General features: G+C 62.7%; 45 protein-coding genes and 2 pseudogenes. 18 read left to right on the top strand and 29 right to left on the bottom strand.

Translation table 11 applies throughout. The annotated features are described in order from the left end of the window. Nucleotides 1-177: 177 nt before the first annotated feature. The 11 genes and pseudogenes from cysG to AC1DLT_RS08840 form a co-directional block, all read right to left on the bottom strand. Nucleotides 178-1659: a siroheme synthase CysG gene (gene cysG / locus AC1DLT_RS08790; protein ID WP_477486499.1), complete on the bottom strand. Its 1482-nt coding sequence runs from the start codon at nucleotides 1657-1659 to the stop codon at nucleotides 178-180. Then, nucleotides 1631-2656 (bottom strand): annotated as a pseudogene (locus AC1DLT_RS08795) (molybdopterin dinucleotide binding domain-containing protein); the annotation flags it as partial. The gene cysG and the pseudogene AC1DLT_RS08795, both read right to left, overlap by 29 nt. 168 nt (nucleotides 2657-2824) lie before the next feature. Then, nucleotides 2825-4462 (bottom strand): annotated as a pseudogene (locus tag AC1DLT_RS08800) (molybdopterin-dependent oxidoreductase); the annotation flags it as partial. A gap of 31 nt (nucleotides 4463-4493) precedes the next feature. Continuing rightward, nucleotides 4494-5345 carry a formate/nitrite transporter family protein gene (locus AC1DLT_RS08805; protein ID WP_038590296.1) on the bottom strand — a complete coding sequence of 284 codons (852 nt, stop codon included), beginning with the start codon at nucleotides 5343-5345 and terminating at the stop codon, nucleotides 4494-4496. Between the two features lie 48 nt (nucleotides 5346-5393). Then, the gene (gene nirD / locus AC1DLT_RS08810) at nucleotides 5394-5729 is read right to left on the bottom strand and encodes a nitrite reductase small subunit NirD (RefSeq protein ID WP_038545923.1); all 336 of its coding nucleotides are present in this window, start codon (nucleotides 5727-5729) and stop codon (nucleotides 5394-5396) included. A 4-nt stretch (nucleotides 5730-5733) separates the two neighbouring features. Next, entirely contained in the window at nucleotides 5734-8184 is a 2451-nt protein-coding gene (gene nirB, locus AC1DLT_RS08815) for a nitrite reductase large subunit NirB (protein ID WP_477486500.1), read from the bottom strand. Nucleotides 8185-8189: 5 nt separating this feature from the next. Further along, on the bottom strand, nucleotides 8190-8987 hold the full coding sequence (locus AC1DLT_RS08820) for an ABC transporter ATP-binding protein (protein ID WP_038545917.1): 798 nt from the start codon (nucleotides 8985-8987) through the stop codon (nucleotides 8190-8192). A gap of 10 nt (nucleotides 8988-8997) precedes the next feature. Next, nucleotides 8998-9891: a nitrate ABC transporter permease gene (gene ntrB / locus AC1DLT_RS08825; RefSeq protein WP_038545914.1), complete on the bottom strand. Its 894-nt coding sequence runs from the start codon at nucleotides 9889-9891 to the stop codon at nucleotides 8998-9000. A gap of 62 nt (nucleotides 9892-9953) precedes the next feature. After that, on the bottom strand, nucleotides 9954-11267 hold the full coding sequence (locus AC1DLT_RS08830) for a CmpA/NrtA family ABC transporter substrate-binding protein (protein ID WP_477486501.1): 1314 nt from the start codon (nucleotides 11265-11267) through the stop codon (nucleotides 9954-9956). 350 nt (nucleotides 11268-11617) lie between these two features. After that, nucleotides 11618-12895, bottom strand: a complete 1278-nt coding sequence (locus AC1DLT_RS08835; RefSeq protein ID WP_477486502.1) for a CmpA/NrtA family ABC transporter substrate-binding protein — start codon at nucleotides 12893-12895, stop codon at nucleotides 11618-11620. A 37-nt stretch (nucleotides 12896-12932) separates the two neighbouring features. Then, nucleotides 12933-13520 (bottom strand): ANTAR domain-containing response regulator, encoded by a 588-nt coding sequence (locus tag AC1DLT_RS08840; protein WP_038545908.1) that lies wholly within the window; start codon nucleotides 13518-13520, stop codon nucleotides 12933-12935. Nucleotides 13521-13671: 151 nt separating this feature from the next. Here AC1DLT_RS08840 and AC1DLT_RS08845 point away from each other — a divergent pair, with 151 nt between their 5' ends. Continuing rightward, nucleotides 13672-16113 carry a DNA translocase FtsK gene (locus AC1DLT_RS08845; protein WP_477486503.1) on the top strand — a complete coding sequence of 814 codons (2442 nt, stop codon included), beginning with the start codon at nucleotides 13672-13674 and terminating at the stop codon, nucleotides 16111-16113. 13 nt (nucleotides 16114-16126) lie between these two features. Here the strand turns inward: AC1DLT_RS08845 and AC1DLT_RS08850 are convergent, their stop codons facing one another. The 5 genes from AC1DLT_RS08850 to AC1DLT_RS08870 form a co-directional block, all read right to left on the bottom strand. Next, on the bottom strand, nucleotides 16127-16456 hold the full coding sequence (locus AC1DLT_RS08850; protein WP_477486504.1) for a hypothetical protein: 330 nt from the start codon (nucleotides 16454-16456) through the stop codon (nucleotides 16127-16129). Between the two features lie 29 nt (nucleotides 16457-16485). Beyond that, entirely contained in the window at nucleotides 16486-17655 is a 1170-nt protein-coding gene (locus tag AC1DLT_RS08855) for a pyridoxal phosphate-dependent aminotransferase (protein WP_477486505.1), read from the bottom strand. Nucleotides 17656-17747: 92 nt separating this feature from the next. Then, nucleotides 17748-18281, bottom strand: a complete 534-nt coding sequence (smoA, locus tag AC1DLT_RS08860) for an NADH-dependent FMN reductase SmoA (protein WP_038549682.1) — start codon at nucleotides 18279-18281, stop codon at nucleotides 17748-17750. Next, nucleotides 18281-19189: an aldo/keto reductase gene (locus tag AC1DLT_RS08865; protein ID WP_477486506.1), complete on the bottom strand. Its 909-nt coding sequence runs from the start codon at nucleotides 19187-19189 to the stop codon at nucleotides 18281-18283. Before AC1DLT_RS08865 ends, smoA begins: the two co-directional genes overlap by 1 nt. Next, entirely contained in the window at nucleotides 19189-20346 is a 1158-nt protein-coding gene (locus AC1DLT_RS08870) for an LLM class flavin-dependent oxidoreductase (protein ID WP_477486507.1), read from the bottom strand. The genes AC1DLT_RS08865 and AC1DLT_RS08870 overlap by 1 nt, the downstream gene beginning before the upstream one ends. Before the next feature lie 103 nt (nucleotides 20347-20449). Here AC1DLT_RS08870 and AC1DLT_RS08875 point away from each other — a divergent pair, with 103 nt between their 5' ends. Next, a complete protein-coding gene (locus AC1DLT_RS08875; protein WP_477486508.1) occupies nucleotides 20450-21154 on the top strand; it encodes a GntR family transcriptional regulator in 705 nt (234 codons plus the stop codon). Beyond that, nucleotides 21120-23168, top strand: coding sequence for an alpha-glucosidase (locus tag AC1DLT_RS08880; protein WP_477486908.1), 2049 nt, complete (start codon nucleotides 21120-21122; stop codon nucleotides 23166-23168). Before AC1DLT_RS08875 ends, AC1DLT_RS08880 begins: the two co-directional genes overlap by 35 nt. 177 nt (nucleotides 23169-23345) lie before the next feature. Here AC1DLT_RS08880 and AC1DLT_RS08885 read toward each other — a convergent pair whose 3' ends face one another. Genes AC1DLT_RS08885 through AC1DLT_RS08895 form a run of 3 tightly spaced genes read right to left on the bottom strand, consistent with a single transcriptional unit; the run spans nucleotide 23346 to nucleotide 26343 of the window. Further along, nucleotides 23346-23987, bottom strand: a complete 642-nt coding sequence (locus AC1DLT_RS08885; RefSeq protein ID WP_038545888.1) for a ThuA domain-containing protein — start codon at nucleotides 23985-23987, stop codon at nucleotides 23346-23348. Nucleotides 23988-24005: 18 nt separating this feature from the next. Then, nucleotides 24006-25109 (bottom strand): Gfo/Idh/MocA family protein, encoded by a 1104-nt coding sequence (locus AC1DLT_RS08890; RefSeq protein WP_477483434.1) that lies wholly within the window; start codon nucleotides 25107-25109, stop codon nucleotides 24006-24008. 34 nt (nucleotides 25110-25143) lie between these two features. After that, the gene (locus AC1DLT_RS08895) at nucleotides 25144-26343 is read right to left on the bottom strand and encodes an ROK family transcriptional regulator (RefSeq protein ID WP_038545882.1); all 1200 of its coding nucleotides are present in this window, start codon (nucleotides 26341-26343) and stop codon (nucleotides 25144-25146) included. Between the two features lie 232 nt (nucleotides 26344-26575). Here AC1DLT_RS08895 and AC1DLT_RS08900 point away from each other — a divergent pair, with 232 nt between their 5' ends. The 4 genes from AC1DLT_RS08900 to AC1DLT_RS08915 all read left to right on the top strand — a co-directional run bounded on the left by AC1DLT_RS08900 (nucleotide 26576) and on the right by AC1DLT_RS08915 (nucleotide 30888). Beyond that, nucleotides 26576-27871, top strand: a complete 1296-nt coding sequence (locus AC1DLT_RS08900) for an ABC transporter substrate-binding protein (protein ID WP_477486509.1) — start codon at nucleotides 26576-26578, stop codon at nucleotides 27869-27871. A 120-nt stretch (nucleotides 27872-27991) separates the two neighbouring features. Beyond that, entirely contained in the window at nucleotides 27992-28918 is a 927-nt protein-coding gene (locus AC1DLT_RS08905) for a carbohydrate ABC transporter permease (RefSeq protein WP_405029287.1), read from the top strand. Nucleotides 28919-28997: 79 nt separating this feature from the next. Then, the gene (locus AC1DLT_RS08910; RefSeq protein WP_155414659.1) at nucleotides 28998-29795 is read left to right on the top strand and encodes a carbohydrate ABC transporter permease; all 798 of its coding nucleotides are present in this window, start codon (nucleotides 28998-29000) and stop codon (nucleotides 29793-29795) included. Nucleotides 29796-29817: 22 nt separating this feature from the next. Continuing rightward, nucleotides 29818-30888, top strand: coding sequence for an ABC transporter ATP-binding protein (locus tag AC1DLT_RS08915; RefSeq protein ID WP_477486510.1), 1071 nt, complete (start codon nucleotides 29818-29820; stop codon nucleotides 30886-30888). A 23-nt stretch (nucleotides 30889-30911) separates the two neighbouring features. Here the strand turns inward: AC1DLT_RS08915 and AC1DLT_RS08920 are convergent, their stop codons facing one another. The 4 genes from AC1DLT_RS08920 to AC1DLT_RS08935 form a co-directional block, all read right to left on the bottom strand. Further along, complete coding sequence (locus AC1DLT_RS08920; RefSeq protein WP_477486511.1) at nucleotides 30912-31532, bottom strand: nucleoside triphosphate hydrolase; 621 nt, start codon at nucleotides 31530-31532, stop codon at nucleotides 30912-30914. Nucleotides 31533-31640: 108 nt separating this feature from the next. Then, nucleotides 31641-33953, bottom strand: a complete 2313-nt coding sequence (locus AC1DLT_RS08925) for a xanthine dehydrogenase family protein molybdopterin-binding subunit (RefSeq protein ID WP_477486512.1) — start codon at nucleotides 33951-33953, stop codon at nucleotides 31641-31643. 91 nt (nucleotides 33954-34044) lie between these two features. Beyond that, nucleotides 34045-35040: an MDR family oxidoreductase gene (locus AC1DLT_RS08930; protein ID WP_477486513.1), complete on the bottom strand. Its 996-nt coding sequence runs from the start codon at nucleotides 35038-35040 to the stop codon at nucleotides 34045-34047. 33 nt (nucleotides 35041-35073) lie between these two features. Then, nucleotides 35074-35832: a FadR/GntR family transcriptional regulator gene (locus AC1DLT_RS08935; RefSeq protein WP_477486514.1), complete on the bottom strand. Its 759-nt coding sequence runs from the start codon at nucleotides 35830-35832 to the stop codon at nucleotides 35074-35076. A 163-nt stretch (nucleotides 35833-35995) separates the two neighbouring features. Between AC1DLT_RS08935 and AC1DLT_RS08940 the strand changes: the two genes are divergently transcribed. Genes AC1DLT_RS08940 through AC1DLT_RS08950 form a run of 3 tightly spaced genes read left to right on the top strand, consistent with a single transcriptional unit; the run spans nucleotide 35996 to nucleotide 41959 of the window. Beyond that, on the top strand, nucleotides 35996-37477 hold the full coding sequence (locus AC1DLT_RS08940; RefSeq protein ID WP_477486515.1) for an FAD-binding oxidoreductase: 1482 nt from the start codon (nucleotides 35996-35998) through the stop codon (nucleotides 37475-37477). Next, entirely contained in the window at nucleotides 37478-40954 is a 3477-nt protein-coding gene (locus AC1DLT_RS08945; RefSeq protein WP_477486516.1) for an indolepyruvate ferredoxin oxidoreductase family protein, read from the top strand. Nucleotides 40955-40981: 27 nt separating this feature from the next. After that, the gene (locus AC1DLT_RS08950) at nucleotides 40982-41959 is read left to right on the top strand and encodes a nucleoside hydrolase (protein ID WP_477486517.1); all 978 of its coding nucleotides are present in this window, start codon (nucleotides 40982-40984) and stop codon (nucleotides 41957-41959) included. Here the strand turns inward: AC1DLT_RS08950 and AC1DLT_RS08955 are convergent, their stop codons facing one another. From AC1DLT_RS08955 to AC1DLT_RS08970, 4 genes are read right to left on the bottom strand one after another with little or no spacing between them, the layout of a single operon-like run. Next, nucleotides 41960-44029, bottom strand: coding sequence for an acetate--CoA ligase family protein (locus AC1DLT_RS08955; protein WP_477486518.1), 2070 nt, complete (start codon nucleotides 44027-44029; stop codon nucleotides 41960-41962). 58 nt (nucleotides 44030-44087) lie between these two features. Further along, nucleotides 44088-44912, bottom strand: a complete 825-nt coding sequence (locus AC1DLT_RS08960) for an enoyl-CoA hydratase/isomerase family protein (protein ID WP_477486519.1) — start codon at nucleotides 44910-44912, stop codon at nucleotides 44088-44090. A gap of 23 nt (nucleotides 44913-44935) precedes the next feature. Beyond that, a complete protein-coding gene (locus tag AC1DLT_RS08965) occupies nucleotides 44936-45865 on the bottom strand; it encodes a pseudouridine-5'-phosphate glycosidase (protein WP_477486520.1) in 930 nt (309 codons plus the stop codon). Between the two features lie 38 nt (nucleotides 45866-45903). Next, entirely contained in the window at nucleotides 45904-47013 is a 1110-nt protein-coding gene (locus AC1DLT_RS08970; RefSeq protein WP_038545844.1) for a carbohydrate kinase, read from the bottom strand. Between the two features lie 115 nt (nucleotides 47014-47128). Here AC1DLT_RS08970 and AC1DLT_RS08975 point away from each other — a divergent pair, with 115 nt between their 5' ends. From AC1DLT_RS08975 to AC1DLT_RS08995, 5 genes are all read left to right on the top strand, one after another. After that, on the top strand, nucleotides 47129-48103 hold the full coding sequence (locus AC1DLT_RS08975) for an isopenicillin N synthase family dioxygenase (RefSeq protein WP_477486521.1): 975 nt from the start codon (nucleotides 47129-47131) through the stop codon (nucleotides 48101-48103). An 81-nt stretch (nucleotides 48104-48184) separates the two neighbouring features. Further along, nucleotides 48185-49222: an ABC transporter substrate-binding protein gene (locus AC1DLT_RS08980; RefSeq protein WP_477486522.1), complete on the top strand. Its 1038-nt coding sequence runs from the start codon at nucleotides 48185-48187 to the stop codon at nucleotides 49220-49222. A gap of 89 nt (nucleotides 49223-49311) precedes the next feature. After that, nucleotides 49312-50355, top strand: a complete 1044-nt coding sequence (locus AC1DLT_RS08985; protein ID WP_477486523.1) for an ABC transporter ATP-binding protein — start codon at nucleotides 49312-49314, stop codon at nucleotides 50353-50355. Beyond that, on the top strand, nucleotides 50352-51209 hold the full coding sequence (locus tag AC1DLT_RS08990) for an ABC transporter permease (protein WP_038545833.1): 858 nt from the start codon (nucleotides 50352-50354) through the stop codon (nucleotides 51207-51209). Before AC1DLT_RS08985 ends, AC1DLT_RS08990 begins: the two co-directional genes overlap by 4 nt. Before the next feature lie 4 nt (nucleotides 51210-51213). Continuing rightward, nucleotides 51214-51996, top strand: coding sequence for an ABC transporter permease (locus AC1DLT_RS08995; protein WP_038545831.1), 783 nt, complete (start codon nucleotides 51214-51216; stop codon nucleotides 51994-51996). Here AC1DLT_RS08995 and AC1DLT_RS09000 read toward each other — a convergent pair. After that, nucleotides 51993-53138, bottom strand: a complete 1146-nt coding sequence (locus AC1DLT_RS09000; protein WP_038545828.1) for a DSD1 family PLP-dependent enzyme — start codon at nucleotides 53136-53138, stop codon at nucleotides 51993-51995. The two genes, AC1DLT_RS08995 and AC1DLT_RS09000, sit on opposite strands and share 4 nt — an antisense overlap. A gap of 136 nt (nucleotides 53139-53274) precedes the next feature. On the opposite strand from AC1DLT_RS09000, the gene AC1DLT_RS09005 reads away from it, so the two are divergent. The 3 genes from AC1DLT_RS09005 (at nucleotide 53275) to AC1DLT_RS09015 (ending at nucleotide 55166) form a co-directional block, all read left to right on the top strand. Beyond that, nucleotides 53275-53886 carry a LysE family translocator gene (locus tag AC1DLT_RS09005; protein ID WP_477486524.1) on the top strand — a complete coding sequence of 204 codons (612 nt, stop codon included), beginning with the start codon at nucleotides 53275-53277 and terminating at the stop codon, nucleotides 53884-53886. Between the two features lie 90 nt (nucleotides 53887-53976). Beyond that, nucleotides 53977-54342: a nuclear transport factor 2 family protein gene (locus AC1DLT_RS09010; protein WP_477486525.1), complete on the top strand. Its 366-nt coding sequence runs from the start codon at nucleotides 53977-53979 to the stop codon at nucleotides 54340-54342. Then, entirely contained in the window at nucleotides 54339-55166 is an 828-nt protein-coding gene (locus AC1DLT_RS09015; protein ID WP_477486526.1) for a helix-turn-helix domain-containing protein, read from the top strand. Before AC1DLT_RS09010 ends, AC1DLT_RS09015 begins: the two co-directional genes overlap by 4 nt. A gap of 21 nt (nucleotides 55167-55187) precedes the next feature. Here AC1DLT_RS09015 and AC1DLT_RS09020 read toward each other — a convergent pair whose 3' ends face one another. Then, nucleotides 55188-57146 carry a methyl-accepting chemotaxis protein gene (locus AC1DLT_RS09020; RefSeq protein WP_477486527.1) on the bottom strand — a complete coding sequence of 653 codons (1959 nt, stop codon included), beginning with the start codon at nucleotides 57144-57146 and terminating at the stop codon, nucleotides 55188-55190. Between the last annotated feature and the right edge of the window lie 110 nt (nucleotides 57147-57256).

Genomic DNA, 57256 nt, shown 5'->3' on the forward strand with positions numbered 1-57256 from the left:
ATCGCAATGGCGCTCATCAAAACACCAAAACCAGCCGCGGCATGAGCCAGCCCATCCTTCTGCGCCTCCCGCCAAGACCTCCCGGCGGAAAAACAAATCCACAAAAACAAAACCCGCCGAAAATATCGACGGGTTTGTCAGCAGTCTGGAGGGGCGGTTTTTACCGCCCCTTTTCCGTCAGGCGCTTGCTGCGGCCTGGCCGCTCCACTGCGTGCAGTCGGCGAAATCGACCTTGCGAAATACGTGGCCGATGCCGATCAGCACGGGTTCATCGATGCCGATCTCTGCCATGGCCGCTGCCATGTCGCTCAGCTGTCCTGCCCAGCGCTGCTCGTTCGGCCGCGTCACTGCGCTGACGATCACGACCGGCATGTCGTGCGTCATGCCGGCGTCCGTCAGCTTGCTGACGATCTCGCCCGCAGTGCGTCCCGCCATGTAATAGATGGTCGTGGTCTTCGGATCGGCGAGGCTTTTCCAGTCCAGATTGTCCGGCAGTACGCCTTTGCGCGAATGGCCGGTGACGAAACGAACGCCCTGCGCATGGTCGCGATGGGTGAGCGATACGCCGAGCCGCGATGCCATGGCGCTCGCCGAAGTGATGCCCGGCACCACGTCGACGGGGATGCCTTCTCGTTCCAGGCAGGCGATCTCTTCGCCGGCCCGGCCAAAGACCATCGGATCGCCGGACTTCAGGCGGACGACGCGTTTGCCCGCCTTGGCGAACTTCACCAGCATGTCGTTGATGTCTTCCTGGCGGCAGCTTACCCGGCCACCGCGTTTTCCCACCAACATGCGTTTCGCCTCGCGGCGTGCGAGCTCCAGCACCTCGTCGGAGACGAGATCATCGAACAGGATGACGTCGGCCGCCTGCAGGGCGCGCACGGCCTTCAGCGTCAGAAGTTCGGCATCGCCGGGGCCGGCGCCGACAAGGGTGACACGGCCCTTCTGGGCCGAGGATGCGACGCGGCCGGCATCGGCGAGGATAGCGGCTTCGCTGCCCGATCCCGGTTCGCTGCCGAAGGCGCGGTCCACGAAACGTTCCCAGAAGGCTCTTCGCTGCGGGCCGGGCGCCAGGCGGTCGTTGATCTTTTCCCTGAGCGATTGGGCGAGTTCCGCCCAGCTTTTCAACGAGACTGGCAGCAGGGTTTCGATACGGCGGCGGATCGCCTGCGCCAGGATCGGCGCGGCGCCATCGGTCGAGATGGATACGACGACCGGTGAGCGGTTGACGATCGAACCGAACTGGAACTGGCAGAAGGCGGGTTTGTCGATGACATTGACCGGCACGCCGGCCGCGCGGGCAGCATTGAAAAACGCCTGCGCCTCGTCCTCATCCTCGCAATCCGCAATCGCAATCGCTGCGGCCTCGAAAATCGAAGGGTCCCACACCTTCGGATGATGGATAAAGCGGCCCTGCGGATGTTCCGCCCCGCGTTCGATCAGCTTTTCGAAGGTCTCGGACAGTCTATCCGCATAGACATGCACATTGGCGCCGCAGGCGGCAAGCAGCTCGGCTTTCCAGGCAGCCGCATCCGACCCACCGGCAACGATGACGGGCCTGCCTTCGAGCGCCCAGAAGACCGGAAGCTTCGCAAGCGGCGCCATGCGGGCACCACGATCAGGAGATGCTTCATTCCGCGGCGGCTGCAAGACATCCATCGATGATCCCCCTGATTTCAGCGCGGCAGGAGCCGCAATTGGTGCCGGCATTGGTTGCTTTTCCGACGGCCTCGACGCTGTGGCAGCCGCCTCGCACGGCGCCGATGATCCGGTTGACGCCGACCGAAAAGCAGGAGCAGACGGTGGCGCCGGGATCGGGCTGGTCGGCCCCGGGCCGTCCGGCGACGATCGCAAAGCGCTTGCGCAGGTCGGCGTGTTCGGCGGCAAGTTGGCCGATTGCCCAGTTGCGCGCGACGGCGACCGGCTGGTTCGCGAGGAAAAGTGCGGCGAGCAGCTTTCCGCCGTCGAAAAAGGCGAGGCGCAGGTCGCCGGACTGATGGTCGGCATAACCGAGCGGCTCGATCTCGGCCGGGATGCCGAATGCTGCCCGGCACCAGGCCACCCAGTCCTCGACCGGGTCCGCGAACGCCAGCTCGATCCGCCAGCCGCCATCGGCCTTGGCGAGCGCCCAATAATCCGCTTGCGGGTTCAAGGGTTTTACGGCGGAAACAGCAAAGCCATAGAAGCAAGCGGCGAACGGCCGGGCGGCAATCGCGACATTCTTCGAAGCTGGTTGGCCGGAAAACGGGTCGGTGACGGGTGCGACCAGCGCATCGATGCGGGCTTTTGCGGCGAACTGGTCGTTCCAGTGCATCGGCACGAAGACGTTTCCACGGGCCTGGCGTTCGGTGACCAGAGCCCGCACGATTGCCTTGCCGTGCGGGCTTTCGAGTTCGACCAGGCCGGCGCCGCGAATGCCGAGGTCCATCGCATCGCGTGGATGGAGTTCCGCAAAGGGCTCGGCGATATGGCCGGAAAGCCTGGCGCTTTTCGCCGTTCGCGTCATCGTGTGCCAATGGTCGCGGATGCGGCCGGTATTCAGCGTCAGCGGGTATTTTTCGTTGGTACGGTCGGTCTCGGGAGCCTGGACGGGGACGAAACGTGCCTTACGATCTGGGTGATAGAAGCCGCCATCGGCGAAGAAGCGCTTGTCGCTGCCCCCCTCTGGCCTGCCGGCCATCTCCCCCTCAAGGGGGGAGATCGGCTGGGCGCCAACTCTTTGTCCAAAATCATCCGTCGAGCAGGCCGTCTCGTTTCTTTGGAAGCGACGATCCTGCCGCTTGTGATCTCCCCCCTTGAGGGGGAGATGGCCGGCAGGCCAGAGGGGGGTATCTCCCAGCGGAGCAGGCCATTGGAACGGCGTCAGTGCATCGTATCCCTCTTCGCCGATTTCGACACACGCTCCGATATCGAAATCCCGGCTGCCGTCGTTCTCGAAGGCCGAAAGTGCGGCATGTTCGGCGAAGATCTCAGCCGCAGATTGATAATCGAAGCCGTCAAAGCCCATGCGTCGGCCGACCTCTGCCATCTGCCACCAATCGGCCTTGGCTTCACCAGGCGCGGAGAGAAACCAGCGCTGGCGGGAGATGCGGCGTTCCGAATTGGTGACGGTGCCGTCCTTTTCGCCCCAGCCGACCGAAGGCAGCAGGACATGGGTGTGGCGGGCCGTGTCGGTGTCCCGAAGAATGTCGGAGACAACTACGAAAGGACAGGCCTTGATGGCGGCCTCAACCGCATCGGCATCCGGCATCGAAACGACCGGATTGGTGGCCATGATCCACAGCGCCTTGATCCGCCCGTCGGCAACAGCGCGGAACATGTCGACGGCCTTCAGGCCCGGCTTTTCGGCGATCCGCGGCGAGGCCCAGAAACGCTGCACCCGGTCGCGATCGTCTGCGCTTTCGATCGCCATATGGGCGGCGAGCATGTTGGCGAGACCGCCGACCTCGCGGCCGCCCATGGCATTCGGCTGGCCGGTCAGCGAAAAGGGTCCTGTGCCCGGCCGGCCGATGCGGCCGGTCGCCAGATGGCAGTTGATGATGGCGTTGACCTTGTCCGTCCCCGACGCCGACTGGTTGACGCCCTGGCTATAGCAGGTGACGACCTTTTCCGTCGTCTCGAACAGGTGAAAGAACTCGCGAAGCTGTATCGCCGGCAGGCCCGTCCGCTCCATCAATTCGGTGAAGGAAAGCGCGGCAGCGGCAGCAAAGGCTTCGCCAAATCCTTGCGTATGTGCGGCGATATAGTTCTGGTCGATCGCCGGGCTTTGCGCCAGATGGGCGAGCAGGCCCATGAACAGCGCCACGTCGCCATCCGGCCGGATGCCCAGATGCAGGTCGGCAATGTCGCAGGTCATCGTCCGGCGCGGATCGATGACGACGATCTTCATGCCCGGCCGCGCGGTCTTGGCTGCTGCGAGCCGCTGGTAGATCACCGGATGGCACCAGGCGAGGTTGGAGCCGGTGAGGATGACCAGATCGGCGAGTTCGATGTCCTCGTAGGTGCCGGGAACGGTATCGGATCCGAAAGCGCGGCGGTGGCCGGCGACGGACGAAGACATGCAAAGCCTGGAATTGGTGTCGATATTTGCCGAGCCGATGAAACCCTTCATCAGTTTGTTGGCAACGTAATAGTCTTCGGTCAGCAACTGGCCGGAGACGTAGAAGGCAACAGAATCCGGTCCGTGTTCGGCGATGGTTTTCGAGAATTTTTCGGCGACGAGATCGAGCGCCTCGTCCCAATCCGTCTGCCGGCCGAGGATCTCGGGGAAGAGGACACGCCCCTCGAGATCGATCGTTTCGGCAAGCGCCGATCCCTTGGAACAGAGCCGGCCGAAATTGGCCGGGTGTTCCGGATCGCCTTTGACCGTCACGGCGCCGTTGTCCGCCACCGTGGCGATGACGCCGCAGCCGACGCCGCAATAGGGGCAGGTCGTCCTTGTGGTGTTTCCACCCGCCTGCATTTCCGTTTCCAGAAGGCCCGCCCCCATCGGTTCACTCCGCCGGAACGCCGGCAGGATTGCCGATATGGCCAGCCTGAGCGCTCTGCTTGCCCTTCTTGCGACCATGGGTCGAGTAAAGCGTCAGACCGACGAAGGTGAGGCCGCCGACAAGATTGCCGATGACGGTCGGGATTTCGTTCCAGATCAGATAATCCATGAACGAGAACTTGCCGCCCAGCAGCAGGCCGGAGGGGAACAGGAACATGTTCACGATGGAATGTTCGAAACCCATGTAGAAGAACAGCATGATCGGCATCCACATGCCGATGACCTTGCCGGACACGGAGGTCGACATCATCGCGGCGACGACGCCGGTCGAAACCATCCAGTTGCAGAGAACGCCGCGGATGAAGAGCGTCAGCATGCCGGCCGCGCCGTGGGCCGCGTAACCGAGCGTGCGGCCTTCGCCGATATGGCCGATTCTCTGGCCAACCTCGTTGGGCACCTCGCTGAAACCGAAGGTGAAGATGATCGCCATCATCACCGCAACGAGGAAGGCGCCGGCGAAATTGCCGATGAAGACGAGCGTCCAGTTACGCAGAACGCCACCAGCGGTCGCTCCCGGCCGCTTGTCGATCAGGGCAAGCGGTGAAAGCGTAAAGACGCCCGTCAGAAGATCGAAGCCCATGAGATAGAGAAGGCAGAAGCCGACCGGGAAGAGGATTGCGCCGGCAAGCGCATTGCCGGTCTGCACCGTGATGGTGACGGCAAAGGCGGCGGAAAGCGCAAGGATTGCGCCCGCCATGAAAGCCCGGATCAGGGTGTCGCGCGTAGACATGAAGATCTTCGCCTCGCCGGCGTCGATCATCTTCGTCACGAATTCCGTTGGTGTGACATAGGACATTTTTTTCTCGTCTCCCTAGAGCGTAGTCGTTTGAAATGGCCGCGCCGATTATTCGGCTGCGGCCAGCTGTTCTTCGAGTGCCATGAAAATGTCTTCGCCGCGCAGTTCGAGCCGGATGGTCCGGACCGAACCTTCGTCGGCGCCGAGCGCCTTGCCGGTTTCGAGCGAGATCACCCAGTTGTGCAGCGGACACGTCACCGAGGTGCCGTGCACGATGCCCTGGCTCAGCGGCCCTCCCTTGTGAGGGCAATGATCTTCGATGGCGAAGACCTGGTTTTCGGCGGTGCGGAATACGCCAATCTTGCCTTGCGGGGTCTTCACGCAACGCGCGCCGCGGAGCGGAATGTCGGTCAGCTTGCCGATCGCGATCCAGTTCATGTCCATCTCCTCACTCGGCTGCATGCGAGTAACCGACCGTCGCCATCGGCCGGAACTCGTGTTTGTCCTTGCCGGAGACGCGCTCCGACCAGGGATCGACCTGGGCGAATTTCTGGGAGAAGACAAAGCGCTCGTAATAGGCCTGGCGCTTCTCCGTATCGGTCATGATCTGCCGGCGGATTTCCTCGAGGCCGATGCGCTTCGCCCACTTGTAGATGCGCTCGAGGTAACGGCCCTGTTCGCGGTACATCTGCGTGAGTGCGACGATGTATTCGAGCGCCTCCTCCTCGGTCTTCACCAGGCCGAGCACTTCGGTGCCCTTGATGTCGAGGCCCGCGGCGCCTGCGAAATGGATCTCGAAGCCCGAGTCCACGCAGATGACGCCGATGTCCTTGCAGGTCGCTTCCGCACAGTTGCGCGGACACCCCGAGACGGCCAGCTTCAGCTTGGCCGGTGTCCAGGAGCCCCACATGAATTTCTCGATGCGGATGCCGAGGCCGGTCGAATCCTGCGTGCCGAAGCGGCACCAATCGGAGCCGACGCAGGTCTTCACGGTGCGCAGGCCCTTGGCATAGGCCTGGCCGGAGATGAAGCCGGCCTTGCCGAGATCGGCCCAGACGGCAGGCAGGTCTTCCTTCTCGATGCCGAGAAGGTCGATACGCTGGCCGCCGGTGACCTTCACCATCGGGATCTCGAACTTGTCGACGACGTCGGCGATCGCCCTCAATTCCTGCGAATTGGTGACGCCGCCCCACATCCGCGGCACGACGGAATAGGTGCCGTCCTTCTGGATGTTGGCGTGGACGCGTTCGTTGATGTAGCGCGACTGGTAATCGTCGGCATATTCATCCGGCCAGTCGCAGACGAGATAATAGTTGAGCGCCGGGCGGCATTTAGCGCAGCCGCAGGAGGTCTTCCATTCCAGTTCCTGCATGACCGCCGGGATGGTCTTCAGGCCCTTCGCCTTGATCAGGCGGCGGACGTCGTCATGGCCGAGCTCGGTGCAGGTGCACATCGGTTGCACGGCCTTCGGATTGTAGGCATCGCCAAGCGTCAGAGCCATCAGCTGTTCGACGAGGCCGGTGCAGGTGCCGCAGGAGGCGGAAGCCTTGGTGTGGGCGCGCACATCGTCGAGCGATGTCAGGCCCTTGGCGGTAATGGTCGAGGTGATCTTGCCCTTGCAGACGCCGTTGCAGCCGCAGATTTCCGCATCATCCGGCAAGGCTGCAACGGCCGCCATAGGGTCCAGCGGGGACCCTCCCTGGTAGGCCTGGCCGAAGATCAGCGTATCGCGCATCTCCGTGATATCGGTCGCCTTCTTCTTCAGGTCGTTAAACCAGGCGCCGTCTGAGGTCTCGCCGTAAAGAACCGTGCCGATGATGCGGTTGTCCTTCAGGACGAGGCGCTTGTAGATGCCGGCGGTAGCATCGCGCAGCACGATTTCCTGCCGATCGTCACCATCGGCGAAGTCGCCGAGCGAATAGAGGTCGATGCCGGTGACCTTGAGTTTGGTGGGCGTGTCGGAATGCACGAAGGCCGGCTTCGTATCGCCTGCCAGATGCGATGCCGCGATGCGGGCCATTTCGTAGAGCGGTGCGACGAGGCCATAGACCATGCCGCCCACTTCGGCGCATTCGCCGATGGAATAGATGTCGCCGTCAGACGTCTGCATTCCCGCATCGACGACGATGCCGCGATTGACCGCAAGGCCTGCTTCCTTGGCGAGGCCGGCGCTCGGGCGGATGCCGACGGCCATGACCACCAGCGTCGCCGGGATGATCGTGCCGTTGTCGAGTTCGACGCCCTCGACCTTGCCATTGCCGATGATCTGTTTGGTATTGGCCTTGCAGATTACCTTGATGCCGCGTTCCTCGACGGCCTTCTGCAGCAGGTAACCGGCGGCCGGATCGAGCTGGCGCTCCATCAGCGTCGGCATCACGTGCAGCACGGTCACGTCCATGCCGCGCTGGGCAAGACCGGCTGCCGCTTCGAGACCGAGCAGACCGCCACCGATGACGATCGCCTTTTCACGCGACTGGGCGGCGAGAAGCATGGCCTGGACGTCGTCGAGGTCGCGATAAGTGATGACGCCCGGCAGGTCCTTGCCCGGTACCGGGATGATGAACGGCACCGAGCCGGTGGCGATCACCAGCTTGTCGTAGCTTTCAGTGACGCCGTGATCGGAGGTAACGGTCTTCGCCGCCCGGTCGATCGCGACGATCTTGTGGCCCTTGTAGAGCGTGATGCCGTGGTCGATGTACCAGCCGTCGCCATGGATGACGATCTGCTCGAAGCTCTTTTCGCCGGAAAGCACCGGCGAGAGCATGATGCGGTCGTAGTTGACGCGTGGTTCGGCGTTGAAGATCGTGACGTCGTAGCGGCCGGGCGCCTGTTCGAAGAGGTGTTCCAGCATGCGTCCCGGCGCCATGCCATTGCCGATGATGATGAGTTTTTCTGTCATGGTTTTTACTCCGCGGCTTCAACGAAGCGGTGGCGTTCGTAGAGGAATTTCAGCACTGCCTCGCGGCACTTGAGATACGTACGGTCGGAAGCAAGCTCGATGCGGTTGCGCGGTCGGGGGATCGGCACGTCGAGCACCTCGCCGATCTTGGCGGCCGGGCCGTTCGTCATCATTACGATGCGGTCGGAAAGCAAAACGGCCTCGTCGACATCGTGGGTGATCATCACCATCGTGTTGCCGAGCCGCGAATGGATCTCCATGACCGCGTCCTGCAGGTGGGCACGAGTCAGCGCGTCCAGCGCGCCGAAGGGCTCGTCGAGCAGCAGGATCTTCGGTTCCATGGCGAGTGCCCGGGCAATGCCGACGCGCTGCTTCATGCCGCCCGAAATCTCGGATGGGCGCTTGTCCTTGGCATGGGCCATCTGCACGAGGTCCAGATTGGCCATGACCCATTCGTGCCGTTCGGTCCGGCTCTTGGTGCGGCCGAAGACCTTTGAGACGGCGAGGTTGACGTTTTCGTAGACCGTCAGCCAGGGCAGCAGCGAATGGTTCTGGAAAACGACGGCGCGTTCCGGCCCCGGTGCGTTGACCTCACGATTTTCGAGCAGGACAGCACCTGCCGAGACGGGTGTCAGACCGGCGATGAGGTTGAGGAGCGTGGACTTGCCGCAGCCGGAATGGCCGATGATCGAAACGAACTCGGCCTTGGAGATCGTCAGGTTGATATCCTTCAGAACTTCGGCACGATTGCCGCCGCGGTCAAAATGTTTGTCGATATGGTCGAGCTTCAGATAGGCGTTCATGGTCCGCTCCTCAGTTTGCCGAAGCGCCGCGGGTGATGATCTTGCCGAGCGCGGAAACCAGCTTGTCGAGGGCGAAGCCGACGACGCCGATATAGGCCAGCGCGACGATGATGTCGGGCAGGCGCGAAGAGTTCCACGCATCCCAGATGAAGAAGCCGATGCCGACGCCGCCGGTCAGCATCTCGGCGGCGACGATCGCCAGCCACGAGAGGCCGATTCCGATCCTGAGGCCGGTGAAGATGTACGGGGCGGCCGACGGCAGCATGATCTTGAAGAAGAATTCGATCTGGTTCAGCCGCAGCACCTGCGCGACGTTGCGGTAATCCTGCGGGATGTTGCGCACGCCGACGGCGGTGTTGATGATGACAGGCCAGATCGAGGTGATGAAGATCACGAAGATCGCAGAGGGGTTCGAGTCCTGGAAGGCGGCGAGCGACAGCGGCAGCCAGGCGAGTGGCGGCACGGTGCGCAGCACCTGGAAGATCGGGTCGAGCCCGCGCATAGCCCAGACGGATTGGCCGATGATCGCGCCGATCAATACCCCGGCTACAGACGCAAGACCGAAGCCATAGGCGACGCGCTGCAGCGACACGAGGACGCGCAGCCCCAGGCCGATATCCTGCGAACCGTTGTAGAAGAATGGCGAGACGATCAGGTCATAACTTTGCTGCCAGACGACATGCGGCGAAGGAAGCGAGGCATTCGGCGCCGAACAGAGGACTTGCCAGACGAGCAGGATCAGCGCCAGCACGATAACCGGCGGCACGACGTTGCGCAGTGTCGTCATGCCGATCTGCTTGAAATCGATCCTCGATACGGGCTTGCCGGAAAAGGGGACGATAGTTGCTGCCGGCTTTGCGGTGGCGACTGCGGAAACATTTTCTTTTTTTGCCAGGGCGGACATCTGCGCGCTCCTTAGAAGGGGAAAAGGCCGGCGCGTGCGTCCACGCGCCGGAGGTGGGGAAATCAGGACGCCGCCTTGATCGAAAGGCTGTCGAGATAGGCCGAGGGGTTTTCCGGATCGAAGATCTTGCCGTCGAAGAAGGTTTCTTTTCCGCGCGAGGAGGAAGCCGGGATGTCGGCTGCCGCGACACCGAGATCCTTGGCGGCATCGCGCCAGATGTCCTCGCGGTTCACCTGGTTGACCAGCGCCTTGATGTCGGTATTGCCCGGAAGGTAACCCCAGCGGATGTTCTCGGCCATGAACCAGGTGTCATGGCTCTTGAACGGATAGGACGCGCCGTCCTTCCAGAACTTCATGTACAGGTCGGTGCCCGGAACCATGCGGCCGTTGCCATAGTTGATATCGCCCTTCAGGCGTCCGAGGACGTCCTTCGGCGGCACGTTGAACCACTGGCGGCGCCCGAGGATTTCGGCCATCTCCGCCTTGTTGTCCATGCTTTCGCACCATTGCTGGGCCTCCATGACAGCCATCAGCAAAGCCTTGGCGGCGTTCGGGTTCTTTTCGATCCATTCGGCGCGCAGGCCGAGCGCCTTTTCCGGATGGCCCTTCCAGAGTTCGCCGGTGGTGGCGGCGGTGAAGCCGATGCCCTGGTTGACGAGCTGCTCGTTCCAGGGTTCGCCGACACAGAAGACGTCCATGTTGCCGACCTTCATATTCGCCACCATCTGCGGCGGCGGCACGACGATGGTCGAGACGTCCTTGTTGGGGTCGATGCCGCCGGCGGCGAGCCAGTAGCGGATCCAGAGGTCATGGGTGCCGCCCGGGAAGGTCATGGCGGCCTTGATTTCCTTGCCTTCGGCCTTCTTCTTGTCGAACGCCGCCTTCAGCTTGGAGGCGTCGAGCTGTACGCCGGTCTCGGCATATTCCTTGGCGACCGAAATGCCCTGGCTGTCGAGGTTGAGGCGGGCGAGGATCGCCATCGGCACCGGCTTGTTGTTCTGGGTCACCTTGCCGGTGTGCATCAGGTAGGGGAGCGGCGAGAGGATATGGGCGCCGTCGATGCCGTTGGCGGCACCGCCAAGCACGAGGTTGTCGCGGGTCGCACCCCAGGAAGCCTGCTTGGCGACGTCGACATCGGGGAGGCCGTGCTTGTCGAAGAAACCCTTTTCCTTGGCGATGACCAGCGGGGCGGCGTCGGTGAGCGCGATGTAGCCGAGCTTGATGCCTTTGACTTCCGGGCCGGCCCCGGCTGCGAAGGCGCCGGACGGGAATGCGGTCTTGACGGCGCCGACGAGGGCGACAGTGGCTGTGGTCTTGATCAGGCTGCGGCGGGTGATGCCGCTCGTCAAAATCCCAGTCTTCGAAATCTTGGTCATGCGCAGGTTCCCTCTGCTGGTTCTTAGGAATTCAGGCACAAAAAAACGCCGCTTGGAGATTGCGCCTGCGGAAACTGGGAGGAGTTTCCGGGCAGCAAAAACCTTGCGACGTCGATGTCTCTGGAAGCGCTTATCGCGCGCTTATCTGCTCCAATCGCCATTGACTGGGGCGATTATGAAGAAGCAAGCGGCGTGCCAAGTCCAATGTAATCCTCTAGGCCATTGAAAATGAAATGAATTTCTTCTATGAAACTTTTGGCTTAAATTGTCGGCAATCTGTGCGACTGCAATATTTTTGTGCGGTTGCTAAATTGAATGCGCGCAATTGCTGTGCAGCACATCTCGGAAGATCAGACCTCGTCGCGGTCGGCGGGGATTGCGAGAGAGCTGCTGACGGCGAAATTTTCGACATAGGTCGCCATCTCGGAAGGGTCGAAGACATGGCCGTCCATAAAGCGGTCGCCATCCCGGTCGCCTTCGACGCCGATGTCGGGTTGCGTCGGTCCGATGCCGAGCGCGGTCCGATAGAGATCGGGACGATAGGCTGCGGCAGCGGCGGCCAAACCTCCCTCGCTGAACCCTACCTGACCCCAGCGGATCATCTGGCTGTAGAGCCATAATGCGTGGCTTGGCCGCGGGTAGTTCGCAAAGCCGCGATGGAAGGTGAAATAGTCGGCGATGACGCGGCGGTTGCCCTTGGCGTCGAGGCTGAATTCGCCGGACAATACGTGACGGATGATATTGACCGGGGCGCCGATGAAGCGGGGTCCGGCCAGGACTTCCGCCAGCGCATCATGGTTTTCCGCCTTGTCGCACCAGCGGGCTGCGGCATCGAGCGCGACGATGAGCCGGGAAACGGTTTCGGGGTGGCTTTCGGCCCATTCCGGCCGCATGGCGATCACCTTTTCCGGTGCCGACGGCCAGATGTCCTGCTTGGCGGCGACGATGCGGCCGACACCGCGTTCGGAGGCGACCATGTTCCATGGAGCACCGACGCAGAAACCGTCGATAGCGCCGGCTGCCAGCGCATCCGATGTCAGCGGTGGCGGAACGACGACAAGCTTGACGTCACGGTCCGGATCGATGCCGCCGGCGGCGAGCCAGTAGCGGAATTCGTAATTGTGCGAAGAGAACGGATAGGTCATGCCGAGCGTCGGCAGGGTCTCGGCATTGGCCTTCATGCTGCGGATCACGGTTGCCAGGGCCTGGGCATTTTCCAGCGCGCCCGCAGTCTCGGAAAGACCGGCCGTCTCGCGCATCCGGTCGAAGAGGCGGGTCGAGAGCGTGATGGCATTGCCGCCGCGGCCGAGCGAAAACGGCGTGATAGTCGGCGAGGGGTTGGAGCCGAGGCCGAGCATCGAGGCGACGGGCATCGGCGACAGCATGTGGGCGATGTCGAACTGGCGGAAGGCGAGGCGGTCGCGGACATTGGCCCAGGAAACGTCCTTGACCAGATCGAGCGTCAGTCCTTCCTTCGCGGCAAAGCCGAATTCGGCGGCGGCGATCAGCACGGATGCATCCACCAGCGGAATAAAGCCGGCTCGCAGGACTTTGGGCCCTTCACCGTCGGCGCGGGCAGGGGCGCCGAGATTGCTTCCGGATCGGTCGGTCTTGGTCATCATGTTCACTCCGGCTTTCTCCCGGACATTTCGGTACTCGACATCATCACATCAACAAGCCCGCGGCAGTCACAACGCTCTGGGCGATATCCGATATCTTCTTCTTTTCGTTCATCGCCGTCTGGCGCAGCAGAGCGAAGGCATCCTCTTCGGAAAGGCCGCGCATCTTCATGAGGATACCCTTGGCGCGTTCGATCACCTTGCGTTCCTCGAGCGCCGACTTCGCCTCCGCGAGTTCCCGCTGAAGCCGGCTGAAGGCGTTGAAGCGGCTGACCGCCATGTCGAGGATCGCCTTGACGCGCTCCTTCTTCAGCCCGTCGACCACATAGGCCGAGACGCCCGCATCCATCGCCGCTTCGATCAGGGCCGTATCGGAACGGTCGACGAACATGGCGATCGGCCGGCTGACGGTGCGGGTCAGTTGGAACAGATGCTCCATCATGTCGCGGTTGGGGTTCTCGATATCGATGACGATAACGTCCGGCTTCAACGTTTCGATGATGCGCGCGACGCCCTGGACCTCGTGGATGACCGTGACTTTGCTATGCCCAGCCTCCCGCAGCCCTTCCTCGATAATGGAAGCGCGGATGGCATTTTCATCGATAACCAGAATGGTGAGATCGGGTGCCGGCATCCTTATAGGAATGACGCAGCGCAGCAATCTTGGCAAGCCTGCTAATCCGCTAATCAAATCGTGCCATCATCCATCGCGTGGAAAGAACCGGTTAACCTTTATTTTCTACTTCCTGTGAGAATGTGCCGTTCCCGTATCTCGTCTGGTTGTCATGCAGTTCTCACGCAATAATCATCCCCAGAGTTCTGACCTCCCTAACGCCGAAGACGATGCCGTCGACGCGGCGCAGCAGCCTCGTCCCGCGCAGAGCCTCGCGGATTTCAATCAACCGGTTCTGGAGCAGGCGCCTTGGCAGGCGGCTTTCCGGCTGGCGCCGAACGTGCGATTCACCCGCACGCCCGAAAGCGTGCTCGCCCGCAAGGCGAATGCCGGACAGGCTCCTGAGGGGCCGGTCAATATGCCTGTTGCCGAAGAGATCGAAGTGATTCCGTCCGAAGTGTTCCTGACAGCTGCCACTCATGATTCTCCGGCAACCTATCAGCCGTCCGCCGCCCCCCTCGAACAGATCGCAGGCCTGCAGCAGCTTGCCGCGACGATGCGTTATCACGTGCCGGAAACGCATTCGGTGATCGTAACGCGGCCCGAACCGGTTCAGAAGGCGACACCTCTCGTGGCGCCGCGCCAGGACATCGCGATCTCCGATTTCGCCTTCTGGGACGCGATGCCGTTCGAGCTCGAAGGGCCAAATGTCGTTGAGGACGAAGCCCGACCGGTCGAATCGCAGGTGTTGCCGATCGTCGTGGCGCAACCCGGCGCCCCGGTCACGGATCTCTATCGCGAAGTGCCGCGCAGGACGGCAGCCAGGACCGTGGTCGTCGCGCCGTCTCCGAGACCGGAGCCGGTCAAGACGCCCGGACCGGTTCAGCCCGCTCCGCAGCGCGTGGCGAAAACCAAGACACCGGTCGTCGTCGCACCCGTGCCTGCCCCTGTCGCGCAGCAGGTACCTGTATCCGCGCCGGTCATGGCCGCGGAGCCTGTTGCCCTGCAACCGGCTCCCGTCCAACCCGAGATCGCACGTCCGCGGACCGTGCGGCCGGCGGAAGCGGAATATGAGTTCCCGCCGATCTCGCTGTTGCAGGAGCCGCAGGGCGAGCGTGGCCAGGCCATGCAGCCGGATGCCCTGCAGCAGAGCGCCGGCCTGCTCGAAAGCATTCTCGAGGATTTCGGCATTCGCGGCGAGATCATCGATGTGCGGCCGGGTCCGGTCGTGACGCTTTACGAATTCGAGCCGGCGCCCGGTGTCAAATCTTCGCGGGTCATCGGCCTTGCGGACGATATCGCCCGGTCGATGTCGGCGCTGTCCGCCCGCGTCGCCGTGGTACCCGGCCGCAACGTCATCGGCATCGAACTGCCGAACGCGACGCGCGAAACCGTCTATTTCCGCGAACTGATCGAGTGCGAGGACTATTGGGAGACCAAGCATCGGCTGGCGCTCTGCCTCGGCAAGACGATCGGCGGCGAACCTGTTATCGCCGAACTCGCCAAGATGCCGCATCTGCTTGTCGCCGGCACCACCGGCTCGGGCAAGTCGGTTGCCATCAACACAATGATCCTGTCGCTTCTCTACCGGCTGCGGCCGGAGGAATGCCGGCTGATCATGATCGACCCGAAGATGCTGGAGCTTTCCGTCTATGACGGCATTCCGCACCTTTTGACCCCTGTCGTGACCGATCCCAAGAAAGCCGTCCTGGCGCTGAAATGGGCGGTTCGCGAGATGGAGGATCGCTACAAGAAGATGTCGCGCCTGGGCGTGCGCAATATCGACGGCTACAATCAGCGCGCCGCAAGCGCCCGCGAAAAAGGCGAGGTCATTTCTGTCAGCGTCCAGGCGGGCTTCGACCGGCAGACAGGCGAGATCCTCTACGAAGAGCAGGAGATGGATCTCTCCCCCATGCCTTACATCGTCGTCATCGTCGATGAGATGGCCGACCTGATGATGGTCGCCGGCAAGGATATCGAAGGTGCGATCCAGCGGCTGGCGCAGATGGCGCGCGCTGCCGGCATCCACCTGATTATGGCGACCCAGCGTCCCTCGGTCGACGTCATCACCGGCACGATCAAAGCGAATTTCCCCACCCGCATCTCCTTCCAGGTAACGTCGAAAATCGACAGCCGCACCATTCTCGGCGAACAGGGCGCGGAACACCTGCTCGGCCAGGGCGACATGCTGCATATGGCGGGTGGCGGGCGGATTTCCCGCGTCCACGGCCCGTTCGTTTCGGATGCCGAAGTCGAACTGGTGGTCCGCCACCTGAAGACCCAAGGCCGGCCGGATTATCTCGGCACGGTTACCGAGGATGAAGACGCCGAGGAAGACGAGGACGTTTCGAGCCAGGAAGCCGTGTTCGACAAGAGCGCGATGGGCGGAGACGACAGCGACGAACTGTACGACAAGGCCGTCAAGGTGGTCATGAAGGACCGCAAGTGCTCGACCTCCTATATCCAGCGTCGCCTTTCGGTCGGCTACAACCGCGCCGCCTCTTTGGTGGAGCGAATGGAGCAGGAAGGCTTGGTCGGCCCCGCCAACCATGTCGGCAAACGCGAGATCATTGCCGGCGGCCGTTCCGCCACAGCCGAGGATTTCGGGGACTGATCGCCGGCAGCCCTTACCGCTGGCGGCAGATGAAGGGCAGGAAACTGCTCGCGGTGCCGAAATTCATCGCCGCCATGGTCAGCGCATTGGCGAGCTCGATCTCCTTGGGCGAGCGCGGGCAGACGTCCGCACCGCTCGAACAGCCATCGGCGATGAACTTTTCGTTGCCTTTGATGAACTCGGCGCTAACGCTCTCGAGCCCAATGAAATCCTTGGCCCGGTTCCAGGCGCGCTCGTAGCGGACGCATTTTTCCTTGGCCCAGGCTTCGACTTCAGCATCCTCGGCACGGATGGGGCCGAAGCTCGCCAGAGTGACGGCAAGGATCAATAGAATTCTGGTCATGTGGCACCCGGATCGATGGCTCCGGCGGATTACCGGCTGCGGATATAGTCGCTGAGCCGGTTCGCGGCATCCTCGACCTGCAACGGATCGCGCAGGAAACAGGCGCGCATGAAGCCTTGTCCGCCCGGGCCGAAGGCGGTTCCCGGCGCCAATCCGACGCCGGTCTTGTCGACGATCCTGAACGCCTCCCCGCGGCTGTCGGTGACACCGTCGATCTTCAGGAAGGCATAAAGTGCGCCCGCCGGTTTCAGCGTTTCCACCCGGTTGGTGGCAATCAGCGCGTCGCAGAGGATGTCGCGGGATTTCCGCGCCCGTTCGATATTGGTGCGGACGAAGTCGTCGCCCTGTTCGAGGGCGGCAATCGCGCCCTTCTGCATGAACTGGGCGACGCCGGATGTCGAATACTGGATGAGGTTGGTCAGCGTCTGGCCGATTTCAGCGGGCGCGACCATCCAGCCGACCCGCCAGCCGGTCATGCACCAGTTCTTCGAGAAGGAATTCGCAAAGATGATTCGGTCTTCCGGCTCCATGATGTCCATGAAAGACGGCGCGCGGGCGCCTTCGAAATAATAGAGGCCGTAGATCTCGTCGGCGACGATCCACAGGCCGTGCTTGCGGGCGAGTTCGAGGACGGCCTTGAGGTCGTCATGCGTCGCGGTCCAGCCGGTCGGGTTGGACGGCGAGTTGATGAAGAGGGCGCTGGTCTTCGGTGTGATCGCTGCCTCCAGCCGGTCGATATCGAGCGCCCAGCGACCGTCGGTAAAGTCGAGTTCGACGGTCACCGGCTTGGCTTCCGAAACACCGATGGCGTTGACGACATTCGGCCAGGCAGGAGAGAGGTAAACGATTTCGTCGCCGGCGGAGGCGACGGTCTGGATGGCGAGCACGATCGACTGCATGCCGGAGCCGGTGACATAGATGTTGTCGACCGACAGGTCCCGTCCGTAGTGCCGCTGGTAATAACGCACGATCGATTCGCGGAGCGCCGGGATACCCTGCGTCCAGGTGTAGAAGGTTTCGCCGGCGAGCAGGGCTTCGCTGGCGGCGCGGGTGATGAAATCGGGCGTCGGCAGGTCACCTTCGCCGATCCAGAGCGGCATCAGGTTTTCGCGGCCTCGGGCATAGGTGACGATCTCGCCAATGCCGCTGCGGGGCGCTGCTGCGGCGCGGGCGCTGATCTCCGGTCTGATGATTGTCATGGATTGCCCTGTCGGTCCTGCTGGTTTGTCGCAAAACTGACTTGGCCCAACCGCGCCCGCGGGTCAATATTTCCCGTGCCGGATTTTAATGTTTACTGGCTGGTGGTGCTCGCGAAACGGCCGAAAGTGCCGCGAGAGAAACACAGCGGATCGCCTTCGCGGTGGGCTGCGCGCAACACGCGGCCGAGGATCAGCGTATGATCGCCGGCATCGTGCATCGAGGACAGCTCGCATTCGAAACGGGCGAGCGTGCCGGGTATGACCGGCACGCCTTCACGGTTCAGGTTCCAGCAAAGCTCCTCAAAGCCGAGACCGCCGCGGGTGAACCGGGCGCTGAGCAGATCCTGGTCGGCGCTGAGCACATGGATGGCGAAATGGTTCGCCGCCGTGAAGGCGCCATGACGAGACGAGCTCTTTGCCGGCGACCAGAGAACGAGCGGCGGATCGAGCGACACCGAGGTGAAGCTGTTGACCGTCATGCCGATCGGGCCATCCGGCGTTGTTGCCGTCACCACAGTCACACCGGTCGTGAACGCCCCGAGCGCGTTGCGATAATGCCGCGCGGTCGATGCATCCGGAACGAAGATCTGTTCGCTGGATATGCTTGCGGTGTCAGCAGTGATCATCATGGCACCTGCTTTCCGGTTGCGGCTGTGTAGAGTTCGAACCAGGTCTGCCGATCGATGGTAACCTTCAAGGCGTCCGCGCTCGTCGCGATGCGCGCGATATTGTTGGTTCCGATGATCGGAAGAATGTTTGCCGGGTGATGCAGCAGCCAGGCGAGCGCCACAGCCGACGGATCGACGCCTTGTTCTGCCGCCACCCGTTCCAGCACGGCCATCAAAGGCTGGTGTTCGGGTTTGAAAATGCCGCCGCGGGCGAGCGGTGACCAGGCCATCGGCGCGATATTGCGCTCCTGCAGATAGGCAAGATCGCCATTGGTGAATACCTCGGCAGCGAGGAGGCTGATCTCGATCTGGTTGGTGACGAGTTCGGCTTCCATGGAGGATTGCAGCAGCGAGAAATCCCGGGGGCGGAAATTCGAGACGCCGACGGCACGCACCTTGCCGGATACGACCAGTGCATCGAGCGCCGGGCCGGTTTCGTCCGGATCCATCAACGGGTCGGGCCGGTGGATCAGCAGCAGATCGATATAGTCCGTCGCCATGTCACGCAGCGAGGCCTCGACCGAGGCGGTGATATGGGCAGCGCTCGTATCGTAGTGCTTGCCGCGGACGGCGGAGTGGCGGCCAGCCGGCGCGACGATGCCGCATTTGGTGACGATCTCGATTTTGTCGCGCAGCGAAGGCGAGGCCTTCAGCGCCCCGCCCAAAATCGCTTCCGCCGTATAGCCGCCATAGATATCGGCCTGGTCCATGGTGGTGATGCCCTGCGCCAGGCAGGCTTCGATCTTCGCCTGAACATGTTTCGGCGAGGTATCAGCATCGTCGCCGATCCGCCACATGCCATAAACGAGGCGGCTGAGCTGGAGATCGGGCGAAAGTTGAATGCGGTCTAGGTGATGAGGGGCCATCAGTGTCGTCTCCCGTTGCCGAGCGGCGTTGGGGGTGTCTCGGCCGGCACGCGGCCATAGGCATGCGGCAGCGAACAGGTCTTGAGCTCGGGCAAGACTTTCTGGCCGAAATGTTCCGCCTCGTCGAGATGCGGGTAGCCCGAAAAGATGAAGGCCCGGATGCCCATCTTTTTGTAGGTCTCGATTTCCGAAAGCACCTGGTCGGCGGAGCCGACAAGTGCTGCGCCGCAGCCGGAGCGAGCCCGACCGATGCCGGTCCAGAGGTGAGGTTCGACGTAGCCGAACTTGTCGGCGAGTTCGCGGGCCTTCGCCTGATGCGAAACGCCGAGCGAGGTGCTGTCATGGGCGCGGCTGCGGATCAACTGGCCGTATTCGTCGTCCAGCTTGGAGACGAGGTGTTCCGCATATTCGCGGGCCTCCTTTTCCGTGTCGCGGACGATCATGTGGACGCGCAGGCCGTAGTCCAGCGTCCGGCCATGGGCGGCGGCGCGGGCATGGACGGCCTTCATGCGTTCGGCCAACTGGTCCCTGGTTTCCGGCCACATCAGGTAGACGTCGCATTGGGCGCCGCAGAGCTCCAGCGCATCCGGCGAATAGCCGCCGAAATAGAGAAGCGGGCCGCCGTTCTGCTGGTAGGGGCGTGCGGGCTCGGTGGTGATACCCTTGAAATTGTAGACCTCGCCCTCGTGGTCGATCGTGTCGCGGGTCCAGGCCTGGCGCAGGATCTGCACGACCTCATGGCTGCGGCGATACCGAAAGGCGCTGTCGGCGACTTCGCCGGGGAAATCGGAGCTGATGACGTTGAGCGTCAGCCGGCCCTTCAGCATGTGGTCGAGCGTGGCGACCGTGCGGGCGAGCATGATCGGCTGCATCTCGCCGCAGCGGATGGCAGCCAACAGATTGATCCGGTTTGTGATTTGCGAGGCGGCTGCGGCGAAGCTCAGCGTGTCCTGGCCGACCTGATAGGACGAGGGGCAGAGGATGTTGCGGAAACCGAGCGTCTCGGCGCGCTGGACGATGTCGGAGCAATGTTCCCAGCTGGACTTCAACGCGTCATCCGGGGCGCCGAGATAGGCGTAGTCGTCTGAGCACAGGGCGGCGAACCAGGATACCTCGGCGGCATCGAGATCCTGTGATGTTATGGGCACGACGGTCATCAAAATTCTCCTCGACTCCTGGGACTTGAATATCATCCGCGTTCGTGTAAATCAATAGTGTATCAATTTGAATGCGTCATTCCTCAGGGAGGGGGAACGGCTTATGGACAGTTATCCGGGCAGCCTGCCGATCTATCTGCAAATCGCCGAACTTCTGGTTCGCGATATCGCGGCCGGTCGGCTTGTCGACGGCGAGAAGCTGGCGCCCGAGCGCGACATGGCAGTGCAGCTCGGCATTGCGGTCGGCACGTTGCGCAAGGCGCTGGCGGAACTGCAGAACCGCGGGCTGCTGGAGCGGGTGCAGGGATCCGGCAACTATGTCCGGGCGATCAGTGATCCGAAGAGCGTTTATGCGATGTTCCGGCTGGAACTGATCCAGGGCGGCGGTCTGCCGACCGCGGAATTGCTCGACGTGATGCGGCTCGACAAACCCAAGGACTTGCCGAGGTTCGGCTTTTCGCCGGAAGGGCATCGCATCCGCCGCATTCGTCGGCTGTCGGGCAAGGTCGCGGCGCTCGAGGAGATCTGGCTCGACGGTTCCTATGTGGCGGCGATCACCCCGGAAGACCTGTCGGAATCGCTTTATCTCTACTACCGCACGCGGCTCGGTCTTTGGATCGTCCGGGCGGAAGACAAGATCGACCTCGACACCGTGCCCGATTGGGCGCCACCGGCCTTCGGCCAGAAGCCGGGCGCGCCGATCCCCCATGTGCTGCGGGTGAGCCAGGCACAGGACGGCGCCGTGGCCGAGGTTTCCCGCACATGGTTCGACCATTCCGTGGCGCGATACGTATCGCGGCTGCGGTAGACAACAATCGAGTACCGACAAGATGAAATTCGAAACGACACAAGACGGTTTTTCCATATCGCTGAATGGCCGCAGCATCCTGCGGCACAGCGCTGCCTCGCCCTGCATATTCGTCGGCCATGGGCAGGAGCGAATGGACATGTACCGCGGCAATTTCGAGGTCGAGGATTACATCGTCGAGCGCAGCGCCCTGCGCCATGCGGAGGTCGCCGGCAATGTGGTCAGCCTCTCGGAGGCCGAGGGCCGGGCGCCGCGGCTGGAGCTGACGGTCTCGGAAACCGCCGTGCATTTCCGGTCATTGGACGAGACGATCAACCGCTTCTGGATCCGAATCCATGCGGACAACGACGAGCATGTCTGGGGCGGCGGCGAGCAGATGTCCTATTTCGACATGCGCGGACGCCGCTTTCCGCTCTGGACCTCGGAGCCCGGCGTCGGTCGCGACAAGACGAGCGAGATCACCTTCAAGTCCGACCTGAAGGACAAGGCGGGCGGCGACTATTACAATACCAACTACCCGCAGCCGACCTATATTTCCTCGGCGCGCTATGCGCTGCATGTGGAGACGACCGCCTATTCCGTCTTCGATTTCCGGCGCAAGACCTTTCACGAGATCGAAACCTGGGCGGTGCCGGAGCGGATCGAGCTGTTTGCCGCGCCGAATTTCGCCGAGTTGGTCGAGGCCCTGTCTCTGCGGTTCGGGCGGCAGCCGGAACTGCCGGACTGGGTCTACAAAGGCGCGATCATTGGCCTCAAGGACGGCGTCAATTCCTTCGAGCGGCTGGAAAAGATGCGCAATGCCGGCGTGCAGGTCTCCGGTCTCTGGTGCGAGGATTGGGTCGGGCTTCGCCAGACCTCGTTCGGATCGCGGCTGTTCTGGGACTGGCAGGCGAATGACGAGCGTTATCCGGACTTGCGCCAGCGCATCGCCGAGCTGAACGGCGAGGGCATCCGCTTCCTCGGTTACGTCAATCCCTATCTCTGCGTCGACGGCTCGCTGTTTCCGGAAGCGGAAGCCGCGGGTTATTTCGCCAAGGATCAGCTCGGCCGCACGGCGATCGTCGATTTCGGCGAGTTCGATTGCGGCGTCGTTGATTTCACCAATCGGGAAGCGGCCGACTGGTTCGCCGAAGAGGTCATCGGCCGCCGCATGCTGGATTTCGGCCTGACCGGCTGGATGGCCGATTTCGGCGAATACCTGCCGATCGATGTGGAACTTGCGAACGGCATCGATGCCAAGCTGATGCACAACGCCTGGCCGACCCTCTGGGCCGAAGTCAACGCCAAGGCGATCGCCAGCCGCGGCAAGACGGGCGAGGCGCTGTTCTTCATGCGGGCCGGCTTTACCGGCGTGCAGAAACATTGCCCGCTGTTGTGGGGTGGCGACCAGTCGGTGGACTTCTCGCGCCATGACGGGCTGGTCACGGTGATGTGCGCCGCGCTTTCGTCAGGCCTGCTCGGAAACGCCTATCACCATTCCGATATCGGCGGTTATACGAGCCTGTTCGGCAATGTCCGCACCCCGGAACTGCTGATGCGCTGGGCCGAGATGGCGGCCTTCACACCGGTCATGCGCAGCCACGAGGGCAACCGTCCGCGCGACAATATCCAGATCGACCAGGACCCGGAAGTGCTGGAGCATTTCGCCCGGATGACGCGGATCTACGTGCATCTGGCGCAGTACCTGAAGACGCTGTCCAAGGAAGCCGCCGCCCGTGGCCTGCCGGTGCAGCGGCCGCTCTTCCTGCATCACGAGCATGACCCGAAGACCTATGCCATTCAGGATGCCTATCTTTACGGCCCGGAATTGCTGGTGGCACCGGTCTGGCATGCGGCGCAGGAGGTGCGGAGCGTCTATCTGCCGGAAGGCACGCGCTGGGTGCATGTGTGGAACGGGGTCGAATATACAGGTGGGGAAGAGGTGACGGTTGCGTCGCCGATCGGTTGTCCGCCGGTCTTTTATCGGACGGATGCGGCTTTTGCGGAGATGTTTGCGGCGTTGAGGGAAATGTGAGGCGCTGCGGTAAATTCCCAATCTCCCCCTTTGTGGGAGATGTCACCGGAGGTGACAGAGGGCGGCGGTGCAGCGAACTCAACTGCAGAAGAGTGCCCGCAGCACCCCCCTCTGCCCTGCCGGGCATCTCCCCCACAAGGGGGGAGATTGGTGTGCCGCACGGTCGTCAATTCCGCCTCACCGCGCCGCCCAGTTGGCACCGCGGCGGAAGATCGTCTTCATTTGCGGCACGTCGAATTCCTTGGCCTGGTGGCCGAGGGAGGAATAGAAGACGCGGCCCTCGCCGTATTTCCGCTTCCAGACGACCGGCATGACGACGCCGTCGATCCAATAGGCATGGTCGCCGGTAAACGTCGTCGTCGCCAGCACCTCGTTCGAGGGGTCGACATGCATGTAATATTGCTCGGACGTGTAGGGGAAATCGGCGATACCCTCCATCAGCGGGTCGTCGGGCCTCGTGATGTTGACCGTATAATCGATGATATTGCCGGGATGGGCGACCCACTGGCCGCCGATGATGAATTGGTAGTCGACCGACTCGCGGAACGCGTCGCCGGCGCCGCCGTGATAACCGGCGATGCCGACGCCGTTCTGGACGGCCGCAGCGAGGTTCTTCACTTCTTCCTTCTCGATTTTCGACATCGTCATGATCGGCACGATAAGGCTGAGGTCATGGATCGAGGGATCGGCGAAAGCCTCCGTCGAATGCTCGAGATAGACCTTGAAACCGTCTTCTTCGAGCATGTCCTTGATGATTTCGGCACATTCCTGCGGTTCGTGGCCGCTCCAGCCGCCCCAAACGATGAGTGCTTCACGCATTTTAGTCTTCCTCCAGAATTATTTCGCTAGCTGGCCGTCAACAAGCGATTCCGACAGCGGAGCAGGGCGCTCCGTGGCCGTGGTGATCTTGATCGTGCGCCCTTCGGCGGAGGCCGTATGGAAAGCCTCCATGACCTCCAGCACATGCAGCGCCAGATCGCCGTTCGCTCGGTGCGGGCGGTTGGAGCGGATCGCGTAAGCCAGGTCCGCAACGCCGATCGAGCGATAGTTGCCGTCCGCATAGGGCAGGGTCACGGGCTGATCCTCGAACTGGCCGCCCTTCTTCAGGTAATCGACCGGACCGGCGAAGCGGTTCGGGTCCGGTACGATCAGTGTACCCTCGGTGCCGTAGACTTCGAGCGGCACATGTTTGTGGCCGGCGACGTCGAAGCTCATGCCGATCTGCACGACCGCGCCGTTCGCAAAGGCCATGACACCGGCCACATGGGTCGGAACATGTACCGGAATGCGCTCGCCGTTGCGCGGCTCGCTGGTGATGATGCGCTCCTTGCGGGGCGTCACCGCGAAACCCGCCACCTGCGACACGGGGCCGAGCAGGTTGACGAGGTCGGTGATGTAATAGGGACCCATGTCGAGCATCGGACCGCCGCCGACCTCGTAATAGAAGGCCGGGTTCGGGTGCCAGCGCTCGTGGCCGGGGCACATGAAAGTCGCGGTGCCGCCGACGGGCAGGCCGATGACGCCCTGGTCGATCAGTTCTCGGGCGGTCTGGTGGCCGCCGCCGAGGAAGGTGTCGGGGGCAGCGCCGATGCGCAGGCCCTTGGCCTTTGCGGCCTCCGCCAATTTTTTCCCTTCCGCGAAATTAATCCCGAGAGGCTTTTCAGAATAGGTGTGCTTGCCCGCGTCGAGCGCCTGCAGCCCGACGGCGACATGCGCCTTGGGGATCGTCAGGTTGACGATGATCTCGACCTTCGGATCGGCGAGCAATTCGTCGACCGTACGGGCCCGGAGGTTGAATTCGGAGGCTTTCGCCTCGGCCAGATCGCGGTTGAGATCGCCCAACCCGCGGATATCGAGGATCGGAAAAGCGGATGTCATCGCCTTCAGATAGGCGCCCGAAATATTGCCGCATCCGATGATGCCGATACCGACTTTGTCCATTGTTTCCTCCCGATGAATGCTGAAGCTTGGCGCGTCAGAGCGCCGGCCCGGTGGTGCTCCAGGGCGATTCGTAAAGTTCGTAAAGTGCTACGGCCGCCGCTCCCTGCGCCCAGAAATCATCCGTAGAATCGTCAAAGACGAGTTCGCTGACGCCTTTCAGCGACGGCGGAATGGCGAGTGCATAGGCATCGCGCAGGCTGTTCAGGAACGGTTCGCCGAGCGCCAGTGACGAGCCGACGAGGATGACCCGTGGTGGCGCAAACAGCGTCACGATATTGGCTATCGTCAGCCCGACGGCCTCGCCGGCGCGAACGGCCGCGGCGATCAGCCGGTCGTCGTCGGCCTGGATGAGCGCCTGGACATGGGTCATGCCGCGGCCGAGCCTCACTGCTTCGGCAAAACGTCCGTCCGCCTGCTGCTCGCCGAGGATGGCGCTCTCGCCCGCCTGGCTCGAAAGCCGCACGATGCCTTGCGGACCGGTGCCGAGCACGAGATCGCCGAGATTGTGGCTGAGGCCGCCGGCACCGCGGAAAAGCCGGTTGCCATGCAGCACGCCGAGACCAAGCGTCTGTTCGAGCGAGATCAGGACCATATCCTGCAGATCGCGGGCCTTGCCGAACCAGTGATGGCCGAGCGTGATGGCATGTGCGTCACTCTCGACGATGGTCGGCGTCGAGAGGCGCGTCGACATTTCGGTCGCAAAATCGATGTTGATCTCGCGAAAGATCGGGCTTGAACGGACATGCCCGGTACGGTGTTCGATGACGCCCGGAAGCCCCAGGCAGACGCTGTCGACATCCTCCAGCGACAGGCCGGCATCGACGACACAGCGGCGCACGCCGTCTTCGACGAGATCTGCGATGACTGCGATCGGCTGGCGGTCGATCCGGATCGGCAGGGTGAGCTTGGAGAGCACGTCGCCGCGGAAATTCGTGACGACGAAGACCATGCGGCTTGCGGCGATCTTGGCGCCGACGACGCGGGCGGCATCCGGATTGACCTCCAGCATGACGCGCGGCCGGCCGCGCACCGCCTCGTTGCGGATATCACCTTCGTGGCGGGTCAGGATCAGCCCATCATCGAGCAGGGAAGCGGTGATGGCGGAAACGGTGGTCGTGGAGAGTTCCGTGCGCTCGGAAATTTCGACACGGGAGATGGGACCGCGCCGCCGGATCGTATCCAGCACGCTGAGGCGATTCATCGCACGCATGAGTTCCGGATCGGCGGTTTTCATCTGTTCTGCGCACTCGTCGGCTTCTGCACCGAACTGCTATTTAATTCGAGGTGCAAATTAAATTCGCTTTGTTCTAGAGCCGATTTTGTGCGGCATGCAATAGGTAAAAGCAGAGAATGGCGCATTTTTTGCCAAAATCGGCCAATCTCGTGCAGGGCTATTGACAGATGCGTTGGGCTTGCCGATTATTTAATTCGGATACAGGAATAAAGCTTTGGGAGGAGCGCCTTCAATGTCCAACAGATACTACAGGATGCGTCTGATTTCCGCGACCGCTGTTGCTCTCGCGGGTGGGCTGTTTACGGCCAGCGTCGCTGCAGCGGACAGCGTCATTCGCTGGATGCATGTCGAGCAGGTGCCGGCGAACATCACGGTCTGGAACCAGATCGCCAGGGATTTCGAGGCCAAGCATCCCGGCGTCAAGGTCGAGATGCAATTTCTGGAAAACCAGGCCTTCAAGGCGAAGCTGCCGACGCTTCTGCAATCGAAAGACGCGCCAAGTATCTTTTATACCTGGGGCGGCGGCGTCCTCAAGGCGCAGTCCGAGACCGGCACGCTGCGGCCAATCAATGCGGCGATCGACGCGAACGGGGGGGAATGGCGCAAGTCGATCAATGCCTCCGCCGTCGATGGCCTGACCTTTGACGGCAAGGTCTGGGCTTCGCCCGTTAGGACCGGCCTCGTTTCCTTCTATTACAACAAGGAACTATTCAAGAAGGCCGGCGTCGACGCCTCGAAGATCGCGACCTGGGACGATTTCCTTGGCGCTGTCAAAACGCTGAAACAGGCCGGCGTGACGCCGATCGCTGGCGGCGGGCGGGACAAGTGGCCCCTGCATTTCTACTGGAGCTATCTCGCTATGCGCGAAGCGGGGCAAAAGGGCTTTGCCGACGCCAAGGCCGGCAAGAACGACGGCTTCGCCGGCAAGCCTTTCGTTAAGGCCGGCGAACGCATGGCCGAGCTTGGCAAGCTTGAGCCATTCCAGAATGGCTATCTGGGTGCGACCTGGAACGACGCGCTTGCGACATTCGGCGATGGCCGTGCCGCGCTCATTCTGAGCTTCGAAAATACGCCCTCGACCCAGGCGTCGAATTCGACGAGCCGCAAAGGCCTTGCCGACGACAATATCGGTCGCTTCCCGTTCCCCGTCGTCAGCGGAGGGGCTGGTGTGACCACCGACAGTTTCGGAGGTCTCAACGGATGGGCGGTCACCAAGAATGCGCCGCCTGAAACCGAGGAATTCCTCCGTTACATGGCAAGCGCCGACGTACAGAAGCTTCTCGCCAGGGATACGCTGATCATGCCCGTTGCCAAGGGTGCGAGCGAAGCGATCTCCAAACCGCTGGTGAAGGAAGTTGCCGAAGCTCTTGGCAAGGAAACCTGGCACCAGAACTTCCTCGACCAGGATCTCGGTCCCAATGTCGGTGCGATCGTCAACGACGTCAGCGTCGAAGTGGTCTCCGGCAGCATGAAGCCTGCTGCCGCGGCGCAGCAGATCGAGGACGCCTACTCCCTCGAACGAAAGTAAGCGCAGCGCCGGCGCTCCCGCTCCCCTAAGGTTCCAGCAACCCTGGGAGCGCCGGTTCCCGTCCTCGCCTGACGGCGTCTCGCAGCCCGAAAGGCTCGAAAATCGATGAGCGATATGCTGATGTCTGCCAATGCCATCCCTTCCGGGAATACACTTGTGGTAGCGCGGCGCCGCAAGCGGTCTCTTGCCAACAGCAAGTGGCCGGTGCTGATCCTGTTCCTGCCGCCGGCGCTTCTTCTGTTCACGGTGCTGGTCATCCTGCCCATGGGCGAGGCCGCCTGGTATTCCTTCTATAACTGGAACGGCTATGGCAGCCCGACGCAATGGGTCGGCTGGCGCAATTATCAGCTCATTTTCCGCAATAGTGCCTTCACCCAGGCCCTGATCAATAACGGCCTGATCGTTCTCGCCTCGCTCTGCGTGCAGGTGCCTCTGGCGCTCTGGCTGGCGACGATGATCTCCAGCCGGATCAGGGGTGCGCTGTTCTTCCGGCTGATCTTCTTCCTGCCCTACGTGCTTGCGGATGTTGCAGCAGGGATGATCTGGCGTTTCGTTTATGACGGGGATTTCGGTCTCGTCGCCGGTATCTCGCATTTCATTGGCGTCGAACCACCCTTCTGGCTCGCCGACCGCGACCTGGCAATGTACGCGATATTGGGCGTCATCGTCTGGAAGTATTTCGGTTTTCACATGATGCTCTTCATCGCCGGCCTGCAGGCGATCGATAAGAGCGTGCTGGAAGCGGCTGACATCGACGGTGCGACCGGTTTCCAGAAATTCCGGCTCGTGACGCTGCCGCTGCTCGGCTCCACCGTGCGCCTCTCCGTCTTCTTCGCGGTCGTCGGTTCGCTGCAGCTTTTCGACATGATCATGCCGCTCACCGGCGGCGGTCCGTCGAACTCGACGCAGACGATGGTGACGTTCCTCTACAATTTCGGGGTGACCCGCATGCAGGTCGGGTTCGGCAGCGCCGTCGGCGTGGTGCTGTTCGTGATCTGCGTGACGCTCGCCTTCAGCTACAAGCGGGTGTTCATGCGCAATGACTGATATCTCGACAGCACAGCCCATCGATGCCGCCAGCGCGCCGACGTCCGGCCAGCGGATCCGCGCCGGTACGCAGGTCTATATGTACATATCGCTGATCATCGTGGCGGCAATCGTGGTGGTGCCGCTCATCAGCACTGCGCTCGGCGGCTTCAAGACCCTCGGCGAACTGCGCGGTAATCCTTTCGGCCTGCCGACGGAATGGCAGTGGTCGAACTACACCGACATCATCATCAGCAAGCGCTATTGGCTGCAGATGAGCAATTCGCTGATCATCGCCCTGTTGACGGTGTTCCTGACATTGACCTTCGGTGCCATGGCAGCCTTCTGCTTCGCACATATCCGCTTCTTCGGCACCGATTATCTGGTCAACTATTTCCTGATCGGGCTGATGTTCCCGGCAGCGACGGCCATCCTGCCGCTCTACATCCGCATCCGCGATCTGGGGCTCATCGATACATATTGGGGCGTGGTGCTGCCGCAGGTGGCGTTCGGCATGGGCATGAGCATCATGCTGTTCCGAAACTACTTCCGCAATTTGCCATCCGAGCTCTTCGACGCGGCCTTCGTCGACGGCTGCGGATACATGCGATTCTTCTGGCACATCACGCTGCCGCTGTCGCGGCCGATCATCGCCACCGTCGGCATCATCTCCTTCGTCAGCAGCTGGAACAGTTATATCGTGCCGCTGATCATGCTGAATTCCGAGAGCCGTTACCCCTGGCCGCTCGGCATCATGATCTATCGGGGCGAATTCAGCACCGAATGGCAGCTGGTGCTGGCCTTCATCACGCTCACCATCCTGCCAACCATCATCGCCTTCTTCCTGGCCCAGAAGCACATCATCGCCGGTCTGACCGCCGGTGCGGTGAAGTCCTGAGCCCCGACCCGGAGTAACTCGCATGGCATCCGTCGAACTCAGACAAGTCCGCAAGGCCTATGGGGCACTCCCGGTCATCCATGGCGTGTCGCTGGCGATCGAAGACGGCGAGTTCGTCGCTCTGGTCGGCCCTTCCGGCTGCGGAAAATCGACGCTGTTGCGGATGATTGCCGGGCTTGAGGAAATCACTGCCGGTGAGGTCATTATCGACAACGCGGTGGTCAACGAGCTGACCCCGCGCGAGCGCAACATCGCCATGGTGTTCCAGTCCTATGCGCTTTATCCGCATATGACGGTCGCCGAGAACATGGGCTTCAACCTGCGCCTTTCCGGCACCCCGAAGCCGGTGATTGCCGAACGCGTCGCCGAAGCCGCCCGCATGCTCGACCTGATGCCGCTTCTCGACCGCAAGCCGGCGCAACTTTCCGGCGGCCAGCGTCAGCGCGTCGCCATGGGCCGGGCGATCGTCCGCAACCCGGCCGTCTTCCTGTTCGACGAGCCGCTTTCCAATCTCGACGCCAAACTGCGTGTGCAGATGCGCGCCGAGATCAAGCAGCTGCACCAGAAGGTCGGGACGACGTCGATCTACGTCACCCACGACCAGATCGAGGCGATGACACTCGCCGACCGGATCGTCGTGCTGAACCAGGGAAAGGTGGAGCAGGAGGGCACGCCGATGGAACTTTACAAGAAGCCGGTCAACCTCTTCGTTGCCGCCTTCATCGGTTCTCCGGCGATGAACCTTCTCGACGGCACCGTGGACGGTGATGGCGGCGAACCGTCCGCGCGCCTTGGCGACGGAACCGCGATCCGCATCGCGCCGGATCGCAAGGTGAAGCGTGGCCAGGCGATCAAGGTCGGCTTGCGTCCGGAGCATCTGAGCCCCGGCGTCGGGGGTACTGCGCTTGCCGGGCAGACGTTGCTGGTCGAGCCGACCGGCGCACAGACCCATATCATCTTCGACCTCGCCGGCCACCCGGTCGTCGCCATCGTCGACGGCGAATATCCGGCCCGCTACGGCGCGCGATTTGAAGCCAACATCCCGGCCGAACAGGTGCATGTCTTCGACCGCGAAACGGGAGTGGCCCTCTAGTCCGGCATTGTCCGCAACAGGTGTCAGAAGCTTTCGAGCCTGATGTCGGCCGGCCGCGAGCGGGTGAGGATATAGCGGCCATTCGGCAGGTCATTGCCATCGAGTTTCCAGGCGATCGCGGCTTCATCAAGCCCATAATGGACCCAGCGTGCCCTGAGCCGCTCGCGGAGCACCTCTTCCGAGGGACCGACAAAAATGGTGAAGTCGAACATCTCGGCAAGTCGTGACCAGGGCGTTTCGTTGATCAGCAAATAATTGCCTTCCGCGAGCACGATATGAGTATCGGGCGAGATCGGGCGGGCCGAGGCGATGGCGATCTCGCGCGATCGATCGAAGACCGGCACCAGTACCTCCTCGTCTCCCTGCCGCACCGCCTTGAGGATGTCGGCAAAACCGCGAACATCGAAAGTCTGCGGTGCTCCCTTGCGGGGCAACAGGCCGCGGGCTTCCAGGATACCGTTATCCATGTGGAAGCCGTCCATCGGCAGGACTTCGGCCAGTTCGCCGCGCGCCAGCAGGGCTTCGTGCAGGGCATCGGCGAGCGTGGATTTTCCGCCGCCCGGCGGGCCGGCGACCGCAACGATGAAACGCCGGCTATCTTTGGCTCGGTTGATGACGGTGTTGGTGATGTCGTCCAGTGTCATTGCGTCGACGCCTTGCGTTCCATTTCGCTGAAAGGACTTCTAACGTCCCGCAAGGCGTACAGGCAATCCACGAACAGGATAGGCGAACAGCGCGCGCGGACCAGAGACTTATCGAGCGCCCTCCCTGGCTGCCTTGAGGGCCTCCCAGATCCTGGAGGGCGTTGCGGGCATATCAAAATCCTTGACGCCGGCAGACCGGAGCGCATCCAGGACGGCGTTCATCAGCGTCGGCAGCGCCCCTGTCGTGCCCGCTTCGCCGCCGCCCTTGACGCCGAGCACATTGGTGGGCGAGGGGGCCGGCAGGTCGAAGAACCGCGGCGTCGGCATGAAGTCGGCCCGCGGCATGAAATAATCCATGAAGCTGGCAGTCAGCATCTGGCCGCTGTCGCGATCATAAACGATATGCTCGCCAAACACCTGGCCCGCGCCTTGGGCAAGACCGCCATGCATCTGGCCTTCGAGAAGCGTGTGATTGATGACGTGGCCGGCATCGTCGACGCCGATGTAGGAGGTGACTTTCGTGTCGCCGGTATTGGGGTCGATCTCCACTTCGGCGACATGCACGCCGCCGGGGAAATTGCGCTCCGGCTGGATCGACGCCAGCGTGTTGAGCGCATTGCCCTCCGGCGTGACGTTGCGGGCGGCGAGTTCCAGGAGCGAGATCGACATGTTGGTGCCGGCCACCTTGTAATGGCCGTGATCGAACTCGATATCGGTTTCGGACGCTTCTAGAGTCTCAGCGGCCAACTTCAGGCCCTTCTTCACCACCTCGCGGGAGGTGATCGTCAGCGAGACACCGTGGGAGGCCATGGTCCGCGATCCCATCGTGCCGGCGCCCTTGAGCTTGTGGGGCGCATGGACGCTGTTGGCGCGCAGGTTGATCAGGTTCTCGTCGATGCCCAGTTCCCTGGCGACCAACCGTGGCAGCACAGTCTCGTGGCCCTGGCCCGCGGAACCGGACAGCGTGTAGAGCGTCAGCGTGCCGTGCGCCTCGAAGCGGATCTCGGTTTCTTCCGGCATATGGCCGCCGCCGGACGGTTCGACGAAGACGCCCATGCCGATGCCGCGCAGATGGCCGCGTTTCTCGGACTGTTTCCGGCGGGCTTCGAAACCGTTCCAATCGGAAACCGATACGGCCTCTTCCAGCATCGCGACATAGCCGCCGCTGTCGTAGACCGTGGTCGGTGTCGTGTAGGGATAGGCGTCGTCGGGGATCAGGTTTTTCCGGCGGATTTCGATCCGGTCCATGCCGAGATCGGTGGCGGCCTGATCCACCAGCCGCTCGACGAAATAGTTGATATCCGGACGGCCCGCGCCGCGATAGGCGGCGATCGGCGAGGTATTGGTGAAGGCGAGGCGGTTGAGCCCGAAGATAGCGGGAATGCGGTAGCAGCCGGTGCCGGTCAGCATCGGGTTCAGCACGTTGATCAAGGCTCCGGCCGGCGAATGGTAGGCGCCGAGATCGCAGACGACGTTCATCCTTATGCCGAGGAATTCGCCGGCTTCGCTGAGCGCCATCTCCCCGGTGAACCGGACGGCGCGGCCGTGATAATCGGCAAGGAAGCTTTCGGTGCGGCTGGCGGTCCAGCGTACCGGTCGACAGAGCTTCTTTGCGGCAAGCATGATCGCCGCATATTCCGGATAGGGTGCGCCACGGATGCCGAAGCTGCCGCCGACATCGCCCATGTGGTGCCGCACCTTTTCCGGCGGATGGCCGGTGAAGCGGGCAAGACCATCGGCAAGGCCCGTGCCCTGGCTGGCGGAATAGACGTCGAAGATCTCCGTCTCGGCGTCGTACGCCGCCATGAAGGATTTGAGTTCGAGGGGGTTGGCGGCGACGCGCTGCGACTCGACCGTCAGCGTCGAGATATGCGCGGCCTTGGCGAAGGCTTCATCGGCTGTCGCCCTGTCGCCGAAACCGTGCAGGAAAACGAGGTTGCCCGGCACCTCGTCGAAAAGCTGCGGCGCGCCGTTTTCCAGCGCAGCCTCCGGGTCGACGATCGCCGGCAGGTCCTCGTAGTCGACCGCGATCAGCTCGACCGCATCTGCAGCCGCTTCGGCACTGTCGGCCACGACCATGGCAACCGGTTCGCCGACGAAACGGACGCGGTCGGTCGACAGAGCATAGCGATGTGGTGCCTTGATCTTCATGCCATCAACGCCGGGGAAGGACACCAGCGGCCCGGGGGCGATCAGGTTCGCTTCGAGCGCATCCTTGCCGGTCAGCACGATATGGACGCCCGGTGCGGCGAGCGCGGCCTCGACATCGATCGAAACGATGCGCGCATGCGGCTGGTCGGCTCTCAAGAATGCTGCGTAGAGCTGGTTATCCAGCACCTTGTCTGCGGTATATGCGCCCTGGCCGGTAACAAGTCTTATGTCTTCCCGGCGACCGGTGAAGACCTCGTGATCACTGCTCAAAACCACTCTCCCACGCCATGCAATTTTCTGCCGGAGATATCTCTACCGCCTCTGGCCCGCGAATGGAAAGCCGCCTCTGGTATACCTTTTTCTACTTCGTCACGTCGATCACCACACGCCCGCGGATTTTCCCCGCAATAATATCCTCGGCGAGTTGCGGCAGGTTGGACATCGGTTCCGTCGTGGTGATTTCCGAAAGCTTGGCGGGATCGAGATCGCGGGCGAGCCGCGCCCATGCCGACAGCCGCTGTTCGCGGGTGGCGATGACGCTGTCGACGCCGATCAGCGTCACGGCGCGCAGGATATGGGGCAGGACGGTTCCCGGAAGGTCGGCGCCGCCGGCAAGGCCGCAGGCGGCGATGGCGCAGCCGCGCATCGTCTGGGAAAGCGCGTTGACGAGCGTGGTCGAACCAACGCTGTCGACGCCGCCGGTCCAGCGCTCCTTCTGCAGCGGGCCGCCTTTTTCACCAAGCACGGCGCGATCGATGAAGTTGGAAGCTCCGAGCGAGGCGAGGTAATCGTGCGTTTCCGGACGGCCGGTGGAGGCGGTGACGTTGTAGCCACGGGCTGCCAGCAGCGCGATTGCCACCGAGCCGACGCCACCGGCGGCACCCGTCACCAGCACTTCGCCCTCACCGGGCTTGATCGAATCCCATTTTTCCAGCGCATCGACGCAGAGCGCTGCGGTATAACCTGCGGTGCCGATTGCCATCGCCTGTTCCATCGAAAAAGCATCAGGCAGGCGGATCAGCCATTCCGGCTTGACGCGCTGGTAGCGGCCGAAGGCGCCCCATTCGGTTTCGGAAAGGCCCCAGCCGTTCAGCACGACCTTGTCGCCGGTCTTCCATTCCGGCGAGCGGGATTCGACGACGGTGCCGGAGAGGTCGATGCCGCCGATCATTGGCATGCGGCGGGCGATACGGCCTTTGCCGGAGATCGCCAGCCCGTCCTTGTAGTTCAACGTCGAATAGGCGATCTCGACCAGCACGTCATTATCGGGCAGATCGGCGATCGAGATCTCTCTGAAGGCGCCTTTCGGCTTGCCGTCGACGGCATCGATCACCATGGCGGTGAAGGTCTCGGTCATGTCTCTCTCCCGATATCGTGGCGATGTTGGTTTTTAAGCGGAGGCCTGTGCAGTGGCGTCCCGCCTGGCACGCGCGTCGAGCACGGCGGAATAACTTTCGCGCACATAGGCGAGCAGCCGCGCCAGCGCATCGGCGGCCCTGGCATCCTCGCGACTGCGCACCGCGTCGACGATTTCCTGGTGCAGCGAGGCGACGTGGCGGCGTTCGCGGACCCGGAAGACGATCATGTTTGTGATCGGAATGAAGGCCTCGATGACGGTGTACATCATCAGTTTCAGCGGGCCGTTGCCGGTCGATTCCACCAGTGCTCTATGGAAACGCACGTCCGAAGCGCAGAAATCCTCGTCGCTAACAGCCTCGTCGAGCTGTACCGCGATCTCCGCTTCCATCGCAGCGAGATCGGCTTCGCTGCGGTTTGCGGCGGCCAGCCGGCAGCAGACGGCTTCCGTCTCGAGCCTGGCGGTGATGATCTCTTCGATGTCGAAGGCGCCGATGCCGACCAGCAGGGTGGCGGCGCCGGTAATCGCCTTGGAAAGACCTTCCGGATCCGGCCGCTTGACGAAATTGCCGCCGGTTGGGCCGCGTTTGGAATGAATGAGATTTTGGGCGGCGAGGCGTTTCAAGGCCTCCCGCACCGTCGGGCGGGAAATGCCGAAACTTCGGGCAAGTTCTTCCTCGGTCGGCAGGCGTTCGTCGATCTTCAGCCGGCCGTCCATTATCGCCGAGCGGATGTTGTCGGACACTTGCCTGGCGATGCCCGTGCGGACAACCTCGTCGTATTTGAGGATCATGTCATCCTTCCCCGCGTATCCTGATCCGCATATTCCTGGGACCAGTCTCCTGGCTATAGTGATGCCATGGGAGCGGTGAAAAGGCTACTGCTTTTTAAATATAGGTTTGACAAATAGGGGAATGGGAATAACCTCGCCCCCAAGAAACAAGGGGAATGAGAGAATGGGCGCAATCGCATTCGGCGATGCTGGAGCGCAGGGTAGCGAAGCAGGCATCGCGGAGGAGAGCACCTTGTCCTTCGATCGCGTGGCCCATCTTCTCTCCAGCCTCGAAAGCCGGCTTGACGCCGCTGCGATCCTCACCGGCGATGCGATTTCGGATGGTTATGCCGCCGATGCGACGGCTCGAGGTGCACGACCTGCGGCCGTTCTGCGTCCGCGCAATACCGAAGACGTTTCCGCCATTCTTTCCGCCGCCAACGAACTCCGCCAGCCGATCGTCGTGCAGGGCGGCCGCACCGGGCTATCCGGTTCCTCCAGGCCGGTCGAGGGCGAAGTCTCCATCTCGCTGGAACGGATGACCGGCATCGAGTCGACCGACGTCGCGGCCCAGACGATGATCGTCAAGGCTGGCACGCCGCTGCAAGTCGTGCAGCAGGCGGCAAGCGATGTCGGCCTGTTCTTCGGCGTCGATATCGGTGCGCGCGGCACGGCTACGGTCGGCGGCAATATCGGCACCAATGCCGGCGGCATCCGGGTTCTGCGTTACGGCATGTATCGGGCGCAGGTCATGGGGCTGGAAGCGGTGCTGCCGGACGGAACGATCCTCTCCTCGCTGAAGGGCCTGCCCAAGGACAATTCCGGCTACGACCTCAACCCGCTGTTCATCGGCACCGAAGGCACGATCGGGATCGTCACCCGCGCCTGCCTGAAACTGCATCCGAAACCGCAGATCGAGCGCAACGCCTTCATCGCCCTGCCATCGCTGAAGGCGGCGCAGGATCTGCTGGCGCGGCTGCGGGTCGAACTCTCCGGCCTCATCTCTGCCTTCGAGGCAATCTTTCCGAATGTCTACGAAGGCACCGTCGACTACATGGGGATCCGTCCTCCCGTCGAAAAAGGGGCGGGCATGTATGCGATGGTCGAAATCCACGGCCAAGCGCCGGATCAGGACAACGAACATTTCGAGGCGGCGCTTGCCGCTGCGTTGGAGGATGGGCTTGCCACGGACGTGGTACTCTCCAACTCATTGCGCGAGTTCAACGGGCTGTGGGGCATTCGCGACGGCATCAATGACTACCTGTTCGGCAATGGAGTGACGATCGGCTTCGATATTTCCGTGCCGCTTTCCCGCATGCAGGAATTCCTCGACAGGGCAGCGCTCGCCGTCGACGAGATTGATCCGGATGCGCGCACCTATATTTTCGGCCATCTGGGCGACGGCAACCTGCATTACTGCATGTTCAGCCATCATGAGAAAAAGGTCGCCGAAGCGATATTTTCTGGCATCGAGGCGGTCGGCGGCGGGGTTTCCGCCGAACACGGGATCGGCACCGACAAGGTGAAATACCTGAAATACGCCCGCAGCGAAGCCGAGATCGCCACGATGCGCCGGCTGAAGACTGCCTTCGACCCGAATTACATTCTCAACCGCGGCCGGGTCTTCGAGGCGCCGGTGTCTTTGCAGCAGGCGGAGCGGGTCTAGATGTCAATCCATACCGCGCCGGATATGAACCTCTCGGATAGCAAGGTCAGCCTCGACGACCGTTATACGCTGGAAAAGGGCCGTATCCTGGTGTCGGGCACACAGGCGCTGGTGCGCCTGCCGATGATTCAGCGTGAGCGGGATCTGGCGCGGGGGCTCAATACGGCCGGTTATGTTTCTGGCTACCGCGGTTCGCCGCTTGCCGGTTTCGACCGCGAGATGGCGCGCGCGAAAAAGTTTCTCGATGCCGCGCATGTAAAATTCCATCCGGGTCTCAACGAGGACATGGCGGCGACCGCCGTGTGGGGCACGCAGCAGACCGGCATGTTTGAGGGCTCACGATACGACGGCGTGTTCGGCATGTGGTACGGCAAGGGGCCGGGCGTCGACCGCAGCATGGATGTGATCCGCCACGCCAATGCGATCGGCACCAACCCGAACGGCGGCGTGCTGCTGCTGGTCGGTGACGACCACGGCGCCGTTTCCTCGACGCTGCCGCACCAGAGCGAGCACAACCTGATTTCGGCCATGGTGCCGCTGCTGTCGCCGGCCGGCGTCGGCGAATATATCGAATACGGCCTGCTCGGTTTTGCGATGAGCCGCTATTCCGGCGCCTGGATCGGCTTCAAATGCCAGACCGAGATCGTCGAATGTTCGGCGACCGTCGATCTCGATCCGGAGAGGCCGCAGATCGTTTTCCCCGACGAGACCTTCGCGCCGGATGGCCTGTCGCTGCGCTGGCCGGACGGGCCGCATGCGATGGAGCTGCGGCTCGAGCGCAAGATGCTCGCCGTTCAGGCTTTTGCCCGCGCCAACAGGCTGGACCGTGCCATCTGGGGGGCCACGGGCCGGGCTCGTCTCGGGATCGTCTCGACCGGCAAGTCCTGGCTCGACCTTCTGGGCGCTCTGGCGCTGCTCGGCATCAACGAAGCCCGCGCGGCGGAACTTGGTATCGCGCTCTACAAGGTCGGGATGGTCTGGCCGCTGGAGCCGCAGGGGATCGCGGATTTCGCCTCCCGCGTCGACGAACTACTCGTGGTCGAGGAGAAACGCTCGATCCTCGAAGACCAGATCAAGACACAGCTCTTCAACCTGACCACAGAGCGGCGTCCCCGCGTGTTCGGCAAGGCCGGTGAGAACGGCGCGACGCTGCTGCAGGCGATCGGCGAGATCGGCACATTGTCGGTCGCCAAGGCCATCCTTTCCCGGCTCGATTATCTCGACGAGGCACTGCAGGCCAAGGCGCGGTTCATCGAAGAAATGTCGATCGCCATGGGCGTCGAGGCGACCGCCCTGAAGCGCGAAGCCTATTTCTGCTCCGGCTGTCCGCACAGCGTCTCGACCCGCCTGCCGGAGGGAAGCCGCGCCTCGACCGGCATCGGCTGCCACATGATGATCATCGGCAACGAGGACCGCAACACCTCGACCTTCACCCAGATGGGTGGCGAGGGCGGTTCTTGGATCGGCCTGTCGCCCTTCACCGACGAGAAGCACATCTTCGTCAACATGGGTGACGGCACCTATTTCCATTCCGGCCTGCTCGCCATTCGCGCCGGGATCGCGGCACGAGTCAACGCCACCTACAAGATCCTCTATAACGACGCGGTCGCCATGACCGGTGGCCAGAAGCATGACGGCGACGTTACCGTGCCTGGTATTGTCGGGCAGATGTTGGCGGAAGGTGCGGCGCGCGTCGTGGTGGTCGCCGAGCGGCCGGAGGTCTGGCAGGGTAATCTGCCGCGTCAGGTTTCCATCCATCACCGCGACGAACTCGACGCCGTGCAGCGCGAGCTGCGCGATATTCCTGGCGTCACCGTGCTGGTCTACGATCAGGTCTGCGCCGCGGAAAAGCGCCGCCGCCGCAAGCGCGGCGCCTATCCGGTCTCGGACAAGCGCGCCTTCATCAACGAGCTGGTCTGCGAAGGCTGCGGCGACTGTTCCGCCGTTTCCAACTGCATCTCGATCGAGCCGCAGGAAACCGAATTCGGCCGCAAGCGCCGCATCAACCAGTCGAGCTGCAATACCGATCTTTCCTGTATCAAGGGCTTCTGTCCGAGCTTCGTCACCGTCGAGGGCGGCAGCATTCGCAAACCGGCGGCGAAGTCGAAGGGGGTGAAGACCGAAGACCTACCGCTGCCCACTTTCACAGCGACTTTCGAGACGCCCTACAGCATGCTGCTCGCCGGCATCGGCGGCACCGGCGTCATCACGGTCAGCGCCATTCTAGCTCAAGCGGCGCTTCTTGATGGTCTGGCTCTGGTAACGCTCGACCAGACCGGCCTTGCCCAGAAGAACGGTTCGGTCGTCTCGCATATCCGGCTGGCGAAGGACCCGGCGCAGATCAATGCCGTGCGGGTCGGCCCCGGTGAAAGCGACCTCGTGCTCGGCTTCGATATCGTTGTCGCCGCGCAGAAGAATTCGCTCGCCTCGTTTGCGAAGAACAAGACGCGCGCTGTCATCGACGACCATTTCGCGCCGACGGCATCCTTCGTGAAGGATACGACGATCGATTTCCGTCAGGAGGCGACGCTGAAGTCTCTGCGCCGTGCCGCAGGTGAAGATGCCGTCGAGACGGTCGCCGCGACGGATATGGCAACCGCGCTGCTGGGCGACGCGATTGCTGCGAACATGTTCCTGCTGGGTCATGCCTGGCAGCGCGGGCTGGTGCCGATCAGCCTTGCCGCGATCGACAGGGCGATCGAGCTCAACGGCACCGGCATTGCCATGAACCGCGCCGCCTTCGGCTGGGGGCGTCGGGCGGCGGTGGATGTGGAGGCCGTTGCGCGTGCGGCGGGCCTCACCAAGTCGGAGCCGAAGGCCGAGACGCTGGAAGAAATCGTCGCGCGTCGCACCGCCTTCCTCACGGGCTACCAGAATGCGGCCTATGCGGCGCGTTATGCCGCTCTCGTGGATGTCGTGAAATCAGCCGAGGCGCAGCTGCGCGGCATGACCGGTTTTGCCGAGGCGGTGGCGAAAAACGCCTTCAAGCTGATGGCCTACAAGGACGAATACGAGGTCGCCCGGCTGCATCGGGACCGGAGCTTTGAAAAGAAGCTTGCCGAGCAGTTCGAAGGTGATTTCAAGATCAAGCATCATCTTGCGCCGCCGATGATCGCCAAGATCGACCAGCGCACCGGCCATCCGGCCAAGATCGCCTTTGGCGCTTGGATCCGCCCCGTCTTCGGGGTTCTGGAAAAACTGAAATTCCTGCGCGGCACGTCCTTCGATCCCTTTGGCCGCACGGCCGAGCGGCGGATGGAACGGCAGCTGATCGCGGACTATTTCGGTCTGGTGACCGAGCTTTCCGCCGGGCTCGATACCGCCAATCATGCGCTTGCCGTCGAGCTTGCCGGCCTGCCGGACATGGTTCGTGGTTTCGGCCATGTCAAACTGGCCGCCGTCCAGCGCTATGAAAAGCGCAAAACCGATCTCCTTGCGAAATGGCGGGCGAGGGAGCCGCTCGTCCATGTCGCGTAACAGTCATCGTTCCTGAGAGTTTTCCGTATGGCAGAAAAGATCATCATCGACACCGATCCCGGCCAGGACGACGCGCTGGCCATTCTGCTGGCGCTCGCCAGTCCGGAAATCGAAGTGCTGGGGATCGTCGCAGCCGCCGGCAACGTGCCGTTGTCGCTGACGACGAAGAACATCCGCAAGATCTGCGAACTGGCCGGCCGTCCCGACATCAAGGTATTCGCCGGCTGCAGCCAACCGATGACCGGGCCGCTTGTCACCGCCGAACACGTGCATGGTGCGACCGGGCTCGATGGCGCCGACCTGCCCGAGCCGACCATGCCGCTTCAGGAACAGCATGGTGTCGATTTCATCATCGAGACGCTGTTGAGCGAGCCGGAAGGCACCGTGACCGTCTGCACGCTCGGCCCGCTCACCGACCTCGGCAAGGCGCTGACCCGGACGCCTGAGATCGCCGGCCGTATCAGGCAAATCGTGCTGATGGGCGGCGGATTGTTCGAAGGCGGCAACATCACGCCGGCCGCGGAATTCAACATCTATGTCGATCCGCCGGCAGCTGCCGTGGTGTTTGGCTCAGGCGCGCCGATCGTGATGATGCCGCTCGACGTCACCCACAAGACGCTGACAAGCCGCGCCCGCGTTGCCGCGATCCAGGCGATCGGCACACCGCTTTCTGACGCCGTGGTCGGGTGGCTCGATTATTTCGAGCGCTTCGACGTGGCGAAATATGGCAGCGACGGCGGGCCGCTGCACGATCCGAACGTGATTGCCTATCTCGTAAAGCCGGAGCTTTATTCCGGCCGGCTCTGCAATGTGGAGATCGAGACGGAGTCGGAACTCACCAAGGGCATGACGGTCGCCGACTGGTGGGGCGTTTCCGGCCGGCCGAAGAACGCGATGTTCATGCGCGACGTCGATGCCGACGGTTTTTATGCGTTGCTGACCGAGCGGCTGGCATGGTTCGGACGCGCGGAGAATGCGGCTCCGCCGAAGCTGCGGCTGGTCTGATCAGCCGCCCTTTCGTGGGATGATCAGCGCGTCGAGGATGCGCACGCCTTTGCCCTCGGGCAAGACCGCTACCGGATTGAGATCGATAGCTTCGATATCGTCCCCGTATTGCGCAGCGAACTCGGAGAGCCTGACCAGCAGATCGGCGAGCGCCCTGCGATCCGCCTTCGGCGCGCCGCGATAGCCTTCCAGCAGCGATGCCAGTTTCGTTTCGCCGATCATTGCATCAGCGCGGACAAGGTCGATCGGCAGGAGGTCGAAGGCGCTGTCCTTCACCAATTCCACCAGCACCCCGCCGATGCCGACCACGAGGCCGAAACCGAAGGGTTCGTGGCGCACGAGTCCGACCAGTGCCTCGACGCCGCCCGTCACCATTTCCTGTACCGACACGCCGCGCAGATCCGCATTCGGGGCGTAGGCACGGGCGCCTGCGATGATGGCGTCGAAGGCGGCGCGAGCTTCGCTCTCCAAGCCGATGCCGAGCTTCACGCCGCCGGCTTCGGTCTTGTGCAGGATATCCGGCGACTCGATCTTCATGACGACCGGGAAGCCAAGTTTCCGAGCTGCTTCCGCGGCGGCGTCGGCGCTGGTGACGAGTTGTTCGCGGGGGACCGGCAGGCCCTCGGCGCCAAGCAGTTGCTTGGCCTCTCGCTCGGTCAAAATGCCGGTGGGGAGATTTTTCTTTGTCGTGGTTATCTTGCCGGACCAGGAGACGAGGCGGCTTTGAGTGATCAGGCTGCGGACGGCTGCCAGCGCGCTTTTCGTACCGCGCAGCACCGGCACCGTCGAAAGCTTGGCCTCGACATCCGGGTGATGGCCGGAGGAGAGGTTGCTCATGAATACGACCGGCACCTTGCCCGTCCCGGCATAATCGGAAACCGCTTCGGCGATGCCGAGATATTCGGAAGCGCAGAAATCGTCGAGGCCAACGGGTGCGTCCTGCGTGGCGACGATCAGGCCGACCGAAGCATCGTCGGCGAGCGCGTGCAGGACATCGCGGTAGATCTTGCCGTCCGCGAAGACGACGCCAGTCGTGTCGAGCGGGTTCTGGGGTGTGGCAAAGGGCGGCAGCAGGGCCTTTATCCGTGCGACCGCTCCGGGGTGCAGGTCGGGCAAGAAAATGCCGACCTCATCTGCGATATCCGAAACATGCGCGACGCCGCCGCCGGAGACGCCGACGATGGCGACGCCGGGCTTGGAGGGCCGGTCCTTCAGGTCCAGGCAGAGCGTCGCCGTTTCCATGAAGCCGTCCATGTCCGGCACTTCGATAATGCCGGTCCTGCGGAAGAAGGCGCGGTAGGCGTCGTTGCTGCCGGCGAGCGAACCGGTATGGGCGGCGGTCGCCTGGGCGCCGCGTTCGGATCGGCCGGCGCGAAGGGCGATCACCGGCTTGTTGGCCGCATGCATCTTCTCCATCGCGGCCGCGAGTTTCTCCGGCTCGCGGATGGCTTCGAGGACGATGCCAACGACACTGGTTTGGTCATCCGTCGCCAGGAATTCGAGATAGTCGGGAATGTCGGTCGCGGCGCTGTTGCCGGAGGAGACGATGTGGCTGAGGCCGAACCGGCCGGTATTGCCGAGCGCGATCGCACTGGCGCCGGAATGGGAGAGGATGGCGAAGCGGCCCTTTTCGAGATTGGTCGAGAGGCTGGAGGAATAGAGGGCGGCGCCGGAGCCAAGGTTGAAGAGGCCAAGGCAGTTCGGGCCGCAGATCGCCATGCCGTAGCGCTCCGCGATCTCGACCAGTTGCCGCTGGCGCTCGCGGCCGGCCTCGTCGAGTTCCGCGAAACCGGAGGCCAGCACGACCGCCGCCTTGACGCCGGTGCTGCCGGCCTCTTCGAGGGCCGCAATCACCTTGTCGGCGGCGATCCCGATCACCGCGACATCGGGTGCATTGGTCAGCGCCGAGAGGGAGGGCGAGGCGGGAAGCCCGAAGATCGTCCCGGCCTTCGGATGCACCGGGATGATCTGTCCCTGATAGCCGAAGCGTATCAGGTTCTTCATCACGTAGCTGGAGGAGGCATCGGCGCGCTCAGTGGCGCCGACGACTGCGACGGAGCGTGGCGCCATCAAGGCTCGCATCGCTGCTTTTGGGTCCATGGGCGTGTTGGCCGCCATGGCCAAAACCTCAGTCGAGGCCCTTGAAGGGGTCGTCACGGAAGGCGAGATATTCCTTCAGCGACATCTTGGCGAGATTTGCCATCCACTCGCGGCCCTGCCGGGTGACGTGGAGGGCGGCAATCGCTTCGATATTGTACTGGAACGACGGCATCAGCCCGGCGACCATCTGCTGGTTGTTGATCGAGGCCTTGGTGTATCTCAGCGCCGGCACCGGCATGCGGGCAAGCTTGCGAGCGAGGTTCTCGGTCTTTTCCTTGAGCTGGTCGGCCGGCACCACCTTGTTGATCAGGTGCATCCGCAGCGCCTCTTGCGCATCCACCATGTCGCCGGTGAACATCAGCCAGCGCACGTCGCGGGTGGCGAGCAGCCAGGGCATCATCAGCGCCGGCGGGCCGGAATTGTGGCGCACTTCCGGTTCGCCGAACTTGGCGTTGTCGGCAGCGATCGCCAGATCGCAGCACATCATCAGCTCAAGTGCGCCTGCAAGGGCGTAACCGTTGACCGAGGCGATAACCGGGATCGGGGCGCGCCAGATGTTGAGCAGCGCCTCGGCATTTTCCGACATGTCTTCGCGCCAGAAATCGATGTCGACATCGAAATCGCCGCCCTGGAGGTCGTAGCCGGAGGAGAAGGCGCGCCCGGTGCCGGTGATGACGAGCGCATTGACGTCCGGATCGGCGGCGGCTGCGGCAACCGCCGCGTCGATCTCGCGGATCACCGTCTTGTTCATCGCGTTCATCTTGTCAGGGCGATTGATGGTGATCGTCGCGAACTTGTCGGTCAAATCCTTCTCGTAAAGGATCGTCTCGTAGCCGTTCATTTGCTGGTTCATGGGCAGTTCCCCTTGTTCTTGAACTATTTGCCGGCCTTCTTCAGCGCCGCGTAGGCGACGGCCATCTTCGCGGCGAGACGCGCGTTGTTCCTCACCAGTTCGATATTGGCCTTGAGGCTCTCGCCCTTGGAAAGCTCGTTGATACGGGCGAGCAGGAAAGGCGTCAGCTCCTTGCGGCCAATGCCGCGCTCTTCCGCCTCGCGCACGGCGTCCGAGATCGTGCCGTCGATGAATTCCGGTGTCAGGGCTGCCGTTTCCGGGATCGGGTTGGCGATCAAGAGACCTGTGCCGGTGCCGAGCTGGTGGTGCAGATACATGGCCCTGGCAATCTCTTCGGCCGTATCGAGCCGGTGGTCGGCCTTGAAACCGCTCTTGCGGGTGAAAAAGGCCGGGAAATCGTCAGTGCCGTAAGCGATGATCGGAACTCGCTGGGTTTCGAGATATTCCAGCGTCTTGGCGATATCGAGGATCGACTTGACGCCGGCGCAGACGACCGCGGTTTTGGTGCGGCCGAGCTCAGTCAGGTCGGCGGAGATGTCGAAGGTCTGTTCGGCGCCGCGGTGTACACCGCCGACGCCGCCGGTCGCGAAAATGTCGATGCCGGCGAGATCGGCCATCAGCATGGTGGCGGAAACCGTCGTGCCGGCAGACTGGCCGCGTACCATGGCGACGGCGAGGTCGCGGCCGGATGCCTTCACAACGCCCTTGGCCTGGGCCAGTTCTTCCAGTTCGCTATGTTCGAGGCCGACGCGCAGCTCGCCGTTGACGACGGCGATTGTCGCCGGGATCGCGCCGTTCTCGCGGATCACCGCCTCGACGCCGAGTGCGGTTTCGAGATTGGCCGGGTAGGGCATGCCATGGGTGATGATCGTCGATTCCAGCGCCACGACCGGGCCGCCGGCTGCGATCGTTTCGGCCACTTCACGGCTCAGCTTCGGTTTGATGAGGGCCATTTTCGGTATTCCTTAAATCGTTTTCGGCCAGCCGAAGGTCAGCCGGCCAATCGGTGCATATTGGCTTCCAGGAAGCGTTCGGACAGGTCCGTATGGACGCTTGCGGTGCTTTCGGTGGTCAGCGTGCCGAGCAGCGCACCGGTGCGGGCTGCATTGTAGGTGTCCTCGCCGTGCAGGATCCGGTGCAGCGTGCCGGCGATCATCGCATCCCCTGCGCCGGTGATATCGACCGGCCGGGCATGGACTGCCGGGAAGGTGCGGGCGCCCTCGGTGCCGGCGATCGCAATGCCGCGCGGACCCATGGTGACGACCGCTTCGCGCGCACCGGCCGCCTGCAGGGCAAGCGCTGCGTCCTTGGCGTCGTCGATCGTCTCGTGCGCATGGCGCCCGAGGACCGCGTTTGCTTCGTCAATGTTCATGAACAGCAGATCGACGCCGGTGAGATCTTTCGGCAGGCGCGCGGCCTTGGGCGTCGAGACGGCGTCAATCGCCAGCCGGAAACGGGCGCCCTGGCGCTTGGCGATGAGGGCGGCCAGCGTTTCGGCAGGCAGGTTGCAGTCGGAAAACACCCAGCTTGCAGCGGCGAGATGTGGCCAGATGCGCTCGATATGGCTCGGCAGCAGCAAGTCGAAAATGCTCATGTCGGCAATGCCGAGCACAAGATCGCCCTTGGTGTCGAGGATAGCGGCATATTCCGCCGTCGGGCGCTCAGTGGTGGTGATGATCTGGCTGACATCGATGCCGCGATCGCGCATGTGCTTCACCACCGCCCGGCCGCCTTCGTCGTCGCCGACGATCGACACGAAACTGGTTGTGGTGCCGAGAAGGGCGAGGTTTTCAGCGACGTTGCGGGCAACGCCGCCGAGGCTGCGGACGCCGTCGACCGGGTTCGAAGTCTCGAAGACGAATTCCTGCTTGGCGCGGTATTTGCGGTCGAGCACGGCGCCGCCGATGCAGACTGCGCGGGTTTCGGCGGGCATCACATACCCGCGGCCGAGGATGTAACCCTTCTGCATCAACTGGACGATGTGGGCAGCGACCGTCGATCGCGCCAGCCCGAGCATGGTGGCGATCTCCTGCTGGCCCGCGAACGGGTTGTCCTTGATGATTGCCAGGACGGCCGCTTCCTGTGGCGCAAGGTCATCCATGTTTCGTCGATCGTCCTTGGGTCGAGAACCGCATTGCAACTTCGTTCATTTTGATATGGACAACAACAGATGTTTTTGTCAACATCTGTTTGTCAGATGTGAATTGGAGGAAGGCATGTCCTTAACGAGCGCCAATCCTGCGTCATCCCATGATGCCGCTCCCGGCATTCCGGTGGTGGATGTCGGCCCCTTCATCCGCAACGAGGCAGGCGCTGCCGCCGTCGTGAAGACGATCGAAACGGCCTGCCGCGACACGGGCTTCTTTCTCGTGACCGGCCATGGTGTTTCGCCCGAGGTGACGTCGAGGCTCTACAATCTCGCCCGCGCCTTCTTTGATTACCCGCAGGACTGGAAGAAGACCCAGGGCCGCGGCGCCGGCGTTATGGGCGGCGTCGCCTTTTCGCCGATCGCCGAAGAGGCGCTTGCAGCCACGCTCGGCATCAAGACGCCCGGCGACTACAAGGAAAGCCTGAATTTTGGCGAGAACCTTCCCGGCGACACTTGGCCGGACAGGCCGGACGGACTGGAGCAGGCGTTCCGCGATTATTTCAAGGAAATGGAAACCCTCGCCAAGCACATGCGGCGCATCTTCTGCCAGGCGATCGGGCTCGACCAGGACTATTTCGAACCTTCCTTCGAAAACCATCTCTCGGCGTTGCGCGTCATCAACTATCCGGAACAGGACGAATCGCCGCTGCCGGGCCAGATGCGTGCCGGCGTGCATACCGACTACGGCTTCATGACGATCCTGCGCTCGGAGGCCTCGGCCGGTGGGCTGCAGGTGCGCAACCGCAACGGCGACTGGCTGGACGCGCCGTCGATCGAGGGCGCCTATGTGATCAACATCGCCGATGCCTTCATGCGCTGGACGAATGACGAATGGGTCTCGACGCCGCACCGCGTTGCCAATCCACCGACCGGTTTCAAGGGTACTGCCCGCCGTCAATCGATCCCGTTCTTCCTCAATCCGTCGAAGGATACGGTGATCGAGTGCCTGGCCCCGTTCGTAAAGGGTGGTGCCAAATATGAGCCGATCACGTATGGCGACTATATCGACCTGAAGACGAAGCAGGCTTTTTCGAAAGGCTGATCACCGACCAATTTCGTGCGCAGAAGCGGAGAACCGCCGGCACAGCAAGGTCTCGAAAGACCGCAACAAGGGGAACTGAACATGATGGATTTGACAAGGCGGCAAACGCTTGCCGGAATGAGTGCGCTCACTGCGGCGGGACTTTTTGGCCTTCCGGCGCGGGCGCAGCAGAAGACGTTGGTCGTGCCGACGCTCGGCGGGGTGTGGGAACAGTACTGGCGTTCGACCGTCGGTCCCGCCTTCACCAAGCAGACCGGCGTCGCAGTGACGCTCGACGTCGGCAACGGCCGTGTCTGGGGCGCCAACCTGCGTGCGGCGGGCGCTGCCAAGCCGCCCTATTCAATGGTGATGACCAACGAGGTTTTTGCCTCCGGCCTGCGCAAGGAAGGCTTTTTCGAAAAGCTCGACCTCACCAAGCTGCCGAACTACGCCGACCTCTATCCGCTCGCCAAGAAGACCGATGGCTGGGGTGCGATCGGCGCCGTTTCGCCGATCGGCATCGGCTACCGCACGGACCTCGTGAAGACCAAGCCGAAGTCCTGGAAGGATCTCTGGAACAATCCGGAGTTCAAGGGCAAAATCGGCCTCTACAACTTCGCCAACAGCGCCGGCAAGATGGAATTGCTGCTGTTTTCGAAGATCTTCGGCAAGGACCAGTATGATGTCGATGCCGGTTTCGCGGCTCTCCAGAAGCTCGGCTCGGTGATCCAGGTGGACTTCAACATGTCGACGGGCCTTGCCTCCGGCGAAATTGTCGTCGCACCCTTCGACTTCGGCGAGATCGCTCGCCTGCGCCGCCAGGGCCTGCCGGTCGACTGCATCATCCCGGAGGAAGGGATGTTCATGTTCGACCAGACCATCAACATCCTTGCCAATGCTCCGGAAAAGGAACTGGCCTACCAGTACGCCAATTTCCTGCTGTCGCCGGAAGTGCAGGGGATGATGATGAAGGAGTTCTTCATCTCGCCGACCAATTCCAAGGTGATCGTGCCGGCCGATCTCAAGGTCGACGTGCCGGTTTCCGGCGCGGACATGGACAAGATCCTCACCTGGGACTGGAACTTCGTCAACGAAAAGCAGGGCGAGCTCGCCGAACGCTGGGCGAAGACCATCAAGTGATTTCCCCAACTGCGATCATGGCCTGCCATGAGGGCAGGCCATGATCGGCTTTTTCGGGGTCCGGCTCTTCAAATGGAAAGTGGAATTTCATGACAGAGGTTAGCATCGAAAAGCTGACCAAGGACTATGGGCAGGGTCCCGCGGTCAACAGCATTTCGATCAGGATAGCCGAGGGCGAGTTCATCTCGCTGCTCGGACCTTCCGGTTGCGGCAAGACGACGACGCTGAAGATGATCGCCGGTTTCGAGGATGCGACCGAAGGCGCAATCCGCTTCGACGGGCGCGACGTGGTGCATGTGCCGGTCGAAAAGCGCGATATCGGCATGGTCTTCCAGAACTATGCCCTCTTTCCGCATATGACGGTCGAAAAGAACCTCGCATTCGGGCTCGAGATGCGGAAGCTTCCAAAGGACGAGATCCGCACCCGCATCGCCAAGGTGCTGGATATGGTGCAGCTTACCGGTTATTCGGAGCGTTATCCGCGCCAGCTTTCCGGCGGCCAGCAGCAGCGCGTGGCGCTTGCGCGCGCTTTGGTCATCGAGCCGAAGATCCTGCTGCTCGACGAACCGCTCGCCAATCTCGACGCCAAGCTGCGCGAGGAGATGCGTGTCTTCATCCGCGATCTGCAGCGCCGCGTCGGTATTACCACGGTCTACGTCACCCACGACCAGGCCGAGGCGATGACCATGTCCGACCGGGTCGTCGTGATGTTCGGCGGCCGCATCGCCCAGATCGGCACGCCATCGGATATCTACGAGCGGCCCGCCAATCTGGAAGTCGCCGAGTTCGTCGGGCAGGTGAATATCATTCGCGGCAAGGTCGGCAACCGCGTCGTATCGACTGCCTTCGGCGACGTGCCGGTCAGCGGAGATTTCGCCGATGGTGCCGAGCTGATGCTGGCTCTGCGTCCGGAAGCGGTCGAGCTGCTGCCGATTAATTCGGGTGCGACCGGCGCGCCGGCAAAGGTTCTCTCCAGCTATTATTCCGGCAGTCTCGTCGACTACCGGCTGGAGCTTGCGACCGGCGCTGTCGTCAACGTCCAGACGTTTCCACGCACCCGGTTTGCCGATGGCGAACAAGTGCTGGTGCATGCGCCGTCCGATCGCTTCTGGCCGCTAGGGACCGTGGCATGATTGTCCCGCCCAGGAAAAGGTTCGGACCGCTGCTGCTGATCGCGCCTGCCGCGATCCTGCTCGGCGTGTTCCTCGTGCTGCCCTATCTCAATATCGTCGTCATGAGCTTCCGTATGCCGGGGCAGGGCACGCCCTATGGGCCGGGCTTCACGCTTGGCAATTACGGCAAGTTCTTCTCGGACTTCTTCTATGTCCAACAGGTGATCAACACGCTGTGGATCGGCTTCCTGACGACCTTCATCTGCCTGGTTCTCGGTTATCCCGTCGCCTGGCAGCTGGCGCGCGGCGCTTCGACCTTTCGCGCGCTGGGTTATGCGCTGGTGCTCTCGCCGCTGCTCGTCGGCATCGTCATCCGCAGTTATGGCTGGACGATCCTGCTCGGCAATAACGGCATCATCAACCGCACCCTGACTGGCTGGGGGCTGATCGATGGACCGCTGCCGCTGATGTACAATGCGCTCGGCATCATCATCGCGCTGGTGCATGTCTTTCTGCCCTTCATGATCCTGCCGATCATGAGTGCCATCCAGGGCATCGATCCGTCGCTCGAAGCGGCGGCCCGGTCGCTGGGGGCGTCGAAGGTCACCTCCTTCCGGCGCATCACCCTGCCGCTGTCACTGCCGGGTATCCAGGCCGGCTGCATCCTCGTCTTCGTCCTGTCGCTCAGCGCCTATGTGACGCCGTCGCTGATCGGCGGCTTGCGCGTGAAAACCATGGCGGTGACGGTGGTGGATGCGCTGATCGACACGTTCCAGTGGCCGTTCGGTTCGGCGCTGGCGCTGATGCTGTCGGTGACCGGTGCGATCTTCGTCGTCATCTTCGGACGGCTGACCGTCATGAAATGGAAGGCATAGAGACATGTCGAAACCGTTTTTCACCGTCTATTGCCTGATCATCTACGCTTTCCTGCTGGCGCCGATCGCGGTCGTGGTGATCGCTTCCTTCAATGCCGGGGCCTTCCTTACCTTCCCGCCGCAGGGGCTTTCCTTCCGCTGGTATCTGGTGTTCTTCAACAACGAGGTGTTCATGCGGGCGATCCGCACCTCGCTATGGATCGCGACGCTGACCATGGTGATTTCCGGCATCATCGGCACGATGGCGGCGATGTTCTACGTGACCCATGCCGGCAAGCTCAAGGAAACGGTGCGGGTCGCCATGCTGGCGCCGCTGCTGCTGCCGGAAGTGCTGACGGCGATCTCACTGCTGTTCTTCGTCTATTCGGTCGGGCTCGGCACGCAGAACCTGGTCGGCATGATCGTCGGTCACGTGCTGATCACGCTGCCCTTCGTGTTCATCAACGTCTCGGCCTCGATGGAAAGCTATGATCCGGCATGGAGCCTTGCGGCGCAGAGCCTCGGGGCAGGGCGGTTCACCCGTTTCCGGCGGATCATGCTGCCGCTGATCAAGCCGGGCGTCATCGGCGGCTGCCTGTTCGCCTTCATCATCTCGTTCGACGTCTTCACCATCTCCTTCATGCTGAAGGGCGTCGGCATGTCGACGCTGCCGATCCAGCTGTTCGATTACCTGCGAACCAACTTCACCCCGGAAGCGGCGGCCGTCTCGACCTGCTCGATCGTGCTGACGATGGCGGTGGTGGTCATCTCGGAAAAGGTGCTGGGCCTGCGCATCCACCGTTTCTAGTAGAGCTTGCCTCGGGCGGTGACCGGCCAGAGCGCCTCGACACGGCCGTTGCGGACGCAGACATACCAGTCGTAGAGATTGCAGGTCGGGTCGCAATGGCCCGGCACGAGGCGCAGACGATCGTTGAGCTTCAGCGTATCCTGCGGGTCTTCGATCTTGCCGTGTTCGTCCGAAGCGCTGGCGAACTTGAGAGCGGGTCGTTCGAACACCGTCGGCAGGCCGCTGTCGATCGAGTGTGCCTTGAGGCCCGCATCGCAGATGGCGCGGCCGGAGGCAGGCTTGCTCATGATCGAGGTCAGCACGAACAGCGCGTGTTCGAAACCGCCGATCGTGCCATTGCCTTCGGTCGAGCGGACGCGGGAGTAATCCTCATCCATGAAGATGTAGGAACCAGGCTGGATTTCGTTATAAACGCCGGAGGCACCTTCGAGATCGTGGGTGCCTGTTCCCGCCCCGGTGATGATCTTCGGCTCCAGCCCCGCATCGCGCAGCAGGCCCGCCGTCTCTCGCGCCATGTCGATCGCCTTGTCGATCGCGGCGCGGCGCTCCACCGGATCGTAGATATGCTGGGCGCTGCCGTGATAGGCCTGGATGCCGGCGAAGGCGAGGCTCGGCGCGGCGGCGACCGTCTTTGCGAGTTCGACGGCTGGCTCGCCGGGCAACACGCCGCAGCGGCGCGCGCCGCAATCGATCTCCACCAGGACGTCGAGCGTGACGCCATGCAGGGCCGCCGCTTCCGAAAGTGTCGCAACGACGGCGGGATCGTCGACGCACACGGAGACACGGGCGCTCCTTGCGAGCCGCGCCAGCCGGTCGATCTTCTTCGGATCGGCCACCTCGTTGGCGACGAGCACGTCGGTGACGCCGCCGCGCACCAGCGCTTCCGCTTCGGATACTTTCTGGCAGCAGATGCCGACGGCGCCGCCGTTGGCGATCTGGTAGAGCGCGACATCCGCGGACTTGTGGGTCTTGGCATGCGGGCGAAGCCGCACCCCCATCGTCCCGGCGTGATCCTTCATCCGCGCGACATTCCGCTCGAAGGCATCGAGATCGATAATCAGCGCCGGCGTCTGGATGTCGGCGATCGTGTCGCCGATGGCGGCCGGTACGTCATAGCCGATGTCGATGTCGTCGTAGGTCATGAGGTCGAGTCCGCAATCAGATGGCGCGACGATAGGTTCGCCGCCGCATCCAGGCAATCGCTCGCCTGCAATTTCATTCAAGATCGGTGCATCGCTCTTCGGTAGCTGTGGGAAAACATCTTGAGAGGATCGCCCCATGAGCCCGGAATTCCTGATTACCTCCTTTATCGTCGTCGCATCGCCCGGTACCGGCGTGCTCATCACGCTCGCCGCCGGCCTGTCGCGAGGCGCGCGAGCAAGCCTCGTTGCCGCGCTCGGCTGTACGCTCGGCATCCTGCCGCACATGATTGCGGCGGTCTCGGGCCTTGCGGCGCTGCTGCATGCCAGCGCATTGGCCTTCGAAATCATCAAATATCTTGGTGTCGCCTATCTGCTGTTCATGGCCTGGCAGGTTCTGAAGGAAAAGGGGGCGCTGACGGTGGAGGCGGACAAGACGCCGAAATCCGTTGGCCAAGTCATCGTCTCGGCTATCCTTGCCAATCTGCTCAACCCGAAACTGTCGATCTTCTTCTTCGCTTTCCTGCCGCAGTTCGTCGCCCATGACGAAGCCGCGCCGGTTCTGCGGATGACCGAACTCAGCCTCGTCTTCATGCTGATGACCTTCGGCGTCTTCGTCGTCTACGGCCTGTTTGCCGCCTCGGTTCGGAACCACGTCATCTCGCGGCCGAATATTCTTGCCTGGATGCGCCGTATCTTCGCTGGCGCCTTCGTGGTGCTCGGCGCGAGACTTGCGCTTTCGGCGCGATAGTTATTACCTGCCGCGTAATTGAGACGATGCAGCCGCTCCGGCATGTTCGCTCTGCCTGCAACCAGCAGGGCGATCTCAAGGAGAAATGACATGACCGATGCGAACACCAATGCCGAACGTTATCTCGCCATCTGGAACGAGACGGATGCCGTTCGCCGCAAGGCGATGATCGCCGAGACCTGGGCGGAAGACGGGCTTTACGTCGATCCGCTGATGCGTGGCGAAGGCCATGAGGGTGTCGATCGCCTGGTTGAAGGCGTCCAGGCGCGGTTTCCGGGTTTCCGCTTCACGTTGCTCGGTACGCCCGACGGTTACGACGACAACCTGCGCTTTTCCTGGGGGCTCGGCCCCGTGGATGGCGAGGCGCTGATCAAGGGCACGGATTTCGCCGTCCTGGAAAACGGCCGGCTGAAGTCGGTCTGCGGTTTCCTCGATCAGGTTCCCGCTGCCGCATGACGACTCTCGCACCCGCCCGCCCCCTCGGTGATTTCCTGCGCGAATGGCGCCGCCGCCGGCGCATGAGCCAGCTTGATCTGGCGCTGGAGGCTGAAATCTCGCAGCGTCATCTGAGCTTCCTCGAAAGCGGGCGGGCGGCCCCCAGCCGCGACATGCTGCTGCATCTCGCGGAGCGGCTTGAGGTGCCGCTCCGCGAGCGCAATCCGATGCTGCTCGCCGCCGGTTTTGCGCCGGTGTTTGCCGAGCGCAAGCTGGACGATCCGGCACTCCAGCCGGCGCGGCGGGCGATCGATATGGTGCTGAAGGGCCACGAGCCGTTCCCGGCACTGGCGGTCGACCGGCACTGGACCCTGGTGGCCGCCAATGCCGCGGTGGCGCCGCTACTTGCGGATGTCGGCGACCGGTCGCTGATCGAGGGTCCGGTCAACGTGCTGCGGCTCAGCCTGCATCCGCAGGGCCTTGCGCCTCACATTGCCAATCTTTTCGAGTGGCGCAGTCACCTGCTCGAACGGCTCCGCCAGCAGATCGCCGCGACCGGTGACCGCGTTCTCAGGGCATTGCTGGAAGAGCTTTCCGGCTATCCGGTGCCGGAAGATACGCCGAAAGCGGCGGCGAAACATGACTATGCGGGTATCGCCGTGCCGATGGATCTGCGGACTGAGGCGGGGCTGTTATCCTTCATCTCGACGACGACGGTTTTCGGAACCCCGGTCGATGTGACGCTGTCGGAACTGGCGGTCGAATCCTTCTTTCCCGCCAATGACGAAACGGCCCGGCTTCTGCGCCAGATGGCAGAGGCCGGGCCGTCGAAGAGCGACAGTTAAAGCTGAGCTTCGATCAGCGGATCAGAATTCGGTCCACTGCGATTCCGTGCTTGCTGCAGCCGCGGCGCTGCCGAAGGATTTGCTGACGCGCTGCGCAAGGCGGCGGGCCGGCGATTCCTGCGGGACGGCGTTGCGGCCGACCGGAACTGGAGCGGAGCCGTAGGCAGGCCGCTGCTGCATTCCGGAACGCTGACCGCCCTCGGAGAGCTTGAAGCGGGTGAGGAGATCGCGCAGCTTCGTGCTTTCCGAGGCGAGATTGGCGCCGGCGGCATTGGTTTCCTCGACCATTGCAGCGTTTTGCTGTGTCACCTGGTCCATCTGGTTGACGGCCGAATTGACTTCGGCAAGTCCGACCGACTGTTCGCGGGCGGCGGTGGCGATCGCACTGATATGCTCGTTGATGGTGACGACGTGGCTTTCGATCGTCTTCAGCGCGTCGCCGGTCTCGCGCACCAGCTTGACGCCGTTCTGAACCTCGGCGCCCGACTTGCGGATGAGGTCCTTGATCTCCTTGGCGGCGCTCGCGGAACGCTGGGCGAGTTCGCGGACTTCCTGGGCGACAACCGCAAAACCCTTGCCGGCATCACCGGCACGGGCCGCTTCGACGCCGGCATTCAGCGCCAACAGATTAGTCTGGAAGGCGATCTCGTCGATGACGCCGATGATGTTGGAGATCTGGCTGGACGACTGCTCGATGCGCTGCATCGCGTCGACGGCGTTGGCGACCACGGCCCCCGACTGGGCGGCGCTCGAATTTGCCTGCAGCGCGATGGACTTCGCCTCGTCCGCACGTTTGGAAGAGTTCGAGACGTTGACGGTGATTTCGTCGAGGGCTGCGGCGGTCTCTTCAAGCGAGGCTGCCTGCTGTTCAGTCCGCTTGGAAAGGTCGTCGGCGCTCTGGCTGACTTCACGCGAGCCGCTGTCGATCGACTGGGCCGAGCCGGCGACTTCCGAGAGTGCGGCGCCGAGACGGGACACGGCGGAGTTCAGGTCTTCGCGCAGCGCTTCGAAATCCGGAGCAAAAGGCTCGTTGAGCTGGAAGGCGAGGTCACCGGAGGCAAGGCGACGCAGGCCGGCGGCAAGGCCGGAGGTCGCTTCGTGCAGGCGGGCCTGGGCCGAGGCTTCCGCCTCTTCCTGGAGGCGAATACGGTCGGCTTCGGCGTGGGCGCGGGCGTCCTCGGCCTGTTCCTGAAGCTGCCTGTTGGAGATCGCGGCCTGGCGGAACACTTCGACGGCGCCGGCCATGGCGCCGACTTCGTCCTTGCGGCCGGCGAAGGGGATTTCGGTGGCGGTGTCACCTGCGGCAAGACCGCTCATCGAAGCGGTGATGCGCTGGATCGGACGGGCGATACCGGACAACACGTAGACGGCGGCGCCGACGATCAGCAGGAAAACGACGCCGAGGATGATTTCCATCGTGGTGAGCGCGGTCGAATAGGTCGTCTTCGCCTTTGCGGTTTCGACGGCCGCCTCATCCGTGTTCGACTTGACCAGCTTGGTAACGGCTTCCATCGCTGGCTGGATGGTGATGCGCATCTTTTCCATCTCGACACGGGCGCGGGCGTCCGAAGCCTTGCGGGAGAAGTCCAGCATCTTCTGGCCGTTCAGGATGTATTTGTCGATGCCGGCCTGGATCTGGTCGATGATCTGCTTTTCCTGATCGCTGGAAATCAGCGGCCTGTAGGCGTTGAGAGCGACCTTCAGCGCATCGGATTGCTGGGCGATCAGCTTTTCCGCCGATTCCATGCCGAAGTCCGAAGTGGTGGTCAGATGGCCCATATAGGCGACCGTCATTCCGAGAATGGCCGTCTCGATATTCTTCGAAGCCTGAACGCTCGGCATCGAATTCTCGGAAATCGTATTGAGATTGCCGGCGACGTTGGAGAGCGAGGATATGGCCGCCCAGGCGAGAACGGCGACGAGAGCTGCAATCGCGCCGAAGACGGCGATGAGCGAGCTGCGAATGGAGAGACGGGACATGAGGTTCGGCTCCGGATTGGTGAAGCCTCGAATGAGGCAACGCGTTTTCACGCGCAGATCTGATATCTGGCAGTGTGGGAAGAGAACCGGTCTCATACCGGCTCTTGCGC

Source organism: Neorhizobium sp. 05N33 (genome assembly GCF_056397445.1).

What these genes read in the sequence shown, in the direction of transcription:
- cysG (WP_477486499.1), bottom strand. Translation starts at nt 1,659, where the DNA reads ATGGATGTCTTGCAGCCGCCGCGGAATGAAGCATCTCCTGATCGTGGT.
- AC1DLT_RS08805 (WP_038590296.1), bottom strand. Translation starts at nt 5,345, where the DNA reads ATGTCCTATGTCACACCAACGGAATTCGTGACGAAGATGATCGACGCC.
- nirD (WP_038545923.1), bottom strand. Translation starts at nt 5,729, where the DNA reads ATGGACATGAACTGGATCGCGATCGGCAAGCTGACCGACATTCCGCTC.
- nirB (WP_477486500.1), bottom strand. Translation starts at nt 8,184, where the DNA reads ATGACAGAAAAACTCATCATCATCGGCAATGGCATGGCGCCGGGACGC.
- AC1DLT_RS08820 (WP_038545917.1), bottom strand. Translation starts at nt 8,987, where the DNA reads ATGAACGCCTATCTGAAGCTCGACCATATCGACAAACATTTTGACCGC.
- ntrB (WP_038545914.1), bottom strand. Translation starts at nt 9,891, where the DNA reads ATGTCCGCCCTGGCAAAAAAAGAAAATGTTTCCGCAGTCGCCACCGCA.
- AC1DLT_RS08830 (WP_477486501.1), bottom strand. Translation starts at nt 11,267, where the DNA reads ATGACCAAGATTTCGAAGACTGGGATTTTGACGAGCGGCATCACCCGC.
- AC1DLT_RS08840 (WP_038545908.1), bottom strand. Translation starts at nt 13,520, where the DNA reads ATGCCGGCACCCGATCTCACCATTCTGGTTATCGATGAAAATGCCATC.
- AC1DLT_RS08845 (WP_477486503.1), top strand. Translation starts at nt 13,672, where the DNA reads ATGCAGTTCTCACGCAATAATCATCCCCAGAGTTCTGACCTCCCTAAC.
- AC1DLT_RS08850 (WP_477486504.1), bottom strand. Translation starts at nt 16,456, where the DNA reads ATGACCAGAATTCTATTGATCCTTGCCGTCACTCTGGCGAGCTTCGGC.
- AC1DLT_RS08855 (WP_477486505.1), bottom strand. Translation starts at nt 17,655, where the DNA reads ATGACAATCATCAGACCGGAGATCAGCGCCCGCGCCGCAGCAGCGCCC.
- smoA (WP_038549682.1), bottom strand. Translation starts at nt 18,281, where the DNA reads ATGATCACTGCTGACACCGCAAGCATATCCAGCGAACAGATCTTCGTT.
- AC1DLT_RS08865 (WP_477486506.1), bottom strand. Translation starts at nt 19,189, where the DNA reads ATGGCCCCTCATCACCTAGACCGCATTCAACTTTCGCCCGATCTCCAG.
- AC1DLT_RS08870 (WP_477486507.1), bottom strand. Translation starts at nt 20,346, where the DNA reads ATGACCGTCGTGCCCATAACATCACAGGATCTCGATGCCGCCGAGGTA.
- AC1DLT_RS08875 (WP_477486508.1), top strand. Translation starts at nt 20,450, where the DNA reads ATGGACAGTTATCCGGGCAGCCTGCCGATCTATCTGCAAATCGCCGAA.
- AC1DLT_RS08885 (WP_038545888.1), bottom strand. Translation starts at nt 23,987, where the DNA reads ATGCGTGAAGCACTCATCGTTTGGGGCGGCTGGAGCGGCCACGAACCG.
- AC1DLT_RS08890 (WP_477483434.1), bottom strand. Translation starts at nt 25,109, where the DNA reads ATGGACAAAGTCGGTATCGGCATCATCGGATGCGGCAATATTTCGGGC.
- AC1DLT_RS08895 (WP_038545882.1), bottom strand. Translation starts at nt 26,343, where the DNA reads ATGAAAACCGCCGATCCGGAACTCATGCGTGCGATGAATCGCCTCAGC.
- AC1DLT_RS08900 (WP_477486509.1), top strand. Translation starts at nt 26,576, where the DNA reads ATGTCCAACAGATACTACAGGATGCGTCTGATTTCCGCGACCGCTGTT.
- AC1DLT_RS08905 (WP_405029287.1), top strand. Translation starts at nt 27,992, where the DNA reads ATGTCTGCCAATGCCATCCCTTCCGGGAATACACTTGTGGTAGCGCGG.
- AC1DLT_RS08910 (WP_155414659.1), top strand. Translation starts at nt 28,998, where the DNA reads ATGTACATATCGCTGATCATCGTGGCGGCAATCGTGGTGGTGCCGCTC.
- AC1DLT_RS08915 (WP_477486510.1), top strand. Translation starts at nt 29,818, where the DNA reads ATGGCATCCGTCGAACTCAGACAAGTCCGCAAGGCCTATGGGGCACTC.
- AC1DLT_RS08920 (WP_477486511.1), bottom strand. Translation starts at nt 31,532, where the DNA reads ATGACACTGGACGACATCACCAACACCGTCATCAACCGAGCCAAAGAT.
- AC1DLT_RS08930 (WP_477486513.1), bottom strand. Translation starts at nt 35,040, where the DNA reads ATGACCGAGACCTTCACCGCCATGGTGATCGATGCCGTCGACGGCAAG.
- AC1DLT_RS08935 (WP_477486514.1), bottom strand. Translation starts at nt 35,832, where the DNA reads ATGATCCTCAAATACGACGAGGTTGTCCGCACGGGCATCGCCAGGCAA.
- AC1DLT_RS08940 (WP_477486515.1), top strand. Translation starts at nt 35,996, where the DNA reads ATGGGCGCAATCGCATTCGGCGATGCTGGAGCGCAGGGTAGCGAAGCA.
- AC1DLT_RS08945 (WP_477486516.1), top strand. Translation starts at nt 37,478, where the DNA reads ATGTCAATCCATACCGCGCCGGATATGAACCTCTCGGATAGCAAGGTC.
- AC1DLT_RS08950 (WP_477486517.1), top strand. Translation starts at nt 40,982, where the DNA reads ATGGCAGAAAAGATCATCATCGACACCGATCCCGGCCAGGACGACGCG.
- AC1DLT_RS08955 (WP_477486518.1), bottom strand. Translation starts at nt 44,029, where the DNA reads ATGGCGCCACGCTCCGTCGCAGTCGTCGGCGCCACTGAGCGCGCCGAT.
- AC1DLT_RS08960 (WP_477486519.1), bottom strand. Translation starts at nt 44,912, where the DNA reads ATGAACCAGCAAATGAACGGCTACGAGACGATCCTTTACGAGAAGGAT.
- AC1DLT_RS08965 (WP_477486520.1), bottom strand. Translation starts at nt 45,865, where the DNA reads ATGGCCCTCATCAAACCGAAGCTGAGCCGTGAAGTGGCCGAAACGATC.
- AC1DLT_RS08970 (WP_038545844.1), bottom strand. Translation starts at nt 47,013, where the DNA reads ATGGATGACCTTGCGCCACAGGAAGCGGCCGTCCTGGCAATCATCAAG.
- AC1DLT_RS08975 (WP_477486521.1), top strand. Translation starts at nt 47,129, where the DNA reads ATGTCCTTAACGAGCGCCAATCCTGCGTCATCCCATGATGCCGCTCCC.
- AC1DLT_RS08980 (WP_477486522.1), top strand. Translation starts at nt 48,185, where the DNA reads ATGATGGATTTGACAAGGCGGCAAACGCTTGCCGGAATGAGTGCGCTC.
- AC1DLT_RS08985 (WP_477486523.1), top strand. Translation starts at nt 49,312, where the DNA reads ATGACAGAGGTTAGCATCGAAAAGCTGACCAAGGACTATGGGCAGGGT.
- AC1DLT_RS08990 (WP_038545833.1), top strand. Translation starts at nt 50,352, where the DNA reads ATGATTGTCCCGCCCAGGAAAAGGTTCGGACCGCTGCTGCTGATCGCG.
- AC1DLT_RS08995 (WP_038545831.1), top strand. Translation starts at nt 51,214, where the DNA reads ATGTCGAAACCGTTTTTCACCGTCTATTGCCTGATCATCTACGCTTTC.
- AC1DLT_RS09000 (WP_038545828.1), bottom strand. Translation starts at nt 53,138, where the DNA reads ATGACCTACGACGACATCGACATCGGCTATGACGTACCGGCCGCCATC.
- AC1DLT_RS09005 (WP_477486524.1), top strand. Translation starts at nt 53,275, where the DNA reads ATGAGCCCGGAATTCCTGATTACCTCCTTTATCGTCGTCGCATCGCCC.
- AC1DLT_RS09010 (WP_477486525.1), top strand. Translation starts at nt 53,977, where the DNA reads ATGACCGATGCGAACACCAATGCCGAACGTTATCTCGCCATCTGGAAC.
- AC1DLT_RS09015 (WP_477486526.1), top strand. Translation starts at nt 54,339, where the DNA reads ATGACGACTCTCGCACCCGCCCGCCCCCTCGGTGATTTCCTGCGCGAA.
- AC1DLT_RS09020 (WP_477486527.1), bottom strand. Translation starts at nt 57,146, where the DNA reads ATGTCCCGTCTCTCCATTCGCAGCTCGCTCATCGCCGTCTTCGGCGCG.